Raw genomic sequence first — 57540 nt, 5'->3', positions numbered from 1 at the left:
CCACGAAAGAATCCAAAGGTGGCAACATACGAATTGCCGACGGCAGCAACTTCACCGTCTCAACGACGATTGCGGCGGCGCTGGTGACGGTGCGTCCTGGCGGCGTGCGAGAGATGCACTGGCACCCGAACGCCGACGAATGGCAGTATTACCTCAAAGGAAAGGCCCGCATGACGGTCTTCAATACCGGCCCGAATGCGATGACGATGGACTTCAACCCGGGAGACATTGGCTACGTCAAGCGCAACCTCGGACACTACGTCGAGAACGTCGGCGACACCGACATGCAGTTCATCGCGGTGTTCCGAGCCTCCCGCTACGAGGAGATTTCGCTGTCCGACTGGCTGACGCACACGCCGCCGGCGCTGGTCGCCCAGCACCTCAATGTCGACGAAGCGACCATCGCGAGTTGGCCCGACAATGCACCGGGCGTCATGCCGAGCTCGTAGCATCGGGAGCCGGAGCCTTTCCCGTTCCGGTGAAATCGGAAGCGGGCTCGAAAGTCACGTTTTTGCCTGCTCCCCTTGCCCAACCGGTAATCCAGTTCGCTCGAAATCGCTCCAATGCTCGCCGGCGTCCGACGCAGGCGGGGCCCCCTGCCAGATCAAGATCGCGGACAAGCACGATATGGATGCGTCCCAGAATATCAGGATCGGCATGACAGCGGAGCACACTGTCACCGTGACATCGGAAATGACCGCTGGTCATTTCGTCGCGAACATGCCGCAGGTCTATGCGACGCCGATGATGATCCTGCACATGGAGATGGCATCAGGCGCAGCCATCGCAACGCATCTGCCAGACGGCTTTGTCAGCGTCGGCATGGACGTGAAGGTCCGTCACCTCGCTGCGACGCCGGTCGGGCGCACGGTCCGCGCCACGTCTCGAGTCGTCCAGATCGACCCGAAGAGCGTCGTCTTCGAGGTCGAGGCCTGGGACGGCGACCGCAGAATCGGCAATGGCACCCATCGCCGAGGCATCGTCAACGTGCTCGTATTCGAGCAGCGGTTCGGCGTTGGGCAGCCGATCCCGCCAAGCCCGACAGCCGAAGCGATCTGACTATCCTAGGCGGCGGCAATGCCCGAGGGGGGAGCCATGAACTCCGGGCCGACCGGATCGGGGATGCTTTCGCGCAAGATCCGTTCGATCTCGCCTTTGGTGGCGGCATCGAGCGACCAGCCGGTCACCTCGTCGACCGGCCGCAGTTGATCGGGACGGCGGGCGCCCCACAGCGCCGTGGTGATGCCTTGATCGAGCATCCATCGGATCGCCAGGTGAATCACACGTTTGCCGAAGCGCTGGGCAAGACGATCAAGTTTGGCCACCGCAGCCAGATAATGTTCGAATCGCGGCGCCTGAAATTTCGGATCGGCGCGCCTCAGGTCGTCGCCATCGAACGCCGTATCCGGCCGCATCCGGCCCGACAGCAGGCCCCGGCATAGCGCGCCATATCCGAGTGTCGCGATCCTGTTTTTCCGGCAATAGGGAAGCAGGTCGGACTCGATGCCACGTTCGAACAGATTGTAGGGCGGCTGGAGCACGTGCAGCGGCGCAACACGGCGAAACCGCTCCATCTCGATAACGGAAAAGTTGCTCACGCCAATGGCACGTATTTTCCCTTGCGCGAACAGCATGTGCATGGTGTCGGCGGTTTCCTCGATCATGATCAATGGATCAGGCCAATGCACCTGGTAGATATCGATGTAATCGGTTCGAAGCCTGCGCAGCGACTGCTCGACCTCCTGCAGGATGCGGGCGCGGCTGGCATTTCGCGATACTTTTCCACCCTCCCATTGTAGTCCGACCTTGGTGGCGATCAGCACGCTGGAGCGCAGCCCGCTTTCGGCGATGGCCTTGCCGACGATCTCCTCGGAGCGGCCAAATCCATAGACCGGGGCCGTGTCGACGAGGTTGATGCCGTGCTCGAAGGCGGCGCGGATGGTCGCGACGGATTCGGCTTCGTCGGTTCCGCCCCACATCCATCCGCCGATCGCCCAGGTCCCGATCGCGACCGGCGATACTTGGAGCGACGTGCCTGGAATGCCTATCAGCCTCATTCTCGTTTCGAGCGCTTCCGCTTGATCGGCCATAACTCTGTTCCTTGGTTGGATACGTGCGCCCTATCGGGCGCGGGGTGAGCCAGATTCGGTCCGGAAATCACCGGAGCACGGTGGACAGCCCCGCCTCCTCTTCGGCGACGAGCGCGAGCGCGGTCCAGTCAAGCTCGCCGTGACCACGTGCGATTCCCGTGATCAACCGGTCCCTGACCACGCTCACGGACGGCATCGGCACACCCGCATTCTCTGCTTCCGCAAGCGCCAGACGCACATCCTTGAGTACAAGCGGCAAGACAAATCCGGCCGCATAGCTCTGCCTGGCGATCTTGTCACCGTAGATCTTGTGCGCGCGTCCGCCGAACATCGTGCCTGTCATGATCTCGATGAAGGACTGCGGATCCAGCCCGCGCTTCCGGATCACGGCCACCACCTCTCCGATCATCTCCAGCGCCGTCGCACTCATCATGTTGCCGAGCAGTTTGACGAGGTTTGCGTCTTGCGGATTGGTCCCGATCGAAAATGTCCTCTGTCCGAGTTGGTCGAGGATAGGCCGGCAGCGCTCGATATCGGCTGGAGCTCCGGCGGCGACGATGAACAATTGACGCGCCTTGGCGGCATCCGGATTTCCGAACACCGGGGCCGCTACGTAGCTTTGTCCGTTGCGCGCATGCTCGCTTGCAAGAAGCGAGGCCGCTGCAGTGCTGATTGTGCTCATCGACAGATGAATCGCGCCGGGCATCAGACCCGCAGCCAAGCCGCCGAGACCGACGTCTCCGCGACCGAATACGATATCACGCACGGCATCATCGTCCGGCAACATGCTGATGACGACCTTGCAGTCGAGCAGATCGCCGATGTCTGTTGTTGGGCTCAGACCAAGTGCCTCGAGCCTGCCAATCTGGTCCGGACGGCGGACATAAGGAATCACCCGTCGTCCGCCGGCGGCAAGGTTCGCGGCCATCGCCGTTCCCATGCGACCGAGACCGACAAATCCGATTTCGCCTACGGTCGGCTGGACGCCAGCCGATGCAGTATCGCCTCGCTGTCCAGTAGACGCTTCGGACGAGCTTGCGATGGCAGGAGAGATTGAGCGATGTTTGGACATGGCGGCTCCAGGCCGGGCGTAACGCATCTCTTGTTGCGCCCTTGCGACGGACATATCCGGTATCTGGTGAAGAGGGCAGCGTGCCCTTGTCCCGGCTTGCCGTGCTCTTGAGCTTTCTTGCTGGGATCCCACACAAGTTCCGGACCCAACGCTCGTGCACAGCGCATATCGGCGTGGGGTGAGATCAAGCTTGGTTTCTGAACGACAATTTAATGGCGCCAGGAACTGGCATGCTTACCTTTTGGGTGGGCTGTCGCAAACTGCGCCCATTAAGGCCGGATAACGTTCTTGAGAGCGCGATCGGCAAAGAGGGCGATCCGATTCGATCTTCATTCACCAAAGGCTGAACAATGTCGGTCGAGGATAGAGGCCCATGCCCGCATCAGGAAGACGCTGTGAGCAGAATCGGTGTTTCGCCGCCCCCGCTGCGAATTGTTGAACTTTTCCCACCCGATATCGCATGTCGCCAGCTGTCAAGTTGGGGCTGGATACAGGCCGACAACGTCAGAGTTACCCGACGCGAGACCTTCGCGGATGGTTTCCAAGCCCAACGACATTTGCTGATCGCTTACGAACGCGCAGAAAGGGTTGATGGCGAGACGCTCATCGAGGGCCTGCCAAGGTCGACGTTGCGCGAACTCAATCGCAAGCTTAGCGTCGTGCCAGCCGGCCACCGGTTCTATGGATGGCAGACGCCGCGGGTACTGACCCGTGTCACTTATATCTATATAGACCCGCCGGATCGGCTGTTCGATCGACAAGCCGGCGTCGCTTGTCGCACGATAAGTCCGCGCCTGTTCTTCTTCAACCAGGCCGTCTGGGATACCGTGTTCAAACTCAAGGCCGAGGTTGGAAGTTCTGCCCCCTTGAGCCGTGAATATGCCGAGTCCCTGAGCCTCGTGCTGATGCACGAACTGCTTCGGCTGGAGCGAAACGTCGCCTCAGCAGCGAGACCGGAGCGCGGCGGCTTGCCGGCATGGCAGCAGAAGCGTGTCCTTGAATTTATCGAGGAACATCTCACGGAGAACATTTCGCTGGCCGCTCTGGCCGAGCTCGCCGATCTCAGCCTCTATCATTTTGCGCGTGCTTTCGCGCAGTCGTTCGGCGCGCCTCCGCATCGCTACCACATGGCCCGCCGAATGGATCGCGCCAAGGGCCTGTTGCAGAGGCCCGCACTCTCAGTGACGCAGATCGGCGCCCGGATCGGCTTTCGCGAGACGAGTTCGTTCACGAGAGCGTTTCGCAAGTACACCGGCCTTACGCCGACCGAGTATCGCCGTCACCGACAAGACTGACATCCGGGCGCGCTCCGCTCTTTAGTGATGGTGGTAGAGACGGACAGCCGATCTCGACCACGCATCCCGACCCCGGATGGATCGTGAATCGGAAATCGTGCAGCTTTACGATCGCGGCCACGAGGTTCAGACCGAGACCCAGGCCTGACGTGTGTCGCACCCTGTCCGACCGATAGAACCGGCGTAGCACAGCGTGACGTTCACGCTCGTTGATGCCGGAGCCGGTATCTCTCACGCGCACGACGGTTTCGCGGTTGCCGTGAAACAGTCCGATCTCTACCTGCCCTCCGGCGGGGGTATATTTGATGGCATTGTCGACGAGATTGGCGACAGCCTCGATCAGCAAATCGCGGTCGCCGCGCACGCTTAATTCGCGTGGTAAGTGAGTCAGAAGATCAATCCCCTTGTCTTCGGCTATTGGCTCGTACATGTCGGCCACTTCGCGGATGAGTTCGGCCAGCGCCACCTTGCCGAAACCGGCCGATCGCTGACTCTTCTCGATTTCTGTCAGCCGCAAGATGGCGGTAATGATCGATAACGACTGATCGAGCGCCTCTGTGGTTCTGTCTACGACTATCTGGAGTTGCTCAAGCGTCCGGGCATTGGAGCGACCGCGCTCGAGTATCAACCGCGCGCGGGTGAGCGGCGTGCGCAGATCATGGGCGATATCACTGCCGACACCCGCAAGGGACTGGATGAGAGTTTCCATCTCATCGAGCATGCCGTTGACGATCATGGTTAGCTTGGAGAAGGGGTCGTCGGCGTTTCGATGCGGGAGCCGTTCGCGAAGCTTGCCAGCGACGATGCGCTGAACGCGCTCGTTGACCTCGACGATACGCTGGCGGGCACGCGCGTTCAGTATCACGCCGATCGCAAAGCAAAGGAGCACGGCGGGAACAACGCCCAGTGCGAATGCGCCGCTGACAACGTGAGCGATCTCGGTGACTTCGTCGTTATTTCGTCCGATCGCCAGCACGTCGCCATTCGGCAACTTTCGTGCGATCAGGCGGACGGCCTGTCTTGTCGATCCATTTTCGTCCCTGCTGTCGATGACAGCGTCCCGCACGACATTATCGGGCTCGATATCCCGCGGCAGATTTTCCAGATTACCCAGGATTTTGCGACCGTCCGGGTCAAACAATGCCGCAAGACGAACGCGCCGCGGATCCTGTTTCAGATGCTCATCGATTGCGTGCAGCCTGCGCTCGGGCGATAAATCCGCAAACACGCCTATTTGCGCCCCGATCATACGGTCGGATCGCATCGTCAGGTCGTGCTTTATTTTGACGTAGACAAAGCCGAGCAGCATCACGACAAATCCCGCGAACAGCGCGGCCACCAGCAGCGTCCGCCGCAGCGTCGTCGAGCGCGCAAACTCGCCCAATTGCATCAGGTTGACCCACCAGAAGGCTGCGGAGGCGCTTGTGGTCACTGCCGGGGTTTTGCGGATACGGCCGAGGCTTGGAGCAGAGTTCGTCAACATAGGCCCTTTGCTCCGGCTCGTCTGGCCCACATTCACGCGGCGCTTCCTTCGGCTCCAGTTGGGGACCAGACTAGTTTGACAAGGGAAATCACTCGATCCTACTGAGGATTGCCCGGAGCGTCACATTGGTTTGCGAGATCGATACGTTGGTTTAACCGGGGGTTGCACTCGCTCCGACGGTGATCAAAGTGAGCCGACGTCAGAGACAAGGCACCGGCGTTGACCCCTCACTTGCTGCCGCCCCCGCGGTGTCGACTGAGCGCGGTTTCGATGCAGCCGACCAAGACGGGGCCAGCGAAGGGTTTGGCCAGGAAGCAAATGGCGCCGATCTTCAGAGCCCGTGCACGAACACTCTCATCGGGAAACGCCGTGATAAAGATGAACGGTATGTCGTTGCCTCGAGTCCGTACGTGCTCAAGAAGGTCCAAACCGTTCATCCCGGGCATCTGCACATCTGCAACGACACACGAGGATTCGGTCGGCTGGGACGACTGCAGAAAGTCCGCTGCCGACGCAAATGTGCGCACCGTGTATCCATGCGAGCTGAGGAGATTATCGGTTGCTGCGCGGACGGATGCATCGTCATCAATGACGGAAATCACCGAGAGCGTTGACAAGACAGGCCTTCCTGACGCGGGAGCAAAGCGTCCACCCTTGGCCACCCCCACCTAAGATGGGCTGTCGGTCAAGATTCTAAAATCATACTTAGGTTTGTATCTTCAATAGCTTGATCCGTAGTGAGGTACGCTTCGGATCTCCGGTGAAACTGAAGACAGGCTTCCATCCTACGCCGAGGCCTTGCGGCGCTGAACTCCGAGCGTTTCGGCCTTTCTCAACAGATCGGCTAGCGACCTCGCGCCCATTTTCTTCATAATGCGCCCTCGATGAATCTTCACGGTAATCTCAGCGAGTCCAAGTTCAGCAGCTATTTGCTTGTTCATCAGGCCCGACGCCACCAATGCCAGAACCTCCCGCTCGCGCGTACTCAGAGTATCAAAAAGGACCTGCAAATCCTGGACGATCCTGTCGGCCGTCCGCCGCTTCCGGTCGCGCTCGATCGCCGTCACGACAGCATCGAGCATGTCCTGATCGCGAAATGGCTTTGTAAGGAAATCGACCGCTCCTCCCTTCATCGCCCTGACGCTCATCGGAATATCGCCATGACCGGTCATGAAGATAATCGGAATGTGGATGTTCGCTTTGGCCAACTCGGTTTGAAAATCCAGCCCGCTCAATCCGGGTAACCTGACGTCGAGCACCAGGCAGCTTGCGACATCCGGAAGATTGCTTTGCAGCATGTCGGAAGCTGCACCGAACGCCGTAACCTGCAGACCCACCGACTGAAAGAGGTTACTGAGCGCCCTGCGCATCAAGGCATCATCTTCGACAACGAAAACAATCGGCTCCGTGGCGCTCGACGGTTCGTCCGATTTCGGACGCTCGGTCATGACACGTGTTCCTGATGAAGGGGCAATCCGAACTCGAATGTAGCGCCTGGCCCCTCGTTGCGCGAAGCCGACAGCCGTCCCCCGTGGGCCTCTACGATCGCACGGCAGATGGAAAGTCCCATTCCCATGCCGCCAGACTTCGTAGTGAAAAATGCTTTGAATAGCTGATCCGTATCGCCCGACGAAATCCCGACACCGCGATCCGCGACGCTTACGTGTACTCGCTGTGCGTCGTCACCGCGCGATCGGATCACCAACTCGCGCGGTCGATCCGTGACCGACTCCATAGACTCAATGCCGTTCATCACCAGATTGATCATCACCTGCTGCAGCTGGACCCGATCACCAAGAACCATGGAAGGCGCCGGGACCAATTCCGTTCGCAGCGATACGCCGTGACTGAACAACTCGTGCTGCACCAGCGCGATGACTCCCCTGATGATGTCGTTGACGTCGAGCGATACTCTCTCAATATCGGCCTTGTTGGCAAGGGCCCGGACACCCCGGATGACATCGCTTGCCCGGCTCGCGTCGCTGATCGCCCATTCCACGGAGCGACGAGTTGCAGCCAAGTCGGGGGGGTCGCGATCGAGCCAGCGCAGCGAGGCCTCGGCATTGGCAATAACAGCGGCAAGCGGTTGGTTGACCTCATGCGCGATAGAGGCTGTCAGCTCACCCAGTGTCGTCACTCGCATGACGCGGGCGAGTTCCGCCTGCGCACTGCGCAACGCCTGCTCGGCGTGATCCGCGCGGATCATCGCGGTAATGTCGGTGCCGGTGCCGCGATAGCCAATGAACTTGCCGCCGGCGTCAAACAGCGGCCTGCCACTTGACCGGACATACACCGGAACCCCGTCTTCGGACATGGTGCTGTACACGAAATCGCGAAATGGCTCATGGGCGTCGTGCATCGCCCGATGCTGCCGCCACTTTTCGGGCTCTGCTTCGATATCATTCGCAAAGTCCCAGCGAGCCAGCCCAATCAGATTTGAGGGTCGGATACCAACCGAGTTCAAGTGGTCGGACACGCTGGTAACCCTGTGATCCGGTCCGGTCTCCCAGAACCAGTCAGAACCCGTCTCGGCGTAGTCACGAAAGCGCTGCTCGCTTTCGCGAAGCGCCACTTCCGCCCGCCTGCGGTCCTCGATGTCCGTAGACGATCCGTACCATTTGACAATATTGCCCGCCTCATCGTGCAGCGGCTCGGCTCGGAACAAGAACCAGCGATATTCGCCATCTACGCGTCGCAACCTGGCTTCAAGCTCGCCACGCACACCGGATTCCCGTATTGCACTCCACTTCTGCAGCATGCCTTTCTTGTCGTCAGGATGAAAGGCGCGGGGCCAGCCCTTTTCCACCTCGTGCTCGGAGAGGCCGGTATAGTGCAGGGCCGGCTGATTAAGGAAGTCGGGAACACCGTCGGCTCCGGCGCGCCAGACCAGCGTCGGAATTGTATCGATGACCAACCGCAAGCGATCTTCGGATTTCTTGATTTCGTCGAAAGCTTTTTGCAGCACCGCTTCTGCGGCGCGCTGTTCAGTGACATCCACATGCGTGCCGATCAACTCAACCACGTCGCCGTCACTGCCGATGACAGTGTGCCCGACGGAATGTATCTGCCTTATCGAGCCGTCCGGGAGAACAATTCGAAAATCAACCTCGAAATCCGATTTCTCCCGGATCGCCCGGGCGGCCGCTTCCACATTCGGGAGCCTGTCTTCGAGATGAATGCGATCTCGGAACGCCTGCAGCGGCACATCGCGCTGCTCGGGACCAAATCCGAACAGATCGTATATCCCGGGCGACCGATATGCCCATTCTCGACGCCGCACATCCCAGGCCCAACTGCTCGTACGCCGCAAACGTTCCGATTCGGCCAAATAGGTATCGCTGCGTCGCAGCTTCCGTTCCGTCTCCCTCACAACCGTCACATCCGTCACCGCGCCCGCGAACTCGATGTTGCCTGACGCATCTTCCACGGCCCGAGCAACGGCATGAATATACTTGATCGAGCCATCCGGCATCAGCAATCGATACTCGTGCTCGAAATCCTGTCCATCAACCGTAGCCCGGTTGACGGTCTGTTGCATGGCGGCGCGATCGTCGGGATGGGCGCGCTGGATCATAAGCTCCACGTCCGGCTGCGTCACCCGATCATATCCAAAGATTCGAAAGGTCTGGTCCGACCAGATCATCGCTCCGCTCGCTATGTTCCAGCCAAAGCTTCCAGTACCGCTCAACCTCTGCGCTTCACTCAAATACATTTCGCTGCGGAGCCGCGCGGCTTCACTCCGCTTTTGATCGTTTATCGCAGCTTGCAATTCATCACGGGATTGCCGCAGAGCGTCTGCTGCCCTTCTCTGTGCTACGATCACTAGCGCAACAACGAGCGACACGATGAAGAACAGGACGAGACGAGGAATGTCCGAAATGCCGACCGCAAATAGCTCGTTCTTCAGGGAAAATGAATTGACCGGCGGTGCCAGGTAATAATGGAATGCCAAAAGGGCAAGCGCGGTCGCCACCAGTGCCGGGCCAAAACCGCCGAACCACGCGGCGAGGATAACGGCGCAGAGCATCGACGACGCGATGGCCTCGGCATGGAAGACGTCCGTGATAAGTTGCGCGGCAACAATCGCCCCGGCGACAGACGAGATCGCCATTGCATAGCCCACGATCACAAACGGTCTTTGTTGCCGTGGAAGACTGAGCTTATTCATTCTCCACGCGTGTCCCGTTGAAGCGGTGTACTGCGACTGAGCTGAACATGATGCGATTGATTTCTGGAGACTATGATCTGGCTGCGTATCGCTTGCAGCGTCCAGGGCCTCCGAATGAGATTAGAGCATTTTGAGGAAGTTCGGCAATTCGATTGAATCCGCGGGACCGGGCGGGAACTCTCAGCCGAAGCATTGCGACGCCTCTGCGGATCGGCATGGGTCGCGATTTGTGGTTCCGGGCGGTGCAAGCGGCAGTGAATTTCCGGTCGGCTCATACGGTAATCACACCAACCTCCGGTTTGACAGTGTCAAACCTTCGTTTACTTGCGGCGCGCCTCGGGCTGCATCTAGCCTAATGAAGCAAAGCGGTCGCGTCCCTCGCACACGTTTGCCTGCTGAGCGGACGGTTTTGCGCTGGCCTTACCTCTCCCCCGGACAGGCGTGAGCCGTCCCGCTCAGACCGTGGTGGACCCTTCCCGTTCGCATTCCCGTCTCGACTGGCGAGCCGCTTGCAAGCGGATCGCCAGGTCCGACGCGATCCGCCCTGAAGGCAACCCGTAAACTTCCGTATGCTCCCGCGATCCCTTCCAATATCGGACGCTTACCTACGTACGATTGAGCCAACAGTCCTCGTTCTCCTAGTCTTCCTGCAGATCGAAAAGAGCCGATTGCAGGAGACACAATGTCCGCGATCCCAGTTGAAACGATCCGTCGCGACGAGAACGAGATCATTGGTCTGACGTGGATCCTTGTCTCTTCAGCGAGCGCGAAGCGCCGAGAGGATGGAAAGTTCATTCTCATCCCTCCGGAGAAGATCGAGCGGAGCAGAGACAATCCCGATGGCAGAAACCACCTCTGCGCTCCCCCGCCCAGCACTCTTCACGCCACTGATACGGCGTTCTGCCTCGCGGTGGGAGGCGCCACATGAGATTTGTACTGGTCAACGAGAGAGCGCCACGGAGAGAGCCGTTCTGTGTGTCGTGCTATGAGCCGATCCGAACGGGGTACCTGCGGGAAATCGGAACACGCCTCATCTACTGCAATCCTGATTGCTACGAAGATCACTGCGAGAGCGCGTTCCTGGCTCTCGAAATCAAGGCGAGAGGATCGCGCGCCGTCCCTGCCCTCGGCTCGACGCGTTCACGGTCAACCCCGGCTCTTTTGACGGGACCCGTTCAATGATCAATCGATGCAGCTATCGGAGATCGGTCTTCGGGGCCGGCGAAAAGGAGATGCGATGAGAGCCGATAGCACCGTCCGCGATATATCTGATCGGAGCGCCAAGTCGGGGGCTGTCGCGCCGAGGCCAATGCACTCAGCGAATTCGCCGACCAAGCTTGGCCAGCATTGGAATCCTGTTCGGCGTACGCACGGATCGCCCGTGTTGCGCAACGGAACGGCTGAGCTTCTCGCCGACATCGAAGGCCTCCCGGTTCTGGTGCGCTTGCTCGTCCAGGATGTTCCGGCAGAAATACGGTCTGATCTTGCTACAAGTGCCGATATACATTCGCTGCTGTCGTCCACGCTCGAACGGATGATCGGCCGGATGCGCCGATCGCCATCGGGACACGATGCTCCCTCAAATCAGCCTGTCGCTATCGTCGAATTGATCGCGGGCGGAGTACCTTCGGCATGGCCGCCGGCGCCACCGAGCCAGACGGTGCTGCACGTCGGCCCGCTGGAGCTTGATCTCATCGATCGGACGGCGAAGCGTGGTGATCGTGGTATCGATTTGCGACCGCGCGAATTTCGGTTGCTCAAATATATGATGCAACGGAGCGACAAGCTGCTGACGCGGGCGAGCCTGCTGAAGGACGTGTGGAACTATAGATTCGTCCCGGAAACGAACCTCGTCGATGTTCATATGGGCCGCTTGCGTCGCAAGGTCGACGGGCCAGGTGAACCCTCGATGATTCGCAATGTCCGGGGGGTTGGTTTCATTCTGGCCGCGGTTCCCTTCCGACAAGGATCGTCGAGAGCCCGTCAACAGTGAAGCAACCGGCAGTCGATGCCGTCCACTGATCCACCGGTACGGAGCTGCGCGAATGTTCGACTATCATGAGGGCTTTGTATCCGCCGTTAGCGCGTTGAAGCGGGAGCATCGCTACCGCGTCTTCGCCGAGTTGGAGCGCAAGGCAGGACAGTTTCCCCATGCGCACTGGAATAGCCCGACCGGCAAGCGGGACGTCGTGGTCTGGTGTTCGAACGACTATCTCGCGATGGGCCAGCATCCTAAGCTGATCGATGCAATGTGTGTCGCTGCGCGCACGATGGGTGCTGGTGCCGGCGGGACACGCAACATCTCGGGAACGAATCGGGCGCTGGTCGAGCTCGAGGCCGAGCTTGCTGACCTGCATGGCAAGGAGGCCGCGCTCGTCTTCACATCGGGCTACGTCTCCAATCATACCGGCATCGCGACGATTGCCAGGCTGCTTCCGGACTGCCTGATCCTGTCCGATGCGCTCAACCACAATTCGATGATCGAAGGTGTGCGTGCGGCCGGCTGTCCCAGGCAAATCTGGCGCCACAACGATCTCAGACACCTCGAGGAGTTGCTGATCCGCGCGGCGGTCGACCGTCCGAAGCTGATCGTGTTCGAAAGCGTATATTCGATGGACGGCGATGTCGCTCCGCTCGAGGCGATTTGCGACCTGGCGGAACGCTATGGCGCGATGACCTATCTCGACGAGGTGCACGCCGTCGGTATGTACGGACGGCGCGGCGGCGGGATCGCCGAGCGAGACGGAGTGATGGCGCGCATCGATGTCATTGAGGGAACCCTCGCCAAGGCCTTCGGGACGCTCGGCGGCTACATCGCCGCTAGCAGTGCCGTCGTGGACGCCGTCCGATGCCATGCATCAGGATTTATCTTCACGACGGCCTTGCCGCCCGCAGTCGCCGCGGCTGCGACGGCGTCGATCGCCCATCTCAAGACATCGTGTACCGAGCGTGCGGCCCAGCGCGTCTCGGTGGCTGCGACCAAGGCCGCTCTGCGGGAAGCCGGGCTGCCGGTACTGGCCACCGAGACGCACATCATACCGGTGATGGTCGGCGATCCCGAAAAATGCAGGCAGGCAAGCGACCTGCTGCTCGGCCGGCACGGGATTTACATCCAGCCGATCAACTATCCCACTGTTCCCCGCGGCACCGAGCGGTTGCGGATCACTCCGACCCCCGCACATGACCTTCGACTGATCCGAGAGCTGGCTGACGCCATGGTATCGGTGTGGCATGAGCTTGGTCTCGATTTCGGAGAATATCACCAGCCCAGCGATCACCGGACACCGACGATGGCGGCTGGTGGTTAGGCCGCGCTGCTCTATTGCTGCCCGGACGAGCATGCTAGCCGACCGCGCGACCAATGTCGGTTTCAGCCGGATGACTTGTCCGGGCAAATCACCTCCAACCGGCCGCCCGGTCCGGGATGAATGGCCAGCCTGAAGTCGTGCAGCTTCACGATCGCAGCCACAAGATTGAGGCCAAGTCCCATGCCCGGAGTATTTCTGATCTTGTCAGACCGGTAGAAACGGCGCAACACGGCCTCACGCTCCTGATCGTTGATGCCGGGGCCGGTATCGCTGACGCGCACGATGGTTTCGCCGCGTTCGCGTAGCAGTTCAATATCGACCCGGCCGCCTTCCGGCGTGAACTTGATGGCGTTGTCGATGAGATTGGCGACTGCCTCGAACAGCAGATCACGATCGCCGCGCACGCTCAGGCGCTGTACCGCCCCCACCCGCAGGTCGATACTCTTGTTTTCGGCGATCGGTTCGTAGATATCGCATGCTTCGCGCAGAATTTCGTGCAGCGAGACGGTGCCGAAAGCCGCCGACCGTCGGCTGTTTTCGATTTCGGCCAAACGCAACAACGCCGTGATGATCGCCAGTGACTGGTCAATATTTGAGGTCGCCTTGTCGACGACCATCTGGAGCTGCTCCAACGTGGCTGCGTTGGTGCGGCCGCGTTCCAGCGTCAGCCGCGCCCGCGTCAACGGAGTTCGCAAATCGTGGGCGATGTCGTTGCCGACTCCGGCAAGCGCGTTGATCATCGTTTCCATTTCATCGAGCATGCCATTGACGATGACCGTCAGCCTCGAAAATGGCTCGTCAACGTCGCTGTGCGGGAGCCGTTCGCGCAGATCACCGGCGATGATGCGCTGGACGCGCTGATTGACTTCATCGACCCGCTTCTGTGCCCGCATGCTCAGCCACGCGCCCGCCAGCAGGCATAGACAGAGCGCAGGCAGCAGACCGAGCGCCAACGCTTGAGCGACAACATGGGAGACCTCCTTGGTTTCGTCGACCTCGCGACCTGTGACCAGTACCTCGCTGTTGGCGATGCGCCGGGCGATTGCACGGATCACATGGGTCTCTTGTCCGGCTGGCAGCGTCCGCTCGACCAAGACGCTCTGGACGGAATCATTCGCCTGGAGATCAGGTGGAAACCGCTCCAAGTTGCCCGCTATCCTGCGGCCGTCTGCGCCGAACAGGCCGACATACTGAACACCGCGGGAATCCTCCTTCAAATGGTCACTGATCGCGTCCAGCCGGCGTTCGCTGGGCAAGCCGGCGATGAAATTCAATTGACTGGCGATCATCTTGTCGGATCGCGCGATCAAGTAGTGATCGGCCTGCCAATAGATAACGCCGAACAGCACGATGACGAAGGTGGCGAGCACAGCCGCCACCGCCATCGCCCACCGAAAGGTGTTCGAACGTATGATGTGAGACCGATTCATCGGATTTCGTCCCGCGGATTTCCCGCTCAACGTCAGCGGCGGCGCGTCGTCGGCTTCCATCTGATCTTTATGGTGCGGTTCTGAGAATGAAGCCGGCCCCGCGGACATTGTGGATCATGGGAGAGTCGCCCGGTCCGTCTACCTTGTGGCGCAGCCGGCCCATATGCACATCCACCAGGTTCGTCGTCGGAACGAATTTGTAGTTCCAGACTTCCTCCAGAAGCATGGCGCGTGTCAGCAACTGATCGCTCCGTTGCATCATGTATTCGAGCAAACGGAACTCGCGCGGCAGGAGGTCGATCACCCGTTCGCCGCGTCGGGCGGTACGCTCGATCAGATCGAGCTCCAACGGCCCTACCCGCAGCGTCGTCTCGCGCGATTCCGTCGGCCGGCGCAGCAGCGCCTCGATTCTGGCGACGAGTTCGACCAGCGCGAACGGTTTGGTGAGATAGTCGTCACCTCCCATCCGCAATCCGCGTACGCGATCATCGACCGCTCCCAGGGCGCTCAGCACCAGTACCGGCGTGCGGACCAGATCCTTCCGCAGGGCCTCGATCACCGTAAGGCCGTCCATTCCCGGCAGCAACCGATCGACGATCATCGCGTCGGGCCGCAACGCGCGCGCCTTGTCGAGGCCTTCGATGCCGTTGGCCGACCATTCGACTTCAAAACCTCGATCGGCGAGTTCGGCGGTGATCTCCTCAGCGGTTTCGCGGTCGTCCTCGATCAGAAGCACTTTTGTCATCGGTCCGTTCCCGGCCGTCGCCAAGGCGTTCGCGCCGCGCCCCGTGCTCGAGCCTGAATTCCGTGGGGCCCTATGCTTGCTCGAGACCAAAGGCATAATGTCATCAGCCTGCAAATGCCATGAGAAAAGAGTAGGACGGCGCCGACCCGCCCCAGCAGGGGGACAGAAGGCGTGGCGGACGCCGTCCTTCGGCCAGTCACCGCGTCTGAGGGGCAAGCTCGGTGGGCCGCTCAATTGACAGATACGCTTCCGTAAGCAGCTGCACCATTAAATAGCATTTTAGGATCGGGCTGCCGGCAGCATTGCTTGCGCATAGCGCTCGATCTGGAGGACGCCGGGAAGGTCGTCTCGTGCCAGGCATCGACGGACTCTTCGTCATGCTTTCACACATGCTGATCCCAGCATGATGGCGGTTGTCAGCAGCCGGCACCGCGTCGGGAGCGGTCCCTACCGGTCTAGAGCGCGATGAGATCAGGTTGAATCGTCATCACGCTCTAGCTTGTTGTCCAAGGACGATCTTTTCGGAAGACCGCTTCGCTCTTTTCCGGATCATGCTCTAGCTTGTCTGATTTCTGTTCGCGGGGCGTACCGTGACCTTGCTGCCGTCCGCCAGATTGACGATCGGATTGAGAATGACCTGATCACCAGGCTTGACGCCGTCGTGCACCTCAACTTCCGTGCCGAAGTCACGCGCGATCGTGATCTTCTGAAATCGAGCAGTTCCGTTCGCCACCACGGCGACATGTATGCCGTTCTGATCGAACACAACCGCGTCGGCTGGTATGATCATCGAGGGCGTCTTGCGCGGGATAAACAGCTCGACGGTGCAATAAATTCCGGGATTGAGCGCCCCATCCGGATTGGGAACGTCGATTTCGGTTAGCAGCGTTCGGCTGCCAGGCTGCAAGGCCGTCGCAATGCGTGTAACCTTGCCTGGAAAAGTCCGATTTGGAATCTCAGGTACACGCACCGCCGCATCCACCCCCGGCACAATCCCGTAAGCCTCATCCTGCGGAACGAAGACCTGGGTGCGGATCACGTCTGGGTGCATCAGCGTAAACATGAAGGTCGAGCCCGACGTTACCAGACTGCCGTTGTCGATGTTGCGCTGTGTGATCACACCGTCGAATGGCGCCACCACGCGTTGGTAGGCTTTCTCCTGTTCGAGGATTCGGATCTGGGCATCCTGGGCGGCGATATTCGACTCAGCCACTCCCACCGCTGCCTGCTGCGCCTGCAGGGTCAGCCGATCATTGTCGCCCTGCTGAAGGGTCAACCATCCCTGCTTCACCAGATTGCTGTCGCGCGCGTTGGTGACCCGGGCAAGTTCGTGGCTCGCCTGCGTCTGCTGCAGCGTCGCCCGGTTCTGGGCCAGCGTCGCTTTGGCCTGCGTAATCTGATGGTCGAGTTCCGGCGCGGTAATGTCCGCCAGCAGGGTTCCTGCCTTGACCCGGTCGCCAATATCGACGTAGCGCTTTTCGATGTAGCCGGTGGCACGCGCAAAGATGTTCGCCGCCTCGAACGCCGTCGTGGTCGCCGGCAAGGTCACATTGATCTTGCTGTCGCTGGCGCGCACCGCGGCCACCCTCACCTCGGGAACGAATGTCCTGCTCCGTTGCGCGGTCGCCGCGACGTCGCGCTCGGCCTGATAATGGCGCCAGCCTCCCGTTGCAAGGCCGGCCATCAGCAACACGAGCGCTCCGCCGCCGATCAGCGCGCCGCCGTAACCACGCCGTTTGCGCACCGGCTCCGCTGCTGGTGCAGCGACACGATCGGTCTCAGGATCAGGCCGGTCCCGGACATCCTGCTCTTCTGAGAGCACACGCATCTCGGTCATTGAGGCACCTCTTCGAATACGCCATGGTGAGGCTTTCCGTCGTTGCCCTTGCGCAGCATGGCGAACAGGTAAGGCACGATCAGCAAGGTCGTCGGGGTCGCAAACAGCAGACCGCCGATGACGGCCCGCGCAAGCGCAGCATTCTGTTCTTCGCCGGCGCCGCCGATCGCCATCGGGATCATGCCGACGATCATTGCGGCGGCAGTCATCAACACGGGACGGATTCGGGTGTGGCCGGCGCTCAGCGCGGCCTCGAACGCGGAATGCCCCTTCAACTGCTGCTCGCGCGCGAAGGTCACCAGCAGGATCGAGTTGGCGGACGCGACCCCGACCGCCATGATCGCGCCCATCAGCGACGGTACGTTCAACGTCGTCCCGGTGATGAACAGCATGGTGACGATGCCGCAAAGCGTCGCCGGCAGAGCCAGGACCACGACGAAGGGATCGCCGAAGGTCTGATAGTTCACGACCATCAACAGATAGACGAAGACAGCGGCGAACAGCAGCCCGATGCCCAGATTCCGGAACGAGTCGTTCATGCTCTGGATCTGTCCGATCACCTGAATCGAGTTGCCGGGCTTCAGCCCCTTCTGCAGCTCCGCGGTGACCTTGTTGATTTCGGCTGCGACACTGCCGAGGTCGCGGCCCTGCACGCTGGCGTAGACATCATAAATCGGCTGGATATTGGCCTGGTTGGAGTTGGTCGCGACCGTGCCGCGCTTGAACGTCGCGACATTGCTGAGCATGCCGGGGACGATCTGGCCGCTCGCAGCCTGCGAGGTGGACACCGGCGTGTTTGCGAGCGCATTCAGCGAGTTGATCTTGTATTCCGGCGTCTGCACCGCAAGATAGTACGGGATTCCGGAGACCGGATCGGTCCAGAAGTTCGGCGACACCTGCTCCGACGAACTGAGGCTGACGTTGATGTTGGTGGCGATCGTGCTCGCATTGAGGCCGAGCGACGCAGCACGGGTCCGGTCGATCTGAGCGAAGAATTCCGGGCCGTCGACTTCCTGCTGCAGATGCGCATCGACGATACCTGGAATTGCCGCGAGCCGTTGCCGCAGTTCCCTTGCCACCGCCAGGTTGTTCTTGTCGTAGCCTACCGTTCGGACGTCGATTTGGGCCGGCAATCCGAAATTGAGGATCTGCGTCACCATATCGGCCGCCTGAAAATAGAAGGTGACATCCGGAAATGCGGCCGGCAGCACCTGACGCAGTGTCTTGACGTAATCCGCGGTCGGCTTGTGGCCGTCCTTCAGCTCCACCTGTATGACGCCATCGTTGATGCCGATCGTCGAGCCGTCGGCGAAGGCCAGGTTGTAGGCTCGCGCCGGCAAGCCCATGTTGTCGACGATCAGACTTCGCTCTTTTTCCGGAATGACCTCGCGGATCTTGTCCTCGACGGCCTGAAATATCTTTTCCGTGCTTTCAATGCGGGTCCCGGCGGGAGCGCGAACGTGAAGCTGGATCTGGCCGCCGTCGATGAGCGGAAAGAAATCCCGCCCAACCAGCAGGAACATCGCGGCACCGAGGCCGAGTACCAGCACGGCAACAACAGGCACGATCGCTCGCCGGCGCAGCAGCATCGTGAGGACTTCCAAATATCCACCGCGCAGCCGCTCGAAGCCGCGATCGAATCCGGCGGTCATCCGCGAAAACGGCCCGGTCTGACCGGCATGGTCGGTGTGGCGCCGTTCACCCTTGAGCAGCAGGCCGATCGTAATCGGCGTCAGTGTTCGCGACAATCCGTAGGAAGCCAGCATCGCAAACACGACGGCATAGCCGAGCGGCGTGAACAGGTATTTGGCAGGTCCGTCGAGGAACACCACCGAGGTGAACACGCAACTGATGGCGAGTGTCGAAACCAGGGTCGGCACCGCGATTTCGGCGGCGCCGTGCAGCGTCGCCTCGGAGAGCGGCATGCCTTCCTCGGTCCACAAGCGATGGGTGTTCTCGATCGTCACGGTCGAATCATCGACCAATATGCCGACCGCCAGCGCCAGGCCGCCCAGCGTCATGGTGTTCAGCGTTTCGCCAAGAAAGTGAAGCACGACAAGCGACGACAGGATCGCCAGCGGAATTGAAATCATCACCACGACCGTCGAACGCCACGACCCCAGGAAGACCAGGATCATCAGCGCAGTGAGACCTGCCGCTATGGCTCCCTCGCGCAGCACGCCGTTGACGGAACTTGTGACGAATACCGACTGGTCGAACAGCTCGCTGATCTTCAGCCCGGCCGGCGCGGCGGCCCTGATCGCCTGCAGGGCGTTCTTCACCCCATTGACGACGGCGAGCGTCGAGGCATTGCCGTTCTTGATCACGCTGAGCAGGACCGAGCGGCGGCCATCCTCGCGTACGACATTCTGTTGCACCATGGCTCCGTCGCGGACCTGCGCCACGTCCTTCAAGAGGATGGTTGCGCCGTTCGCGAACTTGACCGGCATTTGATTGAGATCGTCGATCGTCGACGGCGTCGCGTTGGTTCGTACGGTGTATTGGATGTCTCCAATCTTCGCCGTCCCCGAAGGCAATGTCAGATTCTGCGTATTGACTGCATTCACGATGTCGAGCGGCGTCAGCCCTCGCGACAGGAGCTTGTCCGGATCAATGTCGACCATGATCTGACGATACTTGCCGCCCGCCGGCGTCGGCAGGGTGACGCCGGGAACCGGCGCCAGCTGCTGTCGGACGCGGTAGATGCCGAAATCGTAGAGCTGCTGCTCATTCAGGTTATCCGAACTGAGGCTGAGCTGCAGCACGGGAACGCTCGATGCATTGAACTGCACAACGATCGGCGGCTGGATGCCGGGCGGCATAAGCGCTCGGATGGAATTGGTCGCGGACACGATTTGCGCGATGGCGAGATCGAGATTGACGTCCGGCTGGAAAGAGATCTTCTGGATCGACAAACCATTGAGGGTCTGCGCTTCCATGTTCTTGATGCCGTTGACGTTGGCGCTGATCGAATACTGGCTGTAGGTGGTGACGCGCTGCTCCATCTCCGGCGTCGTGAGGCCGGTGTATTGCCAGATCACGGTGACCACCGGAATGCGTATTTCCGGAAAGATGTCCGTCGGCATCGACCGGATAGCGGCGACGCCAAGGAACAGGATCAGGGCAGCGACCACATAAAACGTATGCGGGAATCGCAGCGCAAATCGAACTATGCCCATGATCTATCCTCGCGGTGCGGCGCCACGACCGCGACCGGTCATTGAGACATTCTCATTCCGTCATGCGCGTCGGATCCGCCAGTCGGGGTCGGCCGCTGGAGAACAGCATGGGGCCGCTCCGACGGCTGCGCCACTGCTGACGTCCCATCGCTCACGGCGTTTTGCATGACCGTGATCACCCGTTGCTGGGTCGCTACGATCTGCCGAGCCAGACGGCGAAGCCGCGCGTTGTGGCCGTATTCCAGTTCGTTCTTCGCCATATCAACCGCACCCTGATGGTGTGGCACCATCATTGCAACGAAATCACGATCGATATCGCCGGACGGCTTGATCGTCATGCCGGCCATCATCTTGCGCATGGCAGCGGCGTTCCTTGACATAAACGCCTGCTCCTTCGCGTATTCTTGCCGCTCCGCCGCATACTCGACGCGGTCAAGGCCATGATGCCGGCTCGTTGGGTCCTGTGCCATGGCGAACGATGTCGCCGTAACTGACGCCGTCGCCGCCATCGAGATTAGCCGTTTGCGGATGAAGGCTCGCGAAAACAGCATCATATTGCCTCCGAGCGTAGTCTGTCGTTGCCGGCGTGGATTTCCACAGCCAGCTTTCACGCTTCGTCGATACTTTTGCAGGGGTCACCCCAACGAATTTCACGATAGCCCAACGGAGCTCCGTGACCCTGCGAACATGAGCTGCAGACGTCGGGTTCTCAATTAAAAACCGATTTAGAGTTTCGAACCGGGATGACGGTTTGACGAGCCGAGTACCGATCGCGTGAACGACGCTTGAGGCGACGCCGGCATGGTCGCGGCGAATAGAACCAAAGGTCGATCGCTATCGACTTCACGCCGCTGATGGCAGCTGCGGAGTAACGCAGCCAGCTTTGCGGACCGGCGGCCACTGCGGCCGCGCCGCTCACCCTTCGAAGCAACGCATCTTTCTCTGGCGCACCCGGTCAGAGCGCGTGGCACGCCCACGCTTGCGATCGCACCCGCTCGCGCGCGCAACGCGGGTCTTTGCCGTGACGGCAATGTAAACGTTCGTATGATCCTTCCATCCTTCATCCATAGATGCGACCGCACCCGTGTACAATTGAGCCGCCATTCCTGCGCTTCTAATCTCGGTGCCAGCCACCTGCAGTGACTGTCTACTTCTCCGGCCCAACGGATCGACCCGCGAAGACGAGGTTTTCGATGTATCAGCTGCGTGAGCTCCCGACGAACATCGTCACGTCGCAGCAGATGCGGCACGAACGCCCGGCCACTCTGTATCCGTTCTGGTCGGAACCGTTGTGAACCGATGCCCTCGTAATACCGCCGTCCACGAGGCGGGAAAGGCCCGAACGCTTCACCCCGTACAAGGCCGTGATCAACCGATCACAGGGACGACATCGTCGATCTGGCGACAACGAATCTCCGGCGAAAGAAATTTGACCATGAAGATCATAGCCATCTCCTCTCCTCGCCGGCGAGTGCTGCGCCGCTCCGGTATGTCGATACGAGTGCCCGATTTTGTCGCGCTCATGAAGCCTCGCGTGATGTTGCTCGCGGTGTTCACCGCATTCGTCGGGATGATGATTGCGCCGGCTTCGCTCGATCCACTCCACGGCACGCTGGCGCTGATCGCAATCGCTGTCGGGGCCGGTGCCGCCGGGGCGCTAAACATGTGGTCCGATGCCGACATCGACGCCGTGATGACCCGCACCGCGCAGCGTCCGATCCCTCGCGGCAGAGTTTTTCGCCGGGAAGCACTGAGGTTCGGACTGTTCCTTTGCTGTGCCGGGGTCCTCCTCCTCGGCATGGCGACCAATGTCGCAGCCGCCGGTCTGCTCGCCTTCACGATCTTCTTCTATATCGCCGTCTACACTCTCTGGCTGAAGCGGATCACGCCCCAGAACATCGTCATCGGCGGGGCCGCCGGCGCGCTTCCTCCAATGATCGGCTGGGCCGCCGCCACTGGAGACATCGGGCTCGAGCCGATCGTTCTGTTCCTGATCATCTTCCTTTGGACGCCCCCGCACTTCTGGGCGTTATCGCTCAACCGCGCCGACGAATACCGGCGCGCGGGCGTTCCCATGCTCCCGGTCGTTGCCGGGAGGGCCGCAACGACGCGCCGGATCTTCGTCTACAGCGTTCTCCTGGTTCCGACCTCGCTTCTGCCAACCGCGTTGGGATATGCGGGCGTAATGTACGGTGTGGCAGCGCTCGGCTGCGGCGCGGTCTTCCTTACGCTGGCGTTACGGCTACGCCGGAGCCCCGACACCGATCGGCAGGCGCCACAACGTCTGTTCCTGTTTTCGATCTCCTATCTGTTCATTCTGTTTGCTGCCCTGCTTACTCACGGCATCGTCGATCGATCATCATGGACGACTTCGACCCGTGACGACGCTTGGCGGAACACGCCATCCGTCCCGGCTGCGGTCCTGCAGACACCACCCCGCACCGCAATCGCCTTCGTGGCTGCCAGATTCGACGAGGCTTGAGATGCGCTATGGTCTGCTTGCCCTTGCCCTGCTCAGCGTCACACTCGGCGGCTGCTCCGAAGGCGTCCTCAACCCCAAGGGACCCATTGCGGCAGCCGAGCGGATCATCCTGTTCAATTCGCTCGGTATCATGCTGGCGATCGTCGTTCCGACCATCCTCGCCACGCTCGCAGTCGCCTTCTGGTTTCGCGCGTCGAACCTGCGCGCAGCATATTTGCCGGATTTCGAGTATTCGGGGCGCCTCGAGCTGCTTGTCTGGTCGATCCCCGCCATGACGGTGCTCCTTGTTGGCGGCGTCGCGTGGGTTGGCGCGCACGACCTCGATCCGCGCAAGGCGATCGCCTCGACAGCCAAGCCTGTCACCGTTCAAGCCGTCTCGCTCGATTGGAAATGGCTTTTCATCTACCCCGAGCAGGGGATCGCCAACGTCAATCATCTGACGGTGCCGGTGGGCACGCCGATCAGCCTCGAACTGACCTCGGCGACCGTGATGAACAGCTTCTTCGTGCCCCAGCTCGCCGGCCAGATCTACACCATGTCCGGAATGGTGACGCGGCTTCAGCTTCAGGCCGACCATGCCGGCAGCTATCCGGGGTTCTCCGCCATGTTCAGCGGTGACGGATTCTCCGACATGCGCTTTACGGTCGATGCAGTCGATAGCGCCGATTTTGCGCAATGGGTTGGCAAAGCTCGCGAAGCCGGCCCTGTGCTCGACGTCCGATCCTACGCCGACCTCGTCAAGCCCAGCAAAGCAGTCGCGCCGTTCACCTACCGCGCCGTTGCCGCCGATCTGTTCAGCGGCATCACGAACACCGCATCGACGGCGGACATCTCATCCCCACCAATCTGTTCAACGTCGCAGAGGGCCGAACGATGACTCTCCTTGGCAAGCTTGACTGGAGCGCGATTCCCTTTCAGCAGCCGATCGTGATGGGCGCAACGGCGTTCATGGCGCTTGTCGTGCTGGCTGTCCTCGGCTTCGTCACGATGAGGGGAGCCTGGCCCTATCTGTGGCGCGAATGGCTCACCTCGGTCGACCACAAGCGCATCGGCGTCATGTACTGCATGCTAGCGCTCGTCATGCTGCTGCGCGGCTTCAGTGATGCGATCATGATGCGGGCGCAGCAGGCAGTCGCTGCCGGTGGATCACAAGGTTACCTGCCGCCGGAGCACTTTGACCAGATCTTCTCGGCGCACGGCACGATCATGATCTTCTTCATGGCGATGCCGTTCGTGGTCGGGCTCATGAATTTCGCGGTACCGCTGCAGCTCGGCATCCGCGATGTCGCCTTCCCGACGCTCAACTCCGTCAGCTTCTGGCTGACCGCCTCGGGCGCACTGTTGATCAACGTTTCGTTGGCCGTCGGTGAATTCTCGAAGGCCGGCTGGTGGGGTTATCCCCCACTGAGCGAATTGCAGTATTCGCCGGGCGTGGGCGTCGACTACTATCTTTGGTCCCTGCAAATCTCTGGACTTGGCACCTTGCTGTCGGGGATAAACTTCGTCACGACCCTACTGAAGATGCGCGCGCCCGGCATGGGCTATATGCGCATGCCGGTTTTCTGCTGGACCGCGCTTGCGACCAATCTGCTGATAGTGGCCGCCTTTCCGGTGCTGACTGCGGTTCTCGCGATGCTGCTGCTCGATCGCTATCTCGGCTTCCACTTCTTCACCAACGACGGCGGCGGCAATCAGATGTTGTACGCCAACCTGTTCTGGGTCTGGGGGCACCCGGAAGTCTACATCCTGATCCTGCCGGCGTTCGGCGTGTTTTCCGAGGTCATCGCGACCTTCTCCGGCAAGCCGCTGTTCGGATACCGCTCGATGGTGGCCGCGACGATGGCGATCTGCGTGCTCTCCTTTCTCGTCTGGCTGCACCACTTTTTCACCATGGGCGCCAGTGCAAACGTCAACGGCTTCTTCGGCGTCATGAGCATGATCATCGCTTTGCCGACCGGTGTGAAGATCTACAACTGGCTCTTCACGATGTATGGCGGCCGGGTTCGGTTCTCGGTACCGGTGCTGTGGTCGATCGGCTTCATGGTGACCTTCATCATCGGCGGCATGACGGGCGTGCTCCAGGCGGTGCCCCCGGCGGACTTTCAGCTGCACAACAGCCTGTTCCTGGTGGCGCACTTCCACAACGTCATTATTGGCGGCGTCCTGTTCGGCGCGATGGCGGGATACACCTACTGGTTCCCGAAGGCCTTCGGCTTTGCGCTTGACGAACGTTGGGGAAAAGCGGCGTTCTGGTGCTGGTTCGTCGGATTCTATCTCGCCTTCATGCCGCTTTATCTGCTCGGCCTGATGGGCATGACCCGCCGCATGCAGCATTACGACAATCCGGCGTGGCAGCCCTGGCTAATCGTCGCGATGGTCGGCGCGGTCGTGATCCTGGGCGGTATCGTCTGCCAGATCATCCAGCTCGTGGTGTCGGTCCGCACCCGCGACAGGTTGCGCGTCACCGCGGATCCATGGAATGGCCGCACGCTCGAATGGGCGACCGCGTCGCCACCGCCAGCATGGAATTTTGCCCTGGCGCCGACCGTCACGGGAAAGGATGCTTTCTGGACCAGCAAGCAGGAGCAGGCAGGCAACGACAAGGCGGGGCCGCTACCAGCTTACGAGCCGGTCGAAATGCCGAAAAACAGCGCCACCGGCTTTGTCAGCGCCTTCTTCGCCGTGGTCATCGGCTTCGCGATGATCTGGCACATCTGGTGGCTGGCCAGTGTGGGCGTGCTCGGCGCATTCGTAACGCTTCTTGCCTTCGCATTCCGCGGGCACGCGGAATTCGAAGTGGCCGCCGAGCAGATTGCCGAGTTCGAGCAGGCGCATCAGGCAGGAGCTGTCGCATGAACATCGCCGTCGCGATCGATACGACCCCGCAGGAAGCGCTGCCAAGAGCGAGCGAAGCGGGCCCTGCCTCGAAGCGGATCGTGGTCACCTACGGCTTCTGGATATTTCTGTTGAGCGACATCGTGATGTTTGCCGCGCTGTTTGCGAGCTACGCGGTCCTCGTTCACGCGACGGCAGGAGGTCCAGCGGGCGCCCGGTTGTTCAATCAGACCACGGTGGCGATCGAAACCGTCTGCCTGCTCCTCTCGAGCTACACTTGCGGACTGATGTCGCTCTCCGTCAATTCCAGCAATCGTCTCGGAATGTATCTGGGCGCCCTGATCACATTTGCGCTCGGTGCGGCATTTCTCACCCTCGAGCTCCGCGAGTTCGCCGACATGATCGCTCGCGGCGCGACGCCGCAGCGTAGCGCCTTTCTTTCTGCCTTCTTCACGCTGGTCGGCTGCCACGGGCTGCACGTCACTCTCGGACTGATCTGGCTTGTGGTGATGATGGTCCAGGTGACGGTGATGGGGTTCGTCAGCAGCGTGCAGCACCGGCTGCTCTGCTTCTCCTTGTTCTGGCACGCGCTCGACATCGTCTGGGTCGGCGTTTTCACCGTGGCTTATCTGATGGGAGTAAGCCCATGACCGACATTCGATACGATCGCGCTCCAGGAGACATCCCGAGCGAGGAAATGCGGGCATCGGGCCTCTCCGAGGCGCTGATCTACACCATCGGCGTGCTGGTGGCGTTCGTCCTGACGGCAACGTCGTTCTGGGTTGCGAACACGTCGCTGCTCTGGCCGGGCGGTGTGGGCCTCGGCCTCGCGGTGCTCGCCATCGCCCAAATGGGCATTCACCTCGTCTTCTTCCTGCATATCACCAGCGGCCCGGACAGCACCAACAACATTCTCGCGCTCGCCTTCGGCCTGCTCATCGTCTTCGTGGTGGTCGTTGGCACGATCTGGATCGTAACGGATATGAATGACAATATGCTTATGCCATCGACCGACCACACAATGCATGTGCAGCATTGAAGCATGTCCCGCGATCAGGTCCGCTGGCGGCCGATATAAACGAAACGTGACTTGGGCCTGCCGTTCCCGCTCCCTACGTGTCGCCGCAATGATCCAACGCCGGGAGCTTTGAATGCGTGCACTTCTCTGTGTGACGGTCGGGCTCCTGATGAGCGGCAGTGCCTGCCCGGCGCAAGTCTCGACCATGGGCACGACCGCCATGGGGATTGCGACAACACCGGGAGCGATCGTGTCGTCTCCGCTGTCGGGACCCAGTCCGTTTTCCAGCCTTTTCTCCGCCGCGACAATTCCAGGAGCGCCAGCAACCACCTTGGCCTCTCCGCCGCTGGCAATGGATCCAACGCTTCCCGGAACAAGCGTGAACTGCTCGCCGACCGCGGTGGAGCTTTCCCCGTCAGTACTGAGCGTGACCTCCACAAGCAACAGCGCTTCTGCGAGCCCGACCGCAATGATGAGCCCATTGGGCACCATCACCAGCATGTCAGGCCCGACTGCCTCGCCGACGACAGGCGGTAGCCTGGCGCTGACTTTGCCGACGGCAGTGCCCGTGATCATCGAGGGTTCGGTCACTGGCAGCACGACAGGCACGGTCACACCGGCATCTGCGCTCGGAAGCGCCACGCCGGGAAGCTCTTGCACGTCGGCGCCAGGCAACACGCTGACCAACGCTGCGGCGTTGCCGGTCTCGATTCCCGATATACCGCCAAGTCCGCCGCCCGGAACCATTCAGTCGCCAACGGCCGATCTTGAGCCGACCGACACCAGCATCAGTCTTGTGTCGAGCGTCATGCCGACACCGAACACGGCCGCATGTACCGAAAGCATTTCGATCAATCTTTCCAACCCGGCCACGATGGCTCCAGCCAACGCGTCCGGCGCTACCGCTACGCCGGGCGTGTCACCGCCTTCCGGTTGCTAGACATAACTCTCGATGGCACCGCAAGTCAGAACAGCCATAGCGCATGCCGGAAGCTGATCTCACGCAATCAGCGAATCAATGACGGCGCTGTTCGCGTCGTTCGCGCAAGCGTGATGTTCGCTCTCCGAACTTCCCCGAAGGCAGCACCTATATAGCTATGGTCTAGAAAATTTCCGCAGGAAGCGTTCTCCACCGAGCCGCAGTGATCGCCGGCGCTAGTTCTCCGCACACAACAACACGGAGAACGACTATGACGACATTCAAAATTCTACTCGCAACAGCGCTGCTATCGATGACTGCGGTCACCGCCGCGCGTGCACAATTGCCCACCTGGGCGGTCAGCCACCCGGCTGCCTTTGATGCGCAATATCCGGACCGTAGCGTGCTGAACGACGGCGCGTTAACGCCTGCGGGCAGAATGGGTCTCGAACTGCCCGGCGGGGCCGCTCCTGTCTTTAACGCATATGCGGCAAGGCGCGCTGCGGCCTCATCCTGCGCACAGCTCCATCATTCCTACGATCCCGCATCTCGTACCTTCCTTGGCTACGACGGCCGTCGCCACGCCTGTGATTGATGCAACTGGAGCTAGTCCGATGCGTACTTATGTTTTGGCCTTGGGCCTTCTGATCGGGTTCTGTGCATCTGCCGGAGCTGCGACGATGCACCACCGCGGACCGCGACACCCCGTCCTGCATCACGGCCGGAGTATGATCATGCGTTCCTTCGTTGCGGCACCTTATTACGACGACACGCCAAGCTACAACGATCCGTCCAAGTTTGGCGGTCAGTCGCTGGGCATGGATCCGTAGGCCGGTCCCCGACACGACCAATCCAGCACTTGACGGACGGTCGCTGGATGGTCGTTCGGCCTTCTGACGCAGGATTGTGGTTGTTCGCGACTAGCCGCGCCGGCGGGAATTCGTCTCTCGTACAACAGCTGCGATGTACCTGCTCACACAGCGTTGAACGAGCGTGAGCAAGGATTGCGTTTGAGCGAACCATGGCTGCTCACACTTATCCAGAGGGCACACTTTCTTGGCCCGTTACACCAAATGGAGAACATCGATGACGAACCTCAAAGTCTTGTCGGCTGCGCTGATCGCGGCTGCCGTGATCGCATCACCTGCAATCGCGCGCGAGACCCACACCGCCTCGCACCACATCGCCGTGGCCAATACCACTGCGCCGACCGACCCCGTCTACGTTGACGGTCACGCCTGCATTCCTGCGCCGCGCGTGGGTGCATTTGCCACCGCGCCCTGGACCGGCGACAATGTTCCTTGCGAACCGGGTTCGTATTGATCGCGCCACGGCACCAAGCGCCCCACGTTGTCCTAACTCGTTAAACCGGGGCGACTCCGTATCGCGACGCATAACGAAACGTCCAGAAAAGTCGGGCTGATGGCCTATGCCACGGCTCGACTTCCTTGTCGCGACAAGCGCGGGGGCAACGTTCTGCGCGACCAGATTTGGTGGCGCGCCGGTCGGCGTACTAGTCCGGTCCATCATTGGCGCGCCCGTGTAGCGATTGACCCTAATGAAACATCTGTTCCTGATAGGAGGCTGCCGCGTCCGCCTGCATCAAGCGCTTCTCCAACCATCCGAATCAAGCTCAGCCAACCCAACAATAAACTCGTATTTAATGGGAAAATCCGCATAAGCCGTCATCTCACAAATGTCGCATACCAAAAGGTTGCGCGATCCGAAGATCCGGTGAAGTTGAAATGGATACGCCCATCAAAGCAAAGCCGGCGGCTGACCTGCGGGACTATCTGGCGGAAGAGCGGACGTTTCTCGCCTGGATTCGCACGGGCATCGCGTTGATGGGATTCGGGTTTGTGGTCGCGCGATTTGGACTATTCGCGGACGAGCCCCAACTGTTGCAGCCAGTCCAAGCTATTCATCCGCACGAGCTCTCACTCTGGGTCGGAGCCGCGCTTATCGGGATCGGCGCGGCTGTGAACCTCTTTTCCGCGCAGCGCTTTGCGCACCTGGTGGGCAGGTTGAACCGCGATCACTTCGTGGACCGATCGCTCTCCAGGCAAGGCGTGATTGTGGCCTTGTTCCTGGCGCTGCTCGGCATTGCCATGATGATTTACCTGACCTTGTTCCTGACGCACCCGCCGGACGCGTGGCGTTAGATTTTCACATCGGATCGGCAATAGGAGGCGAAGATGGACGGCTCGAGAACTGATTACATGGATAATACGAGTGAATTGTCTTCGGCGGGACTGACCATCCGACAAAGGGAGCCAAAGAATCTGGAGTCTCCGTTCGATCGGATCGACTCCTATCTCACTCCGACCGGGCTGTTCTACATCCGCAGTCATTTTCCGGTACCAGCCCTGGATCGAGCCTCTTACCAACTGAAGATTGACGGCGCGGTCAAACATCCCTTGACACTGAGCTACGATGAGTTGCGAAGCATGCCGTCCGAGACTCACGTCGCGACTTTGGAATGCGCAGGGAATGGTCGGGTCTTTCTGGTCCCGCAGGTGCAAGGAGCACAGTGGGAGCTCGGTGCGGTCAGCAACGCAGAATGGACCGGCGTACCGCTGCGGGTGTTGCTGGAGCGCGCTGGCTTGGTAGACGATGCCTGCGAAATTGTGCTCGAAGGTGCGGATCGCGGAACACCCAAGGAGGAGCCCGTGCCTCCCGAACCGATATCGTATGCCTGGAGCCTGCCCCGAGCCAAGGCAATCCGGCCGGAAGTCCTGATCGCCTACCAGATGAACGGTCGTGATCTTCCGCGCGATCACGGATTTCCGGTGCGAGCAGTTGTGCCCGGATACTATGGAATGTCTTCAGTCAAGTGGTTAACGCGCATCCAGGCCGTACGCGAACCGTTTCGCGGCTACTGGAACACATCGGACTACGGATACTGGGCTTCGATGGAAGGAATGCCCGTGCGGCGCGCTCTGGGAGAAATGCAGCTCAAGTCCGAGATCGCTCGACCTCGTGTTTACGAAACCGTGATTCCGAACCAAGTCTACACGGTTTTCGGTGCTGCATGGGCAGGCGAAACCGACGTGACAGAGATCGCTGTCAGCACCGACGGCGGCCGAACATGGACCGAGGCAGAATTCATTGATCCGGTGCGACGGCATGCGTGGCGGCGCTGGAAATTCGAATGGCTGACACCGGAGGAGCCCGGGCAATACACGTTGCTGGCCCGCGCGAAGGATGCGAGCGGCGTAATGCAACCTGACAGACACGATAAGAACCACGGCACCTACGTGATCAATCACCCTCTCCCAATTGAAGTGTTCGTAGACGGCTCCGGAGGCAAGCGATTGTAACGCCGCAAACGCGGTCGTGCTGGCTGATCGGGACATCAGGCGACATCCGGCGCGGACAGCGCACCGGGCGCCGACGTCGGCAACGCCACAGGGTGGGTTGGCGAGGTGACGTGTCGGGGTGTCCGGGGTCGACGCCGGCCGCTACCTCCTTGCGTCACATACACACATGGAGCCCAAATGACCGCGGATCTGCAAACGGCCGCAACAACCAAGGCGGTGACGGACCGCTGGACACCGGCGCTGCTCTGGGTACTGGCGGGAGCAAGCGTGCTCGCGCACATCGCAGCTGTCGTGCTGCAGCTGCCACAGTGGCTGGCTGGCGCGCTGGTTGCGTCATCGCTGACGCTGTTCGGGTTGTTGCATGGCGCGTCGACCTACGGCTGGCGCGGCATCCTGTTCTTCCTGCTCGTCTGTCTGGGGGTGAGCAACGCGTTCGAGAACCTCAGCATCCTGACCGGTTTCCCGTTTGGCTGGTACCATTACAGCGATGCGATAGGACCCAAGCTGTTTCTGGTGCCATTGCTGATCGGGCCGGCCTATTTCGGGGTCGGCTATCTCTCGTGGACGCTCGCTCGCGTCATTCTCGGCGACGAGGACGCCAGATTGGCCGGCCGGCTCTCGTTCGCAACGCCGGTGATCGCAAGCTTCATCATGGTGTCCTGGGATCTCACCATCGATCCGCGGATGTCAACGATCACCGGCAGTTGGGTATGGCACAACGGCGGGAGCTATTTCGGCGTGCCGCTGAGCAATTTCCTCGGCTGGTATCTGACGGTCTATGTCTTCTTCCAGTGCTTTGCCCTGTATGCGAGACGTCGGCGCGCGACGCACACGAATGGGCGCGACTACCGGGCACAGCCGTTGTTCGCGTACACAGCGATCATCGTTGCTCCCATTCTAAGCCTGCTTCTTGGCAACGAGCCTGCTGCTCTTTTGACCGGCCCGGCCGGCCATCCGTGGCAGACGCAGGATATTCGGTCGGTCGCCGCGCTGGTCTGTCTCTTCACGGCACTGCCGTTCTGGCTGCTTGCGGTATTCAAGACCCGAACCTAATGCCGTACGTAGCCATCAACAGGGTATGTCGAACTGACGATTGGTCCGTCCCCGCGGCATTCCAATCACCTACGCTGACCCGTCACCGGTGAGGGACTCAGCGCCGCCGCGGCGGTGCTCGCGATTTCGGCGTCGGTCTCCTTACTCAAGCCGGCAATACCTACTGCGCCCACGACTGCGCCATTGACACGGATCGACATGCCGCCGCGCAGCACCGGGATGCCGGCAGTGACGAAGGCCGTGCGCCCCTGATTTATGTTGTCCTCGATCTCTGCCGTCGATCGTTGCAGCCGCGCCGCAGTTCGTGCCTTCTCTATGGCGAGGTCCGCGCTTGCCGGGCGGACGCGATCCATCCGCTGGAAAGCGAGCAGATCCCCGGCCGGATCAACCACTGCGATTGCCGAGGGCGCATTCCGCTGCTCGGCGTTTTCCTTTGCTGCCTGCAGGACCGTCTGGGCTCCGGCTTGATCAAGGGCCAACACGTTGATGGTCTGCGCCTCGGCTGCAAAGCAGAAGCCCGTTACGAACATTGCAACGCCAATTCCAAGTTTCGTCATTGCGAGCTTACTCAATTCGTTAAAGTTTACCGGCACGAGGATGCTACAGACAGCTTGCGTCACAACACTTATGAGGTGCCCTTGGTGCGAACCAGGTAGTCCACGATCGCCTTGGCGTCGTCGGGGCTGACGGGAGCCTTGTAGGCTGTGATCATCTTGTTGACGACTTCTTGCCAGGCCTCCCTGGAAAGCAAGGGCTGGTTCAACACGTGGTCGGCGGAGTGGCAGGCAAGGCAATTGTTGTTGATCGCATCCGATCCCTGACCGGCGGGGAACATCGCGTCGCTGGTGGGGACGTCCAGCTTCAGCGACTTCAACGTGGTGATGCTTGCGGCCTGACCTGGATACGGCAACAGAGCAAGACCGAGAACGGTGACCATCGGCAAAACAGCGCGTAGCATTCTCAGGTCATCCTGTGGCCGCGACCACATGGGTCGTTTCAATGGTGTTGAACATGTAGCCGGCCGGATTCCATATCCGGAAATCGGGCTGCGCCACGTTCTTGGTGTTGGTGCAACGAACCATCAGGGCGTACGCGCCGGGCCCGGGCAAGGTGAATTGCGTCTGCCATCGCCGGAAGCCGTATCTGCCATGGTCGGCACTGAGTTGGGTCGGCTGCCAGCTCTTGCCGCCATCGATGGACAGGTCGACACGGGCAACGCTGCAATCGCCGCCGAAGGCAATGCCCCGCGCCGAAGCCGGCGTCTCCGCCGGCACGCGGTCGCCGTCGCGGATGTTGGTGATGAAGGACCGCGGAGCATTGCGGGTCACCGGCACCATCTTGAATCCAGTCTCGCCAGGCTTGACGGTATTGTAGGGCGTATCGGGCACGCGGTAGCCCGTCGCCGTCCAGTAATTGGTGTCCGGCTGATCCAGAACTTCGATGTCGTTCAACATCTTGACCCAGTAGACACCGCACCAGCCGGGCACAACGAGCCGCAGCGGAAATCCGTTCAGCAAGGGAAGCTGCTCGCCGTTCATGGCGAAAGCGATCATCACCTCGCCGTCGCGAGCGTGATCCATGGTGAGCGACTTCAAAAACTTCGGTGCACCCTCCATCACCGGCTCGTCCAGGCCGCCGAAGCGGACCTGGATGGCGCCAGCCTTCACACCCGCCCGGTCAAGCACATCCTTGAGACGCACCCCCGTCCAGATCGCGTTGCTCATCGAACCATCTGCCCATTGAGCGCCGGCGACGCGTGGGACGGCGTAGATGCGCGAATTGCCCGCGCACTGGTTGACCGCGGCGATCTCGAATCTCGGCAATCCCTGTAAAATATCCTTGAGCGACAGCGAGAGAGTCTGATTGACCTGGCCGCGCACCGTCAGACGAAAGCTATCCACATCGATGTCTCCCGGAAAATTCGCCCAGTGCCAGCTTACATAGTGCTGGTTGTTTGGGGTGAACACACCCTTGTCGAAAACTTCGAAGGGCGTCTCAAGCCATGGCGGGCTCGAGCGCTGCAGGATCATTCGGCCCTTTTGCGGATAGGATGCGGTGATCATCCGCGTACTCGGGCCGCCCGGCACATCCAGGTCGACGGTCTCCTGCGCTGATGCCGGCAAAGGCATTAGCGCGAGGCTCGCGGCTCCCATCCCGCCCAGCACGCGCCGTCGCGTCAGCACCGATGGTTGCACGTCGCGATTCCGCATCAGTTGCTCCTATCCTGTGCCCTTGCGCATGGTCAGACCTGGTCGGCGGCGTCAGGCTTGACGACAGCTTCAGTCGGCCGGAATGTCCGCCCTGCATGCAAAGACCCGTCTGTCCTGCGATTTCGCGAGTCCTGGCGCGCTTTCGCGGTCACGGTTCGTCTACCGTGAACGCGAGCCACGCGCCTCATTTCCAGATGTAGGAAGACACGAGCGCGATACTCATCACGCTCGAGTGTTCGGCGAAGCGCGGCGGCTGAACGTATGCCCAGCAAACAACCCCTGACGTGAACTTGCGGTCAGCCATTTCGTCCGGACTTCGTCGATGTGAGAATCAATTGCACAGGAGGTGAACCGAGAGGCGCTCTGTCCCGGGCTTGCACGACCGATGGTCGGTTGCCGCTCGTCGCACGAGACGGCGAGCATGGAGGCTAATCCTAAGTCGATTTCTAAATTGGAATTTACTTGAGCTCACCGGGCATCATCGTGATGTTCCTCCGGTCGCGACCTCAAATTTCCAGCCATTGGAACCGCCCTCGATGACCCAACTCCGCCTTCTCGGCCTCTCCGGGAGCCTGCGCCGCGCTTCCAGCAGCACCGCGGTTCTTCACGGCCTTCAGGATACGCTTGCGTCCAAAGCCGTGCTCGATATCTTCCCGCTGCATGGGATACCGCTCTACAACGAGGATGACGATGGCGAGCATGCGCCGGAACAGGTGCGCGCTTTGCGTTCGGTCATCGCCACCAGCGATGGTGTGATCATGATCTCGCCCGAGTACAATCATGGCATGTCCGGCGTCCTGAAGAATGCGCTGGACTGGGCCTCTCGGCCCTTTGGACGGTCGACGCTCCTGCGCAAGCCGGTGTTGACGATGACGGCCTCGCTCGCCTTCACCGGCGGAGTGCGCGCGCAGCAGCAGATGAACGAGACGCTCGTAGCGATCCCGGCACGCCCTGTTCTCCGGCCCCAGATCGTGATCGGCGGCGTACATGAGAAGGTGCGCGACGGCCGCCTCATCGACGAAACCGCGCTTAACTTCGTGCTAGCGGGCGTGGATGATCTCCTTGAGGAGATCAGGACAACGCGGTCTGTTCGCGCGGCGGCATGATATGGCGCCAGCTCGGCCGCTCCGCCCACGGTGCGCCGCGAAAACGACCAGATAAGGGAGTTGGGTGCATACTGCCCAGCCGCGCGCTTGTCGCGAATGTCCTCGTACGCGGCGGCATTTATGCCTGATGGAGGGCCCGGAACTTGGTTCCAAAAACTGCGGCAGTGCTCGATCAGCGGTTCGCTGGCGTCATCACGACCGAGACGGACTTACGGAGAATTGTCGGGCCTGCCAACAGGTGGTTCACCAGCAAGATTCTCAGTAGGCTCGATCGCCGATGTCGGGACTTCATCGCCGCGTCGCCATTCATTGTGGTCGGCTCAACCGATCCGTTCGGCATGGTTGATCTATCGCCCAAGGGGGATAACCCGGGTTTCGTGAGGTGTCTTGACGATACGACCCTTGCAATTCCGGACTGGCGCGGGAACCGCCGCGTCGACACTTTCCAGAACCTGCTGCAAAATCCAGGCGTCGGATTGATCCTGTTTATTCCGGGTCAACGCGAAACGCTTCGCGTTACCGGCCGGGCTATCATTGTACGCGACGAGAATATCAGGAGCGCGATGGCGGATCATGGCCAAATACCCGATCTCGCGATGATCGTGGAAGTTGAAAAGGCATTTTTTCACTGCGGCAAGTGCATCACGCGTTCGAAGCTTTGGAATGCACGTTCGTGATGGCAAAGCCAATCAGGGTAAGAAGCTGTATTCAGCCAAACGCCCAAGGATCAGCCTCCTGAGAGCCTGACCGAAAAGCAACGACCATTTTCAGGACCTTTCCAACCCTCTGAAATGTGACTCAGTTTTCGTCATGGCCGGGCTCGTCCCGGCCATCCACGTCTTGCGTGATTGGCGCAAAGACGTGGATGCCCGGCACAAGGCCGGGCATGACGAGCCTGCCAAAATCTCAGATTCTGTTGGCCGCATTTTGAGTCGGACTCTGAAGTTTTTTCCTGAAAGGTCTATTCCAGCCCGGCGAGTTCTCGATCGTGTATTTTCGCGCCTTGTTCTCCGCATCCTTGCAGAACGGTAGCGTCTGATCGGCCGGCTGTTCGCTCCACGGCATATGCCGCGCCAGCTGAATGACCTCCGCTTTCGGAGATTGGCGCAAGATTGCAGCAATTGCAGCAATCGAGCCAAAGTCATTGCGAAGCGGATGCATACGTTTCAATTCACACCCGGTTCTCGCAACCGCAATCCTGCGAGACGGCGCTGCGAGAACATGAGCAGCGCTGCCGGGACCTTAATGTCTCGCAACACAGGAGCAATTCGTGGCCAAACGCCCGACACTCACCACCGACAGCGGCATGCCGGTCTCCGACAACCAGAACAGTATCACCGCGGGTCCGCTTGGACCGGTGCTGATGCAAGATTTCATTCTGCTGGAAAAGCTTGCCCACCAAAATCGCGAGCGCATTCCGGAACGCGGTCAGCACGCCAAGGGCTCGGGCGCGTATGGCAAGCTCACCATCACCCACGACATTGCGAATTACACAAAGGCCAAGGCGTTACAGAAGGGCAAAGAGACCGAGGCTTTTCTGCGCTTCTCGACGGTGGCAGGCGAGCGCGGTGCCGCCGATGCCGAGCGCGACGTCCGCGGCTTTGCGCTGCGATTCTATACCGAGGAAGGCAATTGGGACATGGTCGGCAACAATACGCCGGTGTTCTTCGTGCGCGACGCGCTGAAGTTCCCTGACTTCATCCACACCCAGAAGCGCCACCCGAGAACAAACATGCGATCGCCGACCGCGATGTGGGATTTCTGGTCACTGTCGCCGGAGAGCCTGCACCAGGTAACCATCCTGATGTCGGACCGCGGCCTGCCCCAGAGCTATCGCAATATCGACGGCTTCGGCTCGCACACCTACTCGTTCATCAACGCCAGGAACGAGCGCTACTGGGTAAAATTCCACTTCAAAACCCTGCAGGGCATCAAAAACTGGACCAACGCCGAGGCCGCCGAGAAGGTCGCCCATGACCGCGAGACCCACCAGCGCGATCTGTTCGAGGCGATCGAGCGCGGCGATTTCCCGAAATGGAGGTTCTCGGTGCAGATCATGCCGGAGAGCGACGTCGGCAAGCACTGGTACAACCCATTCGACCTCACCAAGGTGTGGCCGCACAAGGACTACCCGCTGATCGAGGTCGGCGTTCTCGAGCTCAACCGCAACCCGCAGAACTATTTCGCCGAAGTCGAGCAGGCGGCACTCTCGCCCGCAAACATTGTGCCCGGCATCAGCCATTCGCCGGACAAGATGCTGCAGGCGCGCATTTTCTCCTACGCAGATGCGCATCGTTACCGCGTAGGCGTCAATGCGGATCAGCTTCCCGTCAACAAGCCGCGCTGCCCCGTGCACACGTACAACCTCGATGGTGCCATGCGGCTCGCAGGCAACCCGAATCCTGATGCCTATTACGAGCCGAACTCATTCAATGGCCCCGCGCAGGACGAGCGCTTCAGGGAGCCAGCGCTGAAAATCTCCGGCAGTGCCGACCGTTACAATCACCGCGACGGCAACGACGACTACCGTCAACCCGGCGACTTGTTCCGGCTGATGACGGTCGCCCAGAAGGAGCAGCTCTTCCAGAACTACAAGGCTGCGATGGAAGGCGTGCCGGTCGAGATTGCCAAGCGGCAGATCGCCCACTGCTACAGGGCCGATCCCGAATACGGCGCCGGCGTCGCGAGGGCGGTGGGCATCAATTTCACACCACAGACCATCGCCGCGGAGTAGGCCCGCTTCACCGGCCGGCGGCGCTCTCCGCGCCGTCGGTCCCCCCCCCAGCGCGTGCTGTTCCTTGGCACAAGCCCGGGCGCGTCGAGGGGTCGATCTCATCTTTGGAGTCAACGATGTCCAACCTGATCGCACCAAAGCTCCTTGTGGAGTTCATCGGCACTTTCTCGCTCATATTCATCGGCGCCGGCGCCGCGGCCGTGGTCGGCGGCGGTGCCGGCCTGCCCGGCATCACCGCAATTGCCTTCGCCCACGGCTTGACCGTGATGGCTTTCGCTTTCGCCTACGGCCCCGTGTCGGGCGGACACTTCAATCCCTCCGTCACCACCGCCGTGCTTGCCGCTGGCGCCATGCGCGTCGGCGAGGCGGCCGGCTACATCGTCAGCCAGTTCGTTGGCGGTGTCCTTGGCGCCATTCTGTTGCGGACCGTGCTGGGCGGCGCCGCGACCGGCCTCGGTACACCGACACTCGCGCACCATCTTGCTCTCGGCAACACGACCGTTACGGTCACCCCTTGGGCCGGCTTTGTGATCGAGGCGGTGCTGGCCTTTTTCCTGTCCACGGTCGTGCTCAGCACGGCGGTCGCTGGACGCGCCCGCAATCTCGCGCCGCTTGCGATCGGCATGACCCTGACCCTCAACATCATCATGGGCGGGCCCCTCACGGGCGCCGCCTTCAACCCGGCGCGGGCGCTTGGCCCGATGGTCGCGACCGGCAATTTCAACGACGTCTGGCTATACCTGGCTGCTCCGATCGTTGGCGCCATCGTGGCTGCGATTCTGCACACGGGGCTCGCCCGGCTGGTCCAGGAGCGGACTGCGACGGCCGCAGTCCGGACGCCGGCCGAATGAGATCGGGCGGACTGCTAGGTCATTCGGGAGCCGCTTCGACGGATACGCCGGAGCGGAGACGCCCTACATCACCGATCTCAATTCTGAAGCCAGGTCCGCATGGCGTCGGGCGGGAGAACCCTCGGTTATCCGGGATCGCTTAACCGAGATTGCGACGGTAACGGCTCGGGGTTTGGCCGGTCAGCCTGTGAAATGCAGCGGTGAATGTGCTCGTATCGCTGAAGCCGACATCAAGTGCGATGGTCGTGACGGACAGTGCGCGATTCGCCAATAGCTGCCTGGCCCGCTCGATCCGGCGGCTCGCATGATATCTGCGCGGCGGCATTCCGAAGGACTCCTTGAACGACCGGCAGAAATGAAACGGGCTCAGTCGCGCCAGTTCGGCGAGGGTCGCGAGCGGGATGTCGTCGGCGACGTGCTCCTCGACATAGGCGGCCACCCGCTTTCTTTGCCAGGACGCGAGGCCGCCGCGACTGGTAGGCCCCCGGCGCGCAGCGTCGCTATTGATGCGAACGACTTCATGCGTCAACGCGATGCCAAGCGCTTCGCCGTATTGCCGGGGCATCGGCTGCGAGTTCTCGATCAGCGACTTCAGCTTGAGAGCGGTCTGCCAGAGATCGCTATCGAAGAAGAACAGTCGCGGCTTGAATTCGATCTCCCCGAACCGCAGCGCCGGATCGGCGAGCGGCCAGCGCGGATCGATGTAGAAATAGGTGGTACGCGTCAATGCGCGCGGCTTCTGCCATCCGCGGAAGTCGTGCCCGGCAGGTACAAAGGTGAGCTTGCGCGTGAAATTGCGCAGCGTGGACCGGGGCAGACCTTCAACAAAGGTCTCGCCGTCGTCGCGCTCGGCGACTTCAGCGGCAATGAGCAGATGCCATGGAGCCCGGAATCCATATTCAAACGGCGCGTGCCGCATGATCTGGACCGTCTCCGCGTGTAAGCCCGGCCACGTGGCAGAATGGCGTCTGACGATCTCAGGCGGCGAAATGCCGACAACCGGGCGAGGTTCAAGGCTCCGATCAGGACATGCCGCCGGCTCGGCGACTGCGCGCATGGGAGGCGGCAAAAGGTCAGCAAATTGCTTCAAGGTCGTTTTGGCGGGGCCGGCCACTGTTTGATCTCACTCGCTGCTTGATCTCACTCGCTGCTGTGATGCTCAGGCTCGCTGCTGTGATGCTCAGGTCAGGACGTCGTGGCGGTCGCGATGACTATCAAGACGTGGAGGCTGCCGTTCTCACGGCGAGTTGAGGGCCCCGACCGTCACGATCCTTTGAAGCGCGAGTCCTAACTTGGAAAATGGGACTCCTGCCGCATCGCCGGCGGCGAGGATCGCCGGCTGACGAATCGGACCAGTGTGCCGACGGTCGTGCTTCTCGTCATGCCGCTGCCGACCGACAAGCGCGCACAAGGTCCAGAAACAAGCAAAGGGCGGAGAACATCGATGAACGCGATCGTCAAGGAACGGACTGCGCGAAAACCGTTCTACGCAACCCTGTACGTGCACAGGTGCTCGCGGCTATCGCGATTGCGATCGCGCTCGGCCACTATCGGCCTTCGATCGCCGTGGACATGAAGCCGCTGGGCGACGGCTTCATCAAGCTGATCAAGATGGTGATCGCACTCGTCATCTTCTGTACCGTCGTTTCCGGCACCGCCGGAATGTCCGACATAAAGAAGGTCAGCCGGGTGGGCGGCAAGGCCCTGCTCTACTTCGAAGTCGTCTCCACGCTTGCGCTCCTGATCGGCTTCCTCGCGGCGCACATCGCGATGCCGGGCGCTGGGTTCAACGTGGATCCGGCCACGCTCGATGCGAAGGCTGTCGCACATTTTGCCGGCAAGGCGAAGGAGCAGACCGCGGAGTTCGTGCTCAACATCATTTCGAACACCGTGGTCGACGCCTTCGCGCGCGGCGACATTTTGTCGGTCGTGCTGGTTCCGGTCCTGTTCGGGTTCGTGCTGGCCTGCTTGGAAGATCGCGCTAGTCTGCCAATGTTGGCAGCAAATTCCCCAGGCGTTCGCCGCTGTTCACCGGCGTCTTATTCAACGATTATTCAACGAACGCAGCTGATGGCTAGCTAAGTACCTGAGTTTGCTGGCGCTCCCTAGGGGAATCGAACCCCTGTTTCAGCCTTGAGAGGGCCGCGTCCTAACCGCTAGACGAAGGGAGCGTTGAGAGGAAGGCAATAGCCTTGAAATCGGCCTGCCGCAAGATGGCCTGTGCATTGCGGCAGGGATTTTGTCAGCCATGCTTACCGTGCCGTGCCGGGGATTCGGCGCGGAAGCAGCCCGGAATGCCCCTGCGCGCTGCGGGGCCTCGGCGCGCGCACCCGCACGGTGCAGCGATGCGGCCGCGCCGATCGCATGATGGCCACCTCCGGATGTCATCTCTCGGTCGCGCACGGCCCTGCTTTCGCCAAACGGCAAATGCAAAACACCTGTCTGTGAAGTCACCCGGCGCCTGTCTCTGCTAACATCGCAGCCCTTCACCATGCTGCGCCCCGCAAGGCGCCGGACAAGCGAGAGGAGTGCTTGGAACAAAGCGCAAGCCCCGGCACACGGTAACATGGGCGTACGGGCAATTTTGGCTCACCAATATCTTGGCACAACAAACATCAGCGCGGCCGCAGGCCATGGAAGACGTTCCGCACCTCGCGCCGCACCGGTCAATAGCTTAAGCAGAGCGAGGACAGACCATGATCAAACTAAAAATCAACGGCCAGGAGCAGAATTGGGATGGCGACCCCGACCTTTCGCTACTCTGGTATCTTCGTGACGAAGCCGGCCTCACCGGCACCAAGTTCGGCTGCGGCCAGGCGCTGTGCGGTGCCTGCACCGTGATCATCGACAAGGAGGCGGTGCGCGCCTGCATCACCTCGGTCTCCGACGTCGCCGGCCGCGAGGTCACCACCATCGAAGGCCTGCACCCGACCGGCGACCATCCGGTGCAGAAGGCATGGCGGCAAGTCAATGTTCCGCAGTGCGGCTACTGCCAGGCCGGCCAGATCATGCAGGCCGCGGCGCTGCTGGACCAGAACCCGAAGCCGAGCCACGACCAGATCCGCGAAGCCATGTCGGGCAATATCTGCCGCTGCGGCTGCTATCAGCGGATCGAGAATGCCGTGCATCTCGCATCGACGGGGGTGTGACATGAATATCCGCACCAACATACCCACCAATTCCCGCAAGCTTCGCGGCTTCGAGAAGCACGTGAAGGTCGAGAACCTTTCGCGCCGCAGCATCCTCAAGGGTCTCGGCATCGCCGGCAGCTTTGTGCTCGCCGCGCCCGTGATGACGCGCCAAGCGTTCGCCTATGAGACCGGTGCCGGCAAGATGCCGCACGGCGTCGTGGTCGATCCGCGCGTGTTCGTCGCAATCGCCCCCGACGGCGTCGTCACTATCCTGGCGCATCGCGCCGAGATGGGCACCGGCGTCCGCACCAGCCTGCCCCTGATTGTCGCCGAGGAAATGGACGCCGACTGGTCGCGCGTCCATGTCCAGCAAGCGCACGGCGACGAGGTCAAGTTCGGCAACCAGGACACCGACGGCTCGCGCAGCACGCGGCACTATCTGATCCCGATGCGCCAGATCGGCGCCTCGGCGCGCGCGATGCTGGAAGCCGCGGCCGCCAAGAAGTGGGGCGTACAGGTCGCCGAGGTGAAGGCGCAGAACCATGAGGTTGTGCATGGCGCAAGTGGCCGCAAGATCGGCTTCGGCGAGCTCGCCGCCGACGCCGCCAAGGAGCCGGTGCCTGATATCAAGGGCCTCAAGCTGAAGGACCCGAAGGACTTCCGCTATCTCGGCAAGGGCCAGGTCTCGATCGTCGACCTCCACGACATCACCACCGGCAAGGCAAATTACGGCGCCGATATCCGCCTGCCCGGCCTGAAATACGCCGTCATCGCCCGTCCGCCGGTCACCGGCGGCAAGCTCAAGTCGTTCGACGACAGCGCCGCGATGAAGGTGCCGGGCGTCGAGAAGGTGATGGAGGTCAAGGGCTGGCCCTGGCCGTCCAAGTTCCAGCCGCTCGGCGGCGTAGCTGTCATCGCGCGCAACACCGGCGCCGCGATCAAGGGCCGCGACGCGCTGAAGATCGTCTGGGATGACGGCGCCAATGCCAAATACGACTCGATCACCTATCGTGCCTCGCTCGAGGAAGCCGCGCGAAAACCCGGCCTCGTGGTGCGCAAGGAAGGCGACGTCGATGCGGCCCTGAAGAGCGCCGACAAGGTTATAACAGGCGAATACTACCTGCCGCATCTCGCCCATGTCAGCATGGAGCCGCCGGTCGCGGTTGCAGACGTCAAGGGCGACAAGGCCGAGATCTGGGCGCCGGTGCAGAGCCCCGGCGGCACTCGCGAGGACGTCGCCAAGACGCTCGGAATCCCCGAGGACAATGTCACCGTCAACGTGACGCTGCTCGGCGGCGGCTTCGGCCGCAAGTCGAAATGTGACTTCGCGCTCGAGGCGGCATTGCTGTCGAAGGAACTCGGCGCGCCGGTCAAGGTGCAGTGGACCCGCGAGGACGACGTGCGTCACGACTTCCTGCACACGGTCTCCGTGGAACGGATCGAGGCCGGTCTCGACAAGAGCGGCAAGGTGATCGCGTGGCGGCACCGCAGCGTGGCGCCGACCATCGCCTCGACCTTCGCCGCCGGCGCCAACCACGAAGCGCCGTTCGAGCTCGGCATGGGCCTGATCGACAACCCGTTCGAGATCGCCAATCTGCAGTGCGAGAATCCGGAAGCGGCCGCGTTCACGCGGATCGGCTGGTTCCGTTCGGTCTCCAACATCCCGCGCGCCTTCGCGGTGCAATCCATGGTCGGGGAAATCGCGCATGCGACGGGCCGCGGCCAGAAGGAGATGCTGCTGGAGTTGATCGGGAGCCCGCGGATCGTCAACCTGTCCTCGGTGAAGGATCCCTGGAACTACGGCGAGCCCTATGACAGCTACCCGATCGACACCGCGCGGCTGCGCAAGGTGGTCGAACTGGTCGCCGAAAAGGGCGAGTGGGGCCGCAACGTGCCGAAAGGCCATGGCCTCGGCATCGCCGTGCACCGCTCTTTCGTCAGCTACATCGCGACCATCGTCGAGGTGGCGATCGACGACAAGGGCAAGCTCACGGTGCCACGGGTCGACACCGCGATCGATTGCGGCACTTACGTCAACCCCGAGCGGATCGAGTCGCAGATCGAGGGCGCCGCGATCATGGGGCTGAGCCTCGCCAAATATGGCGAGATCAGCTTCAAGGACGGCAAGGTGCAGCAGGGCAATTTCGACGACTTCCCGGTGATCCGGATGGACGAGTCGCCTGCAATCACCAACGTCTATATCGTGCCGCCCGGACCGGACGTGCCGCCGAGCGGCGTCGGCGAGCCCGGCGTGCCGCCGTTCGCACCGGCGCTGATCAACGCGATCTTTGCCGCCACCGGCAAGCGCATCCGCGCGCTTCCGATCGGCAAGCAGCTGGAGACCTGAGGGCGGTAGTAGCCGGAATGGAACAGCGTCCCCTCTCCCGCTTGCGGGGGAGGGCAATCGCTTTTGGCATCAACTGGCCTTTCCGCGCCGTCATGGCCGGGCTTGTCCCGGCCATCCACGTCTTTCTTCCGCGGAAACAAAGCCGTGGATGCCCGGCACAAGGCCGGGCATGACGAGTCTGTGGAGGCATCAAGCGCATATGCAATGCCCCGGGGAGAGGTGACCGAACCCGCGGCCAAAGCGAACTGAAATTCATCGTGCTGTGCACGAACGCGGACCGGGAAGCGGCGGTCTCCCCAGCCGCCGCTTCCCGATCGCATCGCCCCCTGTCGGCTACTTCTTGTCGAGCGCGAACACCCAGATCACGCCGCCTTGCGGGACGTTGTTCTCGAAGCCCGCAACCTTGCCGGCGAGCGCGTCCTGGATGCGCTGCGCGTCGACACCCCAGCCCGACTGGACCGCGATGTATTGCTTGCCGTCGACCTCATAGGACATCGGCATCGCCATGATGCCGGAGTTGGTCTTCTGCTCCCACAACAGCTCGCCGGTCTTGGCATTGAAGATGCGGAAGGCCCGGTCGTTGGTGCCGCCGGCGAGAACCAGGTCGCCCGCGGTCGCGGTCACCGAGCCGAACAGCTGCGAGGTCTTGTAGTCATGCTGCCAGACCTTCTTGCCGGTGGTTGGATCCCATGCCTGCAACTCGCCGAAATGATCGGCGCTCGGTGCCGGCGTCAGGCCGATGTCCTCCGGCTTGGTGCCGAGCCAGAGCTGGCCGGGAACCAATGGCTGCTTCTCGCCGGTGAAGCCGCCGCAGAAGTTTTCGTTGGCGGGAACATAGACGAGCTTGGTGTTGGGGCTATAGGCCGCCGACGGCCAGTCCTTGCCGCCCCACAGCGACGGACAGAACTCGACCCGCTTGCCGAGCACCGGCTTATGCTCGGGATCGACGATCGGCCGGCCGGTCTCGGCCTCGATGCCCTTCCAGACATTGGTCTTCACGAACGGCCAGCCGGCAACATAGTTGATCTTGTCCGGCTTGCGTTCCAGCACCCAGAAGATCGCATCGCGCCCCGGATGGACCAGGCTCTTGAACGACCGCCCGTCGCGCTGCATGTCGATCAGCATCGGCGCATCGACCTCGTCCCAATCCCATGAATCATTCTGGTGATACTGGAAGTGGTTCTTGATCTTGCCGGTGTCGGGATCGAGCGCGAGCACCGAACTGGTGTAGAGGTTGTCGCCGGCATGCATCGAGCCGGGCCATGGCGCGGCGTTGCCGACGCCCCAATAGACCGTCTTGGTGTCCTTGTCGTAGTTGCCGGTCATCCAGGCCGATCCGCCGCCCGACTTCCAGTCGTCGCCGCTCCAGGTCTCGTGGCCGGGCTCGCCTTCGCCGGGAATGGTGAAGGTGCGCCAGAGCTCCTTGCCGCTGCTGGCGTCGAAGCCGACGACATAACCGCGCACGCCGAACTCACCGCCGGAGCCGCCGACGATCACCTTGCCGTCGACGATCAGCGGCATCAGGGTCATGTACTGACCCTTCTTGTAGTCCTGGACCTTGGTGTCCCAGACCACCTTGCCGGTCTTGGCGTCGAGCGCGACGACGTGGTCGTCGGTGGTGGCGAGATAGAGCTTGTCCTCCCACAGCCCGACGCCGCGGCTGGTCGGATGCAGCTGGAACAGGTCGTCGGGAAGCTGCCGCTTGTAGCGCCAGTACTCTTCGCCGGTCTTGGCGTTGAGCGCGATCACCTGCCCCATCGGGGTCGCGACGAACATCACGCCGTTGTTGACGATCGGCGGCGCTTCATGGCCCTCGATGACGCCGGTCGAGAAGGTCCAGGCCGGCTTGAGGTCCTTGACGTTGGATGTGTTGATCTGGTCGAGCGGACTGAAACCCTGTCCGTCATAGGTCCGGCGATAGAGCATCCAGTTGCCGGGTTCGGGATTTTCGAGACGCGCAGACGTCACCGAACTGTAGTTTTCAATCGGCCCCGCGACGGCGTAGGTCGAAATGAGGCACGTGAATGCGACACAACTCGACAGTAACCACTGCTTGCTTGTCATGAGATGCTACCTCCCTGCTCTGTTCTGTTTTGTTTTTTCAGTTTAGGTCATGCAGAAATCCCGATGTGGCCTCATCCTCCCTGCTGAGCACCCACCTTCCCAACGAATGGCGCTGCTACCGTGATCGCGCCGTCGGCAACCGTCAACGGCAATGCCGCGAGGCGACGTGGCGCCGGCCCGAACACGACCTGCGCATTCTGCCGCGGATCGTATTCGGAGTTGTGACAGAGACATTTCAGGACGTTCTTGTCGCCCTGCTCTTGCTTCAACCAGGCGGTGATCGGACATCCGGCATGAGTGCAGATGACCGAGTAGCAGACGATGCCGTCGGGGGCGTGGGCGCGCGTGGCGTCGTCCAGTTCGTTCGGATCGAGCTTGACGAGGACGACCTCGTTGAGCCGCGAACCTTTGCGGACGACGGAGGTTTTAGGGTCCTGCGGCCAGGCCCGAACAGGCGGTCCGCCAAGCGTCAGATCATCCGACTTGATGACCTGGCCGGCCTTGTCGCCTTCGGCGCGGACCAGGACATCAGCTTTTTGCGGTCGCTCACTGGCGCCCGGCTGTTCGTCATCGTCGGCGGCTACAGGCTCGATCGCAGCGAGACAGGCGCAGCTCGCGAGCGCGGTCAACACCGTGCGACGCGTCGGGTCGATCCGCGACCCTGCTGCATCGGATTCACCGGATGGTTCGATGGAAGCGCTGGGGTTGGACTGCGACATGGCGCAAGCTGAACGTGCAACTCGGCCGAAAAGATGGCGGCACACATTCTCGATGCGCGAACGCATGCGCAAAAAAAACGCGGCAGCTTTTGGCTGATCGACTGCGCGGGTTCGCGATTGCTTCGATCAGGGCTCGTTGACGAAGGTCAGCCTGCCGACAGGTTTCAGTGTCTTTGCATCAAATGTGCGGATCTCTGTTGCACCGCCTATATCGAGCGTTAGCACGAGCCGCTCGCTGGAGACGCCCGTGGAGACGATGTGCGCGCCTTTCGGCAGCGCAGCAGTGACCTCGGATACCGAAACAGGGCTTCCCTCGCTGCGATAAAGGCGGTAGCCGATGGCAATCAATACGACGGCCACGGCCAATGCCGAGGTCAGGCCCGCGATCAGCATCATGCGCCGCACCCGCGCGATCAGCGCGGCCTGGTCGGAGGTCGGTTCGGTCACGGCGGTGTCGGTCATCACAAGGCTCTATATCTTTGCAACAGGTCGCTTTGAATCAGGTTTCTTCGAATGGCGGTCGGAAGCTGGAGGTCATCGTCGAAGGCGACGAGGGGTCGGCCCGGCTTGACCGCGTGCTCGCGCAGCGCACTCCGGAGCTGTCGCGGTCCCGGCTGAAGGCGCTGATCCTCGCCGGTTCCGTGACCGTCAAGGACGCCGTCCTCCGCGACCCCGCTTATCATGTCGTCAAGGGCGATACGATCATAATCGACGTGCCGGAGGCGGCGCCCGCCGAGCCCCAGGGCGAGGACATCGCGCTCGATATCGTGTTCGAGGACGACGACATCATCGTCATCGACAAGCCCAGGGGCCTTGTCGTGCATCCCGCCGCCGGCCACGCCACGGGAACGCTGGTCAATGCGCTGATCGCGCATTGCGGCAACAGCCTGTCCGGCATCGGCGGGGTCAAGCGGCCGGGCATCGTGCATCGCCTGGACAAGGACACCACGGGACTGATGGTGGTTGCCAAGAACGACCGAGCCCATCAGTCGCTGACGGCGCAGTTCGCCGACCACGGCCGCACCGGCCCGATGGAGCGCGGCTACATGGCGTTCGCCTGGGGCGTGCCGAACCGGCCGCATGGCACGATCGACGCGCCGATCGACCGCCACCCGCATGCCCGCGAGAAAATGGCCGTCCGCCAGGGCGGCCGCGAGGCGATCACCCATTTCGAGGTGCAGCAGAGTTTTGCCGGCCGCGACGGCAAGCCGGTCGCCTCGCTGCTGGCCTGCCGGCTCGAGACCGGGCGGACCCATCAGATCCGCGTCCACCTCGCCCATCTCGGCCACCCCCTGATGGGCGACAGCGTTTACGGCGCCCACTTTAAAACCAAGGCCGGGCAACTCGGCGCGGAAGGTAAGGACGCACTCACCGCGCTCGGCCGGCAGGCCCTGCACGCCTATTTGCTGGCATTGGAGCACCCCCGGACCGGGGAACTTTTGCACTGGGAGTCGCCTTTGCCGGAGGATTTGCTTCTCCTGCAGCGGGCGCTAGGAGCGGCGGTATGACGCACCCATCCTGGAAAAGTCACGTCATGACAACAGGTTATACCTGCCACACGGGGACGTGACGTCAGCAATCCTTCCCTATCACGGACAATTTGGTGTATGTTGCACCTGCGTTGAATATCCAACGCGGAACATCGCAGCATGGCCGGCTTTAACCCAGCGGCCACCTGCCGGGCCCGCCGCTATCGGGGGCCTGAACCACTGGAGGGCGCAAGTAATGGCCCGTACAGCTACGTTGCCGGTTCTCAATGGAGAATCCGGCCTTTCACGATACCTCGCCGAGATCCGCAAGTTCCCCATGCTGGAGCCCCAGCAGGAGTACATGCTCGCCAAGCGTTGGCGCGAGCATGACGATCGCGACGCGGCGCATAAGCTTGTCACCAGCCATCTCAGGCTCGTGGCCAAGATTGCCATGGGCTATCGCGGCTACGGCTTGCCGATCTCCGAGGTCGTCTCGGAAGGCAATGTCGGCCTGATGCAGGCGGTGAAGCGATTCGAGCCCGAGAAGGGCTTCCGTCTCGCCACTTACGCCATGTGGTGGATCAAGGCGTCAATTCAAGAGTACATTCTGCGTTCCTGGTCGCTCGTGAAGATGGGCACCACCGCGAACCAGAAGAAGCTCTTCTTCAACCTGCGCAAGGCGAAGAGCAAGATCTCGGCGCTGGAAGAGGGTGATCTGCACCCCGACCAGGTGAAGCTGATTGCCAAGCGCCTCGGCGTGACCGATCAGGACGTGGTCGACATGAACCGCCGCCTCGGCGGTGACGCGTCGCTCAACGCCCCGATCCGCGACGACGGCGAAGCCGGCGAATGGCAGGACTGGCTGGTCGACAACTCGCCCAACGCCGAAGCCTTGATGGCCGAGAGCGAGGAGTTCGATCATCGCCGCCAGGCCCTGAATGGCGCAATCGGCGTGCTCAACCCGCGCGAACGCCGCATCTTCGAGGCGCGGCGTCTGGCGGACGAGCCGATGACGCTGGAAGACCTCGCTGCCGAGTTCGGCGTGTCGCGCGAACGCGTGCGGCAGATCGAGGTCCGCGCGTTCGAAAAGGTGCAGTCGGCCGTCAAGGGCACGATTGCCCGGCAGGAAGCCGCTCTCGAAGCCGCGCACTAAGCGCGCGGCGACGAGCCAAGAGACACCAAAGCGAGACACGAAAGCCGGCGGCAACGCCGGCTTTTTTGTTATTGGGGTAGCCTTCTCACCAACTCCACTGTCGTCCTCCGCGAAAGCGGGGGACCCAGTACGCCGCGGCGGTCGAGAAAGGCGCGCAATAGCTGCTGCCTCTGGAAGACTGGATCGCCCGGTCCCGGCTACGCCAAGGCTTCGCCGAGGCATTCCCTCTTAGCTCGTCGTAGCTTTAGCGGAGGCGGCAAGCCGGGGCGACGACAGCTGTTTGCTGGGCTGCGCGCCCTCGTCCAAGCACGACGACTACCCGCCCCTACTCGCCCCACTGCCGCGCCATCGTCGCGAGCGCGCAGCCCTCGCAGTAGCGGGCGTCCTTGAAGTCGATCCAGTTGTGCGCATAGACGCGCTCCGGCGGAATGCCGTAACGCGCGCGCAGCACCCTCACCAGCACCCGCCAGGCCGCGATCTGCGCCTCGGTCGGGCCCTTCGTGACGTCGGGATAATTGCCGGCGAACTCGACGCCGATCGAATTGCTGCCGATCACCTGGTGATAGGTCGGGTGGTTGTCGATGTACTTGTTGTCGTTGCGGTTGCCGCCGTCGCCATGGGTCGGAACGAGATTGTCCGCGACCGACCAATAGACGGTGCCGTCGGTTTCGACCCAGACCATGACGCCGCGCCGGGTCGGGTTCTTGTGCTGCTCCCCGGCACCGTATCGGGCTGAACCTTGCGGTCCCTCGGTCTGGTGCACAATGATATTGCGCCAGGGATGCGATTTGGCGACGTCGCCCCAGGGCGACAGCCAGACCATCTTCAACCCGGGAATCTCAGGCGTTCCCTGCGATCGCGCGATCGCAGCGAGATCAGGGCTTTGGGCGAACGCTGCGGAGGACAGCACGAGCGCAAGGAGCGCGGCGAGCAGGCGAGGCATCATCACGGAAGGATCCAGTGTCGTCCCTCGTTAGCATGCTCAGGCGCGCTTGCGCAGGCTCGCCTCCACCAGATCGACCATCTCGGGCGGCAGCTTGGGTTCATAGGTCGCGTAGCCGTTCTTGCCGCCCTTCTTGGCGTCGTAGAGCGCGTGGTCGGCGGCGGCGATCAGGCGGTCGGGATGCACGCCGATCTCGCGGGTCCATTGCGCAATGCCGATCGAGACCGCGATGGGAATGTCCCTGCCGGTACACTGCTCGGCATCGGCGCGGCAGACTTCCAGCACGCGGCGCGCGATCATCGCGCCCTCGCGCAGCGTCGAGGACGGCAGCACGATGCAGAACTCGTCGCCGCCGGTGCGGGCCAGCATGTCGCCGGGGCGAAGCCTTGTCTGCGCCATCAGCGTGAAATGCTGCAAGCAGGCGTCGCCGGCGGCGTGGCCATGGGTGTCGTTGATGCCCTTGAAGCCGTCGAGGTCGATCACCAGCAGCGCGAATGCTTCACCGTTGCGGTCGGAGCGCGCGCATTCCTCGGTCAGCCGCTGCATCAGATGGCGGCGGTTGCCGACGCCGGTGAGATCGTCGAGCAACGCGAGGTCGGCGACCTCGTTGCGCAGCCGGTCGATCGCCATCAGCAGAAAGCCGAAATTGAGCGCCATCGACAGGAACACCATCAGCAGGATCACCAGCGACTGACCCGCATTGAAGCGAACGAACGAGAATTCTCCGGGCTGCAGCAAGGCGCCGACGAGGCGCAACGCATAAATGCCGATCAGCACGGAGGCGACGATGCCGGCAAGCCGCGCGCCGGGGCTGACGCGGCCGTTCTCGGGCGACAGCAACAGCTTCAGCGTCAACGCGAGCGGCGCGACCTGCGCGACGGTGTAGACCAGGATGCGCATCCGCATGCTGTCATAGGCAAAGATGAAGACGCCGAGGCCGGCGAAGGCGAGCGCTGCGGACAGCGCGGTGCTGCGCCAGCCCACGGGCTTGCCGTAGAACCGCTCGATGCCCATCGCGGCAAGGCCGGCGGCGAGTACCATCAGCGTCCCCGCCGCAAGCAGCGGCAGCAGCGAGTCCGTCATCATCACGCGGAGCATCGCGCAGGCGGCGCCGGCGGACGCGACGAAGGCGGACGCGGTCCAGAACCGCGCCGCGCCGAAAACTGGATAGCTGCGCGCCACATAGGCCCAGATCAGGCCGAGCGCGAGAAAATTGATGATGAATACCGTCCAAAGCGTCGGAACGCTCAACATCGCCCCTGTTCGAGACCCGTATCGGCCTCGCCTCTCCTGAAATGACCGTCCGCCCCTAGGGCGTTTCCCCCAATGACAATCCCCGTTGTCTTGGAGCACAGGATGCGGCGGCGCCGCTTAACGGACTGTCACCGCCGCGCGCCAATCCATGCTGTGGTTTTGAATTGATGAAGATGTGCGCATCGGGCATTTGCGCATCGTTAAGCACGACGGATGCAGCGACGCCGCGACGCGCGAGACGCACGCGGTGGCGAAAAAGCTGGCTAAAACACGTAACAGCTGTGGATAACACGATGACGGCGCCGTGACAGCACGCGGCAGCCGCCTCCGAATCTGCTGAGTTTGATACTGAGGATGTTGCGAGGCTGGCCCTCCGCCAAGCATGCCTCGGAGTCGCGTTCAATCCATGAAACCTTGAGAGGATACTATGGCTAAGAAAGCGAAGAAGGCGAAGAAGGCGAAGGCGAAAAAGGCCACCAAGAAGAAGGCCGCCAAGAAGTAACCAATTCCCGCCCGGGTAGCGGCTCCTGCCCTGCCCGGGCACCCAGACCGAGACGATCGGCCGCAAAAACGTCAGCCTCGAATTCATCAACCTCAAATTCACCAGCCTTAAATTCACCAGTCTTGGATCGATCGGCCCCGAGCAGATGGGCCGCAAAGCAGCAGGCGCGAGGCCTGCTTTTTTATTGCCCGCATCAAGGCGTGCGCGAAGGCGACGTCAGCGCTCCGCGAAGGCGAGCTTGGCGCCGAGCAGGGCAAAGCCTGCGGCAAAGCTGCGCCGCAGCCAGGCCATCACCTTCGGCCGGGTGACGACGCGGTCGCGCACGGACGCCGCGAACAGCCCGTAGATCGCGAACACCGCAAAGGTCATCGCCATGAACACGCCGCTGAGCTCGACCATCCGCGCCAGCGGATGCGGTTCGTCGACGGCGATGAATTGCGGCAGGAAGGCCAGGAAGAAGATCGAGAGCTTTGGATTGAGGATGTTGATCAGGATCGCAGTCCCGATCACCCGCCCGCGCGAGCGCGGCTGGATCTCGGTGTCGACGGCGAGCGCGCCGCGCTCGCGCAGCGCCTGCCAGGCCATGTAGAGCAGATAGACCACGCCGCCCCATTTCAGCGCCGCGAACGCCATCGCGCTGGTGTGCAGGATGGCGGCAAGGCCGAGCATCGCCGCGATCATCTGCGGCACGATCCCGAGCGTACAGCCGAACGCCGCCGCCACGCTCGCCCGCGAGCCCCGGGTCAGCGCCACCGCCAGGGTATAGAGCACGCCGGTGCCGGGCGAAGCGACCACGATCAGCGTGGTCAGCAGGAAGGACCAGGTCATTTCAGATGCTCAACGGATCGCGTCATTCCAGATGTTGCTTCGGCCGATCAGGTCGGTCGCGCCAAGGCGGGGCATCAACCGCCAATATCACGGCGCCTGAGCGGGCGGAAGCGGCCGAAACCCGCCGCCATGCGCCGCGCTGACAACTCCGTTATGACGGCCTGCGCGGCCCGGCGCCCGACAGCTCCGACGCCTTCATCTCGGCGACCCGGATGACGTCGAGCGGTGCCCAGGGCTTGGCCCAGAACATTGCGCCGTCGGGCAGACGCTGCCGCAGCGGCTTGCCCGAGGTGACGATGACGTCGAGATCGGGATTGTATTTCCTGGCGACATGGGCGAGTTCGACGCCGGTCATGTCTCCGGCGAGTTCGACATCCGTCATCATCAGATCGACCTTGCCGCCAGCATCCTGCAGCACCAGCTCGGCGGCCTCCGCGCTCTCGCAGGAAATGACGTCGAACTCGCTCTCCTCGAGCAGCAATCCGATCATCTCGCGCTGCATCGGGTCGTCTTCGACGACCAGGGCCTTCGCACGATAGGGTCTCGATTGTCCCATGGCTGGGCCTCCCTTGGGTTGAATGCCCCGGTTTGAGAACGTGACGAGGGTCAAACAGCTGGGCGCTGGATAGTTCGGTTCCAATCTGAGAAAAGTGGGGATACCCGCCGTGTTCCTCACGGCTCCCGCCACCCCTCGCTGAGACGGAGCTGACCCGACATGACCGCGATCTCTGGATCTGCCGCCGCCGTGACCGGAGCCGCGAGCGGCATCGGCCGCGCGCTCGCGCATGAACTCGGGCTGCGCGGCTGCGATCTGGCGCTCGCCGACCGCGACGAGGCCGGCCTGCAGGCGGCCGCCGTCGAGATCGCCAAGGCGGGCCGGCGCAAGGTCACCGTGCATCGCCTCGACGTCAGCGAGCCGGACCAGATTACAGCGTTCGCGCAAGCGGCCGGTGCCGCGCATCCCGGGCTCAACATCGTCGTCAACAATGCCGGCGTCGCGCTGCTCGGCCAGTTCGGCGAGATCGAGCAGGCGCAGATGGAGTGGCTGTTCAACATCAATTTCTGGGGCGTAGTGCACGGCACGCGCGCCTTCCTGCCACTTCTCGCGCGGCAGCGCGAGGCCCATATCGTCAACATCTCTTCGATCTTCGGCATCATCGCCCCGCCCGGCCAGAGCGCCTATTGCGCGGCCAAGTTCGCGGTCCGCGGCTTCTCCGAAAGCCTGCGCCACGAGCTTGCGATGGCGAACAGCCCGGTCAGATTGTCCGTCGTGCATCCCGGCGGCGTCGCCACCAACATCGCGCGCAACTCGCGCACCGGCGCCGGCGTCACCGACAACGCCCGCCGCGCCGAATCGATCGAGCGCTTCGACGCGGTGGCGAAGAAGACCCCGACGGCCGCCGCGCAGCGCATCATCACCGGCATCGAGAAAAACCAGCCGCGCATCCTGATCGGCAACGACGCCCGCTTCATGGACCTGCTGCAACGCTTCCGTCCTGCGACCTACTGGAAGGTGATGCAGCGGCTGATGGAGAAGACGGCGGCGAAGGTGGCGGGGAACGATGCCAAATAGACGATGTCGTCACCCGCGAATGCGGGTGACCCAGTATTCCAGAGGCGTCTGTGCTGATCGGAGGCCGCGGCGTACTGGGCGGATTCAACCGGTCGTCTCAACACCCCAAGCGAAGGAGGTTGCGATGAGGATGGCGAATTACGCTGCGCTCCTCCGCCCTGCGAAGCCTAATCACCCGCCCAACTGCTTCTTCACCCCGAGCGCCAGCCGAAACAGCGGATCGCTCCGCTCCGACGGATAGAGCGCGCTCTTCGTCACCTGCGGAAAGTTGTCGTTCTTCCAGAACGACGCCGGCGCGAACGAGAATTTTGCGACCAGCCGCCGGCCGAAATCCATCTCGTAGGGGAAGTAGTTTTCCTTCTGCTCGGTGCCGGACATCTCGGGGTATTCGCCGAGCAGATAACCCTCCTGGATATGCGGCCGCACCGCCGACGGCGGGCAGACGCTGGACAGCCGGACGATCTGCAGGCCGGCCTCGGCGCTCGCAGTGATCGCGCCGCTGAGGTTCGGCACGCCGAGCACATAGAGGAAGGCGATACCGGTCTCCGCCAGCGAGGCAAAGGATGCGGCGATCCGGATCGAATGGGTGACGTCGAGCAGCGGCGTGGTGCAGACCTCGTAATGCTGCAGGATCGACCAGCGCAGGATGCGGTGCCGCTTCAGCCGCTCCAGCCCGAGCAGTTTTTCTTTCGCGTATGCTGCAATCAGGATCTGCTCGGCGCGTTGCAGCGTCGCAAACCGCGTCACCAATGTCGCCTGATCCGGATTGCCGCGGCCTGCGCGAAACAGCGTCGGCTTCAGCGACGAGTTGCGCTTGATGTTCCTGAAGTCGGCGCCCTGGCCGCGAAACAGCAGCACATGGTCGCGGTTGAGGAATTGCAGCTCGGCAATCTTGGTCGCAAGCTCGAGATAGGAGCCGACGCGATGGCCCGGCCCTTCCCGCACCGCCGAGTTCTTCGCGACCTGGCATCCCCTGCGGTCGAAGAACGACCAGATTTTCTGGCTGCCGATCGTTTCCATGGAGACACCCGAATTCTCGGTCACCGTGGGGCGGATTAGCCGAAGGCGTAATCCGCCGACTACGCGCGATGCATCGGCGGATTATGCTTCGCTAATCCGCCCTACGAGACCTGCGCCCCTCACCGTCCCACCAGCTGATCGGCAAAGTACCCGATGGTCTTGCGATAGATCACCGCCCTGTTCCACTCGCGCATCGCCTCGAAATTCGCGCTGCCCTCACCGTAAGGCGCGCCCATCTTGAAGCCGCTGGAATGCAGCAGGTTCGCGGTCGAGGCCAGCACGTCGGCGACCGAATGGCGCAAATCGACATGGCCGTCGCCGTCGAAATCGACGCCGTACTTGATGTAGGACGACGGCAAGAATTGCGTCTGGCCGATCTCGCCGGCATAGGCGCCGATCATGTCGTTGAGGCGAAGGTCGCCGCGCTGCACGATCTTGAGCGCGGCGAGCAGTTCGCCCTGGAACAGGTCGGTGCGGCGGCAATCATGCGCAAGCGTCGCAAGCACGCGAAAGACCGGCAGCTTGCCCATGTCGCCCTTGCCGAAATCGGTCTCGAGCCCCCAGATCGCGACCAGGATCTGACGCGGCACGCCGTATTGCTGCTCGATCTTCGACAGCAGCGCCGCGTGACGCTGCAACATGGCGCGTCCGCCATTGATGCGCCCGGCGCCGACGCGGGTTGCGACATACTGCTCGAAGGTCTTGTTGAAGGTGTAGCGCTGCCGCCGGTCGAAGGCGAGCACCCCGCCATCCTGCTGCACGCCGCCGAGCGCCGAGGAGATCACGTCCTGCTGGATGCCGGCCGCAGCCGCGTCCTGCGAGAACGACTGGACGAAAGCCGGGAAACTGCCGCCGCAGCGGGCGGCGTAGGAGGGGGTGGCAAGCAGCAAGGCGCCGAACACAACCGCCAAACGACACCTGAGCATGCAAAAATCCCCCCTGCTTCGAATGGCCGATCATGCCACGGCGGGAGCGAAGCCGTCAAAGCGTCGGCACGGAGGCGCCGCCCCCAGCCTCATTCCGTTTTGGTGAAAGTGCCGATGTTTTCCGTGAACCAGATGAACAGCGACACCAGCACGAGGCCAGGCAGCAGCGGCATCGCGCGGTAAGTGGTCCAGACCTTGAAATGAACGCGGGTGTGCAGGAACAGCCTTTGTGCAGATTTCCCTCAATCCCTGAGTTGCCGATCCAGCCCGACGAAATCGATCTCGGCCCAGCGCTCGGAGATCTTGCCATCGTGAATCCGCCAGAACGTCATGCCGCGGAATTCGACGTGGCGGCCGGTCGGCTGAATGCCGCGCCACGGGCTGCGGTGCCGGCCGCGCCAGACGAAGCGGCCGGCGACGATGTCGCGCTCGGCCACCAGACATTCCGCCACCGCCGACAGATCGGCGAAGGTCTC

At 61.9% G+C, this 57540-nt stretch carries 51 protein-coding genes, 1 tRNA gene and 2 pseudogenes (2 of these 54 cut by a window edge); 26 read left to right on the top strand and 28 right to left on the bottom strand.

Going from position 1 to position 57540, the window contains the following annotated elements; all coding sequences use genetic code 11:
• Positions 1-449 carry the final stretch of an oxalate decarboxylase family bicupin gene (locus tag ABIB78_RS28905; RefSeq protein WP_429030661.1) on the top strand. The gene continues 799 nt to the left of window position 1, outside the view, so 449 of the gene's 1248 nt are visible here — the last part of the coding sequence; its start codon lies beyond the left edge, outside the window; its stop codon occupies positions 447-449.
• Positions 450-627: 178 nt separating this feature from the next.
• A complete protein-coding gene (locus tag ABIB78_RS28900; RefSeq protein ID WP_429030591.1) occupies positions 628-1059 on the top strand; it encodes a thioesterase family protein in 432 nt (143 codons plus the stop codon).
• Between the two features lie 5 nt (positions 1060-1064).
• Here ABIB78_RS28900 and ABIB78_RS28895 read toward each other — a convergent pair whose 3' ends face one another.
• Together ABIB78_RS28895 and ABIB78_RS28890 are read right to left on the bottom strand one after the other, a co-directional pair.
• Positions 1065-2057 (bottom strand): aldo/keto reductase, encoded by a 993-nt coding sequence (locus ABIB78_RS28895; RefSeq protein WP_429030588.1) that lies wholly within the window; start codon positions 2055-2057, stop codon positions 1065-1067.
• 100 nt (positions 2058-2157) lie between these two features.
• Complete coding sequence (locus ABIB78_RS28890) at positions 2158-3162, bottom strand: NAD(P)-dependent oxidoreductase (protein WP_429030587.1); 1005 nt, start codon at positions 3160-3162, stop codon at positions 2158-2160.
• A gap of 395 nt (positions 3163-3557) precedes the next feature.
• On the opposite strand from ABIB78_RS28890, the gene ABIB78_RS28885 reads away from it, so the two are divergent.
• The gene (locus ABIB78_RS28885; protein ID WP_429030585.1) at positions 3558-4457 is read left to right on the top strand and encodes a helix-turn-helix transcriptional regulator; all 900 of its coding nucleotides are present in this window, start codon (positions 3558-3560) and stop codon (positions 4455-4457) included.
• Here ABIB78_RS28885 and ABIB78_RS28880 read toward each other — a convergent pair.
• The 4 genes from ABIB78_RS28880 to ABIB78_RS28865 all read right to left on the bottom strand — a co-directional run bounded on the left by ABIB78_RS28880 (position 4420) and on the right by ABIB78_RS28865 (position 10108).
• On the bottom strand, positions 4420-5940 hold the full coding sequence (locus tag ABIB78_RS28880) for an ATP-binding protein (RefSeq protein ID WP_429030582.1): 1521 nt from the start codon (positions 5938-5940) through the stop codon (positions 4420-4422). The genes ABIB78_RS28885 and ABIB78_RS28880 overlap by 38 nt on opposite strands.
• A 227-nt stretch (positions 5941-6167) precedes the next feature.
• Complete coding sequence (locus ABIB78_RS28875) at positions 6168-6557, bottom strand: response regulator transcription factor (RefSeq protein WP_429030579.1); 390 nt, start codon at positions 6555-6557, stop codon at positions 6168-6170.
• 168 nt (positions 6558-6725) lie between these two features.
• The gene (locus ABIB78_RS28870; protein WP_429030577.1) at positions 6726-7388 is read right to left on the bottom strand and encodes a response regulator transcription factor; all 663 of its coding nucleotides are present in this window, start codon (positions 7386-7388) and stop codon (positions 6726-6728) included.
• Positions 7385-10108 (bottom strand): PAS domain-containing protein, encoded by a 2724-nt coding sequence (locus ABIB78_RS28865; RefSeq protein ID WP_429030575.1) that lies wholly within the window; start codon positions 10106-10108, stop codon positions 7385-7387. The genes ABIB78_RS28870 and ABIB78_RS28865 overlap by 4 nt, the downstream gene beginning before the upstream one ends.
• 1384 nt (positions 10109-11492) lie before the next feature.
• On the opposite strand from ABIB78_RS28865, the gene ABIB78_RS28860 reads away from it, so the two are divergent.
• Positions 11493-12101, top strand: a complete 609-nt coding sequence (locus ABIB78_RS28860) for a winged helix-turn-helix domain-containing protein (protein ID WP_429030573.1) — start codon at positions 11493-11495, stop codon at positions 12099-12101.
• Positions 12102-12153: 52 nt separating this feature from the next.
• Positions 12154-13416: a 5-aminolevulinate synthase gene (gene hemA, locus ABIB78_RS28855; protein WP_429030570.1), complete on the top strand. Its 1263-nt coding sequence runs from the start codon at positions 12154-12156 to the stop codon at positions 13414-13416.
• Between the two features lie 62 nt (positions 13417-13478).
• Here hemA and ABIB78_RS28850 read toward each other — a convergent pair whose 3' ends face one another.
• The 5 genes from ABIB78_RS28850 to ABIB78_RS28830 all read right to left on the bottom strand — a co-directional run bounded on the left by ABIB78_RS28850 (position 13479) and on the right by ABIB78_RS28830 (position 21161).
• The gene (locus tag ABIB78_RS28850) at positions 13479-14846 is read right to left on the bottom strand and encodes a sensor histidine kinase (RefSeq protein WP_429030658.1); all 1368 of its coding nucleotides are present in this window, start codon (positions 14844-14846) and stop codon (positions 13479-13481) included.
• Between the two features lie 67 nt (positions 14847-14913).
• Positions 14914-15591: a response regulator transcription factor gene (locus ABIB78_RS28845; RefSeq protein ID WP_429030655.1), complete on the bottom strand. Its 678-nt coding sequence runs from the start codon at positions 15589-15591 to the stop codon at positions 14914-14916.
• A 556-nt stretch (positions 15592-16147) separates the two neighbouring features.
• Positions 16148-17428, bottom strand: a complete 1281-nt coding sequence (locus ABIB78_RS28840) for an efflux RND transporter periplasmic adaptor subunit (RefSeq protein WP_429030568.1) — start codon at positions 17426-17428, stop codon at positions 16148-16150.
• Entirely contained in the window at positions 17425-20607 is a 3183-nt protein-coding gene (locus tag ABIB78_RS28835) for an efflux RND transporter permease subunit (protein ID WP_429030565.1), read from the bottom strand. Before ABIB78_RS28835 ends, ABIB78_RS28840 begins: the two co-directional genes overlap by 4 nt.
• A 38-nt stretch (positions 20608-20645) precedes the next feature.
• Positions 20646-21161 carry a DUF305 domain-containing protein gene (locus tag ABIB78_RS28830; protein ID WP_429030562.1) on the bottom strand — a complete coding sequence of 172 codons (516 nt, stop codon included), beginning with the start codon at positions 21159-21161 and terminating at the stop codon, positions 20646-20648.
• An 881-nt stretch (positions 21162-22042) separates the two neighbouring features.
• On the opposite strand from ABIB78_RS28830, the gene ABIB78_RS28825 reads away from it, so the two are divergent.
• The 11 genes from ABIB78_RS28825 to ABIB78_RS28775 all read left to right on the top strand — a co-directional run bounded on the left by ABIB78_RS28825 (position 22043) and on the right by ABIB78_RS28775 (position 32234).
• Complete coding sequence (locus ABIB78_RS28825) at positions 22043-23089, top strand: heme o synthase (protein WP_429030653.1); 1047 nt, start codon at positions 22043-22045, stop codon at positions 23087-23089.
• A gap of 1 nt (position 23090) precedes the next feature.
• Positions 23091-23966, top strand: coding sequence for a ubiquinol oxidase subunit II (cyoA, locus tag ABIB78_RS28820; protein WP_429030559.1), 876 nt, complete (start codon positions 23091-23093; stop codon positions 23964-23966).
• On the top strand, positions 23963-25945 hold the full coding sequence (gene cyoB / locus ABIB78_RS28815; protein WP_429030556.1) for a cytochrome o ubiquinol oxidase subunit I: 1983 nt from the start codon (positions 23963-23965) through the stop codon (positions 25943-25945). The genes cyoA and cyoB overlap by 4 nt, the downstream gene beginning before the upstream one ends.
• On the top strand, positions 25942-26574 hold the full coding sequence (gene cyoC, locus ABIB78_RS28810; RefSeq protein WP_429030554.1) for a cytochrome o ubiquinol oxidase subunit III: 633 nt from the start codon (positions 25942-25944) through the stop codon (positions 26572-26574). Before cyoB ends, cyoC begins: the two co-directional genes overlap by 4 nt.
• Positions 26571-26963 (top strand): cytochrome o ubiquinol oxidase subunit IV, encoded by a 393-nt coding sequence (cyoD, locus tag ABIB78_RS28805; RefSeq protein WP_429030552.1) that lies wholly within the window; start codon positions 26571-26573, stop codon positions 26961-26963. The genes cyoC and cyoD overlap by 4 nt, the downstream gene beginning before the upstream one ends.
• 112 nt (positions 26964-27075) lie before the next feature.
• A complete protein-coding gene (locus ABIB78_RS28800) occupies positions 27076-27882 on the top strand; it encodes a hypothetical protein (RefSeq protein WP_429030549.1) in 807 nt (268 codons plus the stop codon).
• A gap of 250 nt (positions 27883-28132) precedes the next feature.
• Positions 28133-28456: a BA14K family protein gene (locus ABIB78_RS28795; protein WP_429030547.1), complete on the top strand. Its 324-nt coding sequence runs from the start codon at positions 28133-28135 to the stop codon at positions 28454-28456.
• Positions 28457-28947: 491 nt separating this feature from the next.
• Entirely contained in the window at positions 28948-29184 is a 237-nt protein-coding gene (locus tag ABIB78_RS28790; RefSeq protein WP_429030544.1) for a hypothetical protein, read from the top strand.
• A gap of 422 nt (positions 29185-29606) precedes the next feature.
• Entirely contained in the window at positions 29607-30023 is a 417-nt protein-coding gene (locus tag ABIB78_RS28785) for a YidH family protein (protein ID WP_429030542.1), read from the top strand.
• 33 nt (positions 30024-30056) lie between these two features.
• Entirely contained in the window at positions 30057-31181 is a 1125-nt protein-coding gene (locus ABIB78_RS28780) for a sulfite oxidase (RefSeq protein WP_429030541.1), read from the top strand.
• 177 nt (positions 31182-31358) lie between these two features.
• The gene (locus ABIB78_RS28775) at positions 31359-32234 is read left to right on the top strand and encodes a carotenoid biosynthesis protein (protein ID WP_429030538.1); all 876 of its coding nucleotides are present in this window, start codon (positions 31359-31361) and stop codon (positions 32232-32234) included.
• Between the two features lie 65 nt (positions 32235-32299).
• Here ABIB78_RS28775 and ABIB78_RS28770 read toward each other — a convergent pair whose 3' ends face one another.
• The 3 genes from ABIB78_RS28770 to ABIB78_RS28760 all read right to left on the bottom strand — a co-directional run bounded on the left by ABIB78_RS28770 (position 32300) and on the right by ABIB78_RS28760 (position 34444).
• Entirely contained in the window at positions 32300-32791 is a 492-nt protein-coding gene (locus ABIB78_RS28770; RefSeq protein ID WP_429030536.1) for a GlcG/HbpS family heme-binding protein, read from the bottom strand.
• 68 nt (positions 32792-32859) lie between these two features.
• The gene (locus ABIB78_RS28765; protein ID WP_429030534.1) at positions 32860-33192 is read right to left on the bottom strand and encodes a c-type cytochrome; all 333 of its coding nucleotides are present in this window, start codon (positions 33190-33192) and stop codon (positions 32860-32862) included.
• 7 nt (positions 33193-33199) lie between these two features.
• Positions 33200-34444 (bottom strand): molybdopterin-dependent oxidoreductase, encoded by a 1245-nt coding sequence (locus ABIB78_RS28760; protein ID WP_429030531.1) that lies wholly within the window; start codon positions 34442-34444, stop codon positions 33200-33202.
• Between the two features lie 536 nt (positions 34445-34980).
• Between ABIB78_RS28760 and ABIB78_RS28755 the strand changes: the two genes are divergently transcribed.
• Positions 34981-35550, top strand: coding sequence for an NADPH-dependent FMN reductase (locus ABIB78_RS28755; protein WP_429030529.1), 570 nt, complete (start codon positions 34981-34983; stop codon positions 35548-35550).
• A gap of 143 nt (positions 35551-35693) precedes the next feature.
• Positions 35694-36227: an MSMEG_1061 family FMN-dependent PPOX-type flavoprotein gene (locus tag ABIB78_RS28750; RefSeq protein WP_429030527.1), complete on the top strand. Its 534-nt coding sequence runs from the start codon at positions 35694-35696 to the stop codon at positions 36225-36227.
• A 229-nt stretch (positions 36228-36456) separates the two neighbouring features.
• Here the strand turns inward: ABIB78_RS28750 and ABIB78_RS28745 are convergent, their stop codons facing one another.
• Positions 36457-36711 carry a hypothetical protein gene (locus ABIB78_RS28745; RefSeq protein WP_429030524.1) on the bottom strand — a complete coding sequence of 85 codons (255 nt, stop codon included), beginning with the start codon at positions 36709-36711 and terminating at the stop codon, positions 36457-36459.
• Between the two features lie 109 nt (positions 36712-36820).
• Between ABIB78_RS28745 and ABIB78_RS28740 the strand changes: the two genes are divergently transcribed.
• On the top strand, positions 36821-38284 hold the full coding sequence (locus ABIB78_RS28740; protein ID WP_429030522.1) for a catalase: 1464 nt from the start codon (positions 36821-36823) through the stop codon (positions 38282-38284).
• 116 nt (positions 38285-38400) lie between these two features.
• Positions 38401-39135 carry an MIP/aquaporin family protein gene (locus tag ABIB78_RS28735; RefSeq protein WP_429030519.1) on the top strand — a complete coding sequence of 245 codons (735 nt, stop codon included), beginning with the start codon at positions 38401-38403 and terminating at the stop codon, positions 39133-39135.
• Between the two features lie 139 nt (positions 39136-39274).
• On the opposite strand, the gene ABIB78_RS28730 is transcribed toward ABIB78_RS28735, so the two are convergent.
• On the bottom strand, positions 39275-40249 hold the full coding sequence (locus tag ABIB78_RS28730) for a helix-turn-helix domain-containing protein (RefSeq protein WP_429030516.1): 975 nt from the start codon (positions 40247-40249) through the stop codon (positions 39275-39277).
• Positions 40250-40579: 330 nt separating this feature from the next.
• Between ABIB78_RS28730 and ABIB78_RS28725 the strand changes: the two are divergent.
• A pseudogene (locus tag ABIB78_RS28725) lies at positions 40580-41115 on the top strand (cation:dicarboxylate symporter family transporter); the annotation flags it as partial.
• Between the two features lie 116 nt (positions 41116-41231).
• Here ABIB78_RS28725 and ABIB78_RS28720 read toward each other — a convergent pair.
• Positions 41232-41306, bottom strand: a tRNA-Glu gene (locus ABIB78_RS28720).
• Between the two features lie 525 nt (positions 41307-41831).
• Between ABIB78_RS28720 and ABIB78_RS28715 the strand changes: the two genes are divergently transcribed.
• Positions 41832-42284 carry a (2Fe-2S)-binding protein gene (locus ABIB78_RS28715; RefSeq protein WP_429030514.1) on the top strand — a complete coding sequence of 151 codons (453 nt, stop codon included), beginning with the start codon at positions 41832-41834 and terminating at the stop codon, positions 42282-42284.
• A 1-nt stretch (position 42285) separates the two neighbouring features.
• Positions 42286-44613 (top strand): molybdopterin cofactor-binding domain-containing protein, encoded by a 2328-nt coding sequence (locus ABIB78_RS28710; protein ID WP_429030511.1) that lies wholly within the window; start codon positions 42286-42288, stop codon positions 44611-44613.
• A gap of 333 nt (positions 44614-44946) precedes the next feature.
• On the opposite strand, the gene ABIB78_RS28705 is transcribed toward ABIB78_RS28710, so the two are convergent.
• The 3 genes from ABIB78_RS28705 to ABIB78_RS28695 all read right to left on the bottom strand — a co-directional run bounded on the left by ABIB78_RS28705 (position 44947) and on the right by ABIB78_RS28695 (position 47858).
• The gene (locus ABIB78_RS28705) at positions 44947-46677 is read right to left on the bottom strand and encodes a methanol/ethanol family PQQ-dependent dehydrogenase (protein ID WP_429030508.1); all 1731 of its coding nucleotides are present in this window, start codon (positions 46675-46677) and stop codon (positions 44947-44949) included.
• A gap of 71 nt (positions 46678-46748) precedes the next feature.
• Positions 46749-47396: a ubiquinol-cytochrome c reductase iron-sulfur subunit gene (locus ABIB78_RS28700; RefSeq protein ID WP_429030650.1), complete on the bottom strand. Its 648-nt coding sequence runs from the start codon at positions 47394-47396 to the stop codon at positions 46749-46751.
• Positions 47397-47522: 126 nt separating this feature from the next.
• On the bottom strand, positions 47523-47858 hold the full coding sequence (locus tag ABIB78_RS28695; protein ID WP_429030505.1) for a hypothetical protein: 336 nt from the start codon (positions 47856-47858) through the stop codon (positions 47523-47525).
• Between the two features lie 65 nt (positions 47859-47923).
• Here ABIB78_RS28695 and ABIB78_RS28690 point away from each other — a divergent pair, with 65 nt between their 5' ends.
• Positions 47924-48904, top strand: a complete 981-nt coding sequence (locus ABIB78_RS28690) for an RluA family pseudouridine synthase (RefSeq protein WP_429030647.1) — start codon at positions 47924-47926, stop codon at positions 48902-48904.
• A gap of 217 nt (positions 48905-49121) precedes the next feature.
• Positions 49122-50018: an RNA polymerase sigma factor RpoH gene (gene rpoH / locus ABIB78_RS28685; protein WP_021077401.1), complete on the top strand. Its 897-nt coding sequence runs from the start codon at positions 49122-49124 to the stop codon at positions 50016-50018.
• 325 nt (positions 50019-50343) lie between these two features.
• Here the strand turns inward: rpoH and ABIB78_RS28680 are convergent, their stop codons facing one another.
• From ABIB78_RS28680 to ABIB78_RS28665, 4 genes are all read right to left on the bottom strand, one after another.
• Entirely contained in the window at positions 50344-50964 is a 621-nt protein-coding gene (locus tag ABIB78_RS28680; protein WP_429030644.1) for a peptidoglycan recognition protein family protein, read from the bottom strand.
• Between the two features lie 36 nt (positions 50965-51000).
• Entirely contained in the window at positions 51001-52215 is a 1215-nt protein-coding gene (locus ABIB78_RS28675) for a GGDEF domain-containing protein (RefSeq protein WP_429030503.1), read from the bottom strand.
• 718 nt (positions 52216-52933) lie between these two features.
• Positions 52934-53545 carry a LysE family translocator gene (locus ABIB78_RS28670; RefSeq protein ID WP_429030500.1) on the bottom strand — a complete coding sequence of 204 codons (612 nt, stop codon included), beginning with the start codon at positions 53543-53545 and terminating at the stop codon, positions 52934-52936.
• A gap of 151 nt (positions 53546-53696) precedes the next feature.
• Entirely contained in the window at positions 53697-54101 is a 405-nt protein-coding gene (locus tag ABIB78_RS28665; protein WP_429030498.1) for a response regulator, read from the bottom strand.
• 159 nt (positions 54102-54260) lie between these two features.
• Between ABIB78_RS28665 and ABIB78_RS28660 the strand changes: the two genes are divergently transcribed.
• Complete coding sequence (locus ABIB78_RS28660) at positions 54261-55118, top strand: SDR family NAD(P)-dependent oxidoreductase (protein ID WP_429030495.1); 858 nt, start codon at positions 54261-54263, stop codon at positions 55116-55118.
• Positions 55119-55289: 171 nt separating this feature from the next.
• On the opposite strand, the gene ABIB78_RS28655 is transcribed toward ABIB78_RS28660, so the two are convergent.
• From ABIB78_RS28655 to ABIB78_RS28640, 4 genes and pseudogenes are all read right to left on the bottom strand, one after another.
• The gene (locus ABIB78_RS28655; protein ID WP_429030493.1) at positions 55290-56138 is read right to left on the bottom strand and encodes an FRG domain-containing protein; all 849 of its coding nucleotides are present in this window, start codon (positions 56136-56138) and stop codon (positions 55290-55292) included.
• Positions 56139-56257: 119 nt separating this feature from the next.
• Positions 56258-57064, bottom strand: coding sequence for a lytic murein transglycosylase (locus ABIB78_RS28650; protein WP_429030490.1), 807 nt, complete (start codon positions 57062-57064; stop codon positions 56258-56260).
• A 98-nt stretch (positions 57065-57162) separates the two neighbouring features.
• Positions 57163-57288 (bottom strand): annotated as a pseudogene (locus ABIB78_RS28645) (DUF817 family protein); the annotation flags it as partial.
• A gap of 18 nt (positions 57289-57306) precedes the next feature.
• Positions 57307-57540: the 3' portion of an ester cyclase gene (locus ABIB78_RS28640; protein WP_429030487.1), read on the bottom strand. Its footprint extends 177 nt past the window's final position; only the last 234 of its 411 coding nucleotides appear in the window; the start codon falls outside the window, past its right edge; its stop codon occupies positions 57307-57309.

It is taken from the genome of Bradyrhizobium sp. I1.14.4 (assembly GCF_050435825.1).
Lineage (GTDB): Bacteria > Pseudomonadota > Alphaproteobacteria > Rhizobiales > Xanthobacteraceae > Bradyrhizobium.
The sequence above is the reverse complement of the archived record's forward strand: the minus strand, read 5'-3'. Positions and strand labels throughout refer to the sequence as shown.

What these genes read in the sequence shown, in the direction of transcription:
- ABIB78_RS28900 (WP_429030591.1), top strand. Translation starts at nt 628, where the DNA reads ATGGATGCGTCCCAGAATATCAGGATCGGCATGACAGCGGAGCACACT.
- ABIB78_RS28895 (WP_429030588.1), bottom strand. Translation starts at nt 2,057, where the DNA reads ATGAGGCTGATAGGCATTCCAGGCACGTCGCTCCAAGTATCGCCGGTC.
- ABIB78_RS28890 (WP_429030587.1), bottom strand. Translation starts at nt 3,162, where the DNA reads ATGTCCAAACATCGCTCAATCTCTCCTGCCATCGCAAGCTCGTCCGAA.
- ABIB78_RS28880 (WP_429030582.1), bottom strand. Translation starts at nt 5,940, where the DNA reads ATGTTGACGAACTCTGCTCCAAGCCTCGGCCGTATCCGCAAAACCCCG.
- ABIB78_RS28870 (WP_429030577.1), bottom strand. Translation starts at nt 7,388, where the DNA reads ATGACCGAGCGTCCGAAATCGGACGAACCGTCGAGCGCCACGGAGCCG.
- ABIB78_RS28865 (WP_429030575.1), bottom strand. Translation starts at nt 10,108, where the DNA reads ATGAATAAGCTCAGTCTTCCACGGCAACAAAGACCGTTTGTGATCGTG.
- hemA (WP_429030570.1), top strand. Translation starts at nt 12,154, where the DNA reads ATGTTCGACTATCATGAGGGCTTTGTATCCGCCGTTAGCGCGTTGAAG.
- ABIB78_RS28850 (WP_429030658.1), bottom strand. Translation starts at nt 14,846, where the DNA reads ATGAATCGGTCTCACATCATACGTTCGAACACCTTTCGGTGGGCGATG.
- ABIB78_RS28845 (WP_429030655.1), bottom strand. Translation starts at nt 15,591, where the DNA reads ATGACAAAAGTGCTTCTGATCGAGGACGACCGCGAAACCGCTGAGGAG.
- ABIB78_RS28840 (WP_429030568.1), bottom strand. Translation starts at nt 17,428, where the DNA reads ATGACCGAGATGCGTGTGCTCTCAGAAGAGCAGGATGTCCGGGACCGG.
- ABIB78_RS28835 (WP_429030565.1), bottom strand. Translation starts at nt 20,607, where the DNA reads ATGGGCATAGTTCGATTTGCGCTGCGATTCCCGCATACGTTTTATGTG.
- ABIB78_RS28830 (WP_429030562.1), bottom strand. Translation starts at nt 21,161, where the DNA reads ATGATGCTGTTTTCGCGAGCCTTCATCCGCAAACGGCTAATCTCGATG.
- ABIB78_RS28825 (WP_429030653.1), top strand. Translation starts at nt 22,043, where the DNA reads ATGAAGATCATAGCCATCTCCTCTCCTCGCCGGCGAGTGCTGCGCCGC.
- cyoA (WP_429030559.1), top strand. Translation starts at nt 23,091, where the DNA reads ATGCGCTATGGTCTGCTTGCCCTTGCCCTGCTCAGCGTCACACTCGGC.
- cyoB (WP_429030556.1), top strand. Translation starts at nt 23,963, where the DNA reads ATGACTCTCCTTGGCAAGCTTGACTGGAGCGCGATTCCCTTTCAGCAG.
- cyoC (WP_429030554.1), top strand. Translation starts at nt 25,942, where the DNA reads ATGAACATCGCCGTCGCGATCGATACGACCCCGCAGGAAGCGCTGCCA.
- cyoD (WP_429030552.1), top strand. Translation starts at nt 26,571, where the DNA reads ATGACCGACATTCGATACGATCGCGCTCCAGGAGACATCCCGAGCGAG.
- ABIB78_RS28800 (WP_429030549.1), top strand. Translation starts at nt 27,076, where the DNA reads ATGCGTGCACTTCTCTGTGTGACGGTCGGGCTCCTGATGAGCGGCAGT.
- ABIB78_RS28795 (WP_429030547.1), top strand. Translation starts at nt 28,133, where the DNA reads ATGACGACATTCAAAATTCTACTCGCAACAGCGCTGCTATCGATGACT.
- ABIB78_RS28790 (WP_429030544.1), top strand. Translation starts at nt 28,948, where the DNA reads ATGACGAACCTCAAAGTCTTGTCGGCTGCGCTGATCGCGGCTGCCGTG.
- ABIB78_RS28785 (WP_429030542.1), top strand. Translation starts at nt 29,607, where the DNA reads ATGGATACGCCCATCAAAGCAAAGCCGGCGGCTGACCTGCGGGACTAT.
- ABIB78_RS28780 (WP_429030541.1), top strand. Translation starts at nt 30,057, where the DNA reads ATGGACGGCTCGAGAACTGATTACATGGATAATACGAGTGAATTGTCT.
- ABIB78_RS28775 (WP_429030538.1), top strand. Translation starts at nt 31,359, where the DNA reads ATGACCGCGGATCTGCAAACGGCCGCAACAACCAAGGCGGTGACGGAC.
- ABIB78_RS28770 (WP_429030536.1), bottom strand. Translation starts at nt 32,791, where the DNA reads ATGACGAAACTTGGAATTGGCGTTGCAATGTTCGTAACGGGCTTCTGC.
- ABIB78_RS28765 (WP_429030534.1), bottom strand. Translation starts at nt 33,192, where the DNA reads ATGCTACGCGCTGTTTTGCCGATGGTCACCGTTCTCGGTCTTGCTCTG.
- ABIB78_RS28760 (WP_429030531.1), bottom strand. Translation starts at nt 34,444, where the DNA reads ATGCGGAATCGCGACGTGCAACCATCGGTGCTGACGCGACGGCGCGTG.
- ABIB78_RS28755 (WP_429030529.1), top strand. Translation starts at nt 34,981, where the DNA reads ATGACCCAACTCCGCCTTCTCGGCCTCTCCGGGAGCCTGCGCCGCGCT.
- ABIB78_RS28745 (WP_429030524.1), bottom strand. Translation starts at nt 36,711, where the DNA reads ATGCATCCGCTTCGCAATGACTTTGGCTCGATTGCTGCAATTGCTGCA.
- ABIB78_RS28735 (WP_429030519.1), top strand. Translation starts at nt 38,401, where the DNA reads ATGTCCAACCTGATCGCACCAAAGCTCCTTGTGGAGTTCATCGGCACT.
- ABIB78_RS28715 (WP_429030514.1), top strand. Translation starts at nt 41,832, where the DNA reads ATGATCAAACTAAAAATCAACGGCCAGGAGCAGAATTGGGATGGCGAC.
- ABIB78_RS28710 (WP_429030511.1), top strand. Translation starts at nt 42,286, where the DNA reads ATGAATATCCGCACCAACATACCCACCAATTCCCGCAAGCTTCGCGGC.
- ABIB78_RS28705 (WP_429030508.1), bottom strand. Translation starts at nt 46,677, where the DNA reads ATGACAAGCAAGCAGTGGTTACTGTCGAGTTGTGTCGCATTCACGTGC.
- ABIB78_RS28700 (WP_429030650.1), bottom strand. Translation starts at nt 47,396, where the DNA reads ATGTCGCAGTCCAACCCCAGCGCTTCCATCGAACCATCCGGTGAATCC.
- ABIB78_RS28695 (WP_429030505.1), bottom strand. Translation starts at nt 47,858, where the DNA reads ATGACCGACACCGCCGTGACCGAACCGACCTCCGACCAGGCCGCGCTG.
- rpoH (WP_021077401.1), top strand. Translation starts at nt 49,122, where the DNA reads ATGGCCCGTACAGCTACGTTGCCGGTTCTCAATGGAGAATCCGGCCTT.
- ABIB78_RS28680 (WP_429030644.1), bottom strand. Translation starts at nt 50,964, where the DNA reads ATGATGCCTCGCCTGCTCGCCGCGCTCCTTGCGCTCGTGCTGTCCTCC.
- ABIB78_RS28675 (WP_429030503.1), bottom strand. Translation starts at nt 52,215, where the DNA reads ATGTTGAGCGTTCCGACGCTTTGGACGGTATTCATCATCAATTTTCTC.
- ABIB78_RS28670 (WP_429030500.1), bottom strand. Translation starts at nt 53,545, where the DNA reads ATGACCTGGTCCTTCCTGCTGACCACGCTGATCGTGGTCGCTTCGCCC.
- ABIB78_RS28665 (WP_429030498.1), bottom strand. Translation starts at nt 54,101, where the DNA reads ATGGGACAATCGAGACCCTATCGTGCGAAGGCCCTGGTCGTCGAAGAC.
- ABIB78_RS28660 (WP_429030495.1), top strand. Translation starts at nt 54,261, where the DNA reads ATGACCGCGATCTCTGGATCTGCCGCCGCCGTGACCGGAGCCGCGAGC.
- ABIB78_RS28655 (WP_429030493.1), bottom strand. Translation starts at nt 56,138, where the DNA reads ATGGAAACGATCGGCAGCCAGAAAATCTGGTCGTTCTTCGACCGCAGG.
- ABIB78_RS28650 (WP_429030490.1), bottom strand. Translation starts at nt 57,064, where the DNA reads ATGCTCAGGTGTCGTTTGGCGGTTGTGTTCGGCGCCTTGCTGCTTGCC.